We start from the raw sequence: 50,362 nt of genomic DNA, 5'->3' as shown, positions 1-50,362 counted from the left end.
TTGGGAAAAGCTCGTGCCTCAAGACCCCGTAAGCCGCGACGTAGGAGCGGTGCGGAGGCTTGAGCCGAGCCCGAGGAAAGCGAGCCGCAATACGCGAACTGCCAGTTGAATGGCTAATCAACACGCTTGAATAAAAAACTTTACAATATAATGTTAGTAGAGAATAATATATGTTAAGCGTTAATATATGACAAAATAATGGCATGAAAAGGGGTTTTGGATATGTCGATTTTACATGCATTAAGTGAAGCATTACCGTACATTCATAAAGTGTTAAAAGGGGAAGCAATCGTCGCTGTAGCGGATAAAGAAACAGAAACGATTGTGAAATATTTAGCTGGAAAACGCGTTGATTCTGGGTACGTCGATGGACAACGTGTAAATCCAAATGATGATAACGTGTACATCGCTTTTCGCGGTCAAAATGCTGATGTCGTTATTCCAAAAACAGTGTATGGCGTTGAAATTAAAGCATTTTCGTTTCCGATTTATGAAGGAAGCAAAGTAGTTGGGGCGCTCGCGATCGGTTTACCGATTGACAATGAAATGGAATTAAAGCGCTATATGGAAAACATGAAAGGTATTATTCATCATTTCCAAAGCAATGTACATACGATGGCTTCTCAATCAGAGCAGCTCGCTGCAACGAGTATTGAAATTGATAACCAAACACAAGGCGCGTTAGACGATGCGTTACAAACAAATACGATTACGAATTTTATTAAAAATATTTCGCGCCAAACAAATTTATTAGGGTTGAATGCGTCGATTGAAGCGGCGCGTGCAGGACAATACGGTGCAGGTTTTAATATCGTCGCACAGGAAGTACGCAAGCTATCTTCAGAAACAGATAATGCGACGGATGATATTGAAAAGGCGTTAAAAAATATTAATACGAATTTATCAAATTTAAAAGCACATATGGAGAAAATTAATACGGCCTCTCATGAGCAAGCGACGATTGTACAAGGATTTAGCGAAACGATTGAAGAGCTGGCGAAGTTAACAGATGAAATGGAGCAGTTTATGTATAAGGTGATGAATTAATACAGCTGTTCAAACAAATTTTATTCATTCAAATATTTGCATAATCGATGAAATTACGTAGTCGTCAGTTAGCGAAATTAAGCAATAAAATAAATGCATTCCTAGAACATTCCTATGTCGAACGGAAAGATAATTTTTAAAATTAGTCGTCCAACACTTGCTCGTAATAAGTAATAATGGTAGTGTAAATATACAATACTTTAATTATTTATAAGAGGTGAACTGTATGAATAAAGGTCAACGCCATATTCGTATTCGCGATATTATCGCTAAAAATGACATTGAAACACAGGACGATTTAGTTTATCAATTAAAAGCAGCAGGGTATAACGTAACGCAGGCAACTGTATCACGCGACATTAAAGAGCTGCATTTAGTAAAGGTGCCTCTTGCGGACGGTCGCTATAAATATAGCTTACCCGCGGATCAACGCTTTAACCCGATCCAAAAGCTGCACCGCGCATTAGCGGACGCATTCATTTCGATTGACGGCGCATCGCATTTTTTAGTGATGAAGGCGATTCCGGGGAATGCAAATGCAATTGCAGCACTTATTGACCAACTAGATTGGGATGAAATTTTAGGGACAATTTCAGGCGATGACACGATTTTAATTATGTGCCGCTCAGAGGACAAGCGAGAGGCGATTAAAAATCGATTATTAGAAATGCTATAAAGGATGGATGGATGTGCTGAGAGAGCTAAGTATACGCAATTTTGCCATTATTGATGAGTTAACGGTTAGCTTCGCTGAAGGACTGACAGTATTAACAGGAGAAACAGGTGCCGGGAAGTCGATTATTATCGATGCTGTACATTTAATTGCTGGCGGGCGTGGTTCTGCGGAATTTATTCGCCACGGTGAGAAAAAGGCAGAGCTAGAAGGGCTATTTCAAATTCAATCAAGTGGTCATTACATTCACGAAAAGCTTGATGATCTTGGCATTGAAGTGGAAGAAGGTACAATTATTTTGCGCCGTGATTTAAATAGCACGGGTAAAAGTGTATGCCGCATTAATGGTAAGCTTGTGCCACTTTCAGTACTGCGTGATATTGGTGGTCGCTTAATTGATATTCATGGACAGCATGAAAATCAGGAGCTAATGGATGAGCGTTTTCATATTCAGTTACTAGATCAGTATGCCGGCGCACACATTGCAGACAAAAAGCAGCAGTATGTACAGCAGTTTGCAGCATACCGTAAACTAAAGCAAGAGGCATCTGCGCTAGCGATGGATGAGCAACGTATAGCCCAGCGCATCGATCTATACCAATTTCAAATAAAAGAGCTTGAAGATGCGAATTTACAGCTCGGTGAGGACGATGAGCTGTTAGATGAGCGAAAGCGCTTAAATAACTTCCATAAAATTTACGAGCGTACGAGCGTAGCATATGATGCGATTTTAGGTGAGCAAAAAGGATTGGATTGGATTGGCGATGCGATGAGCGCACTAGAGGACGTCGCACAGCTAGATGATCAGTTTAGCGAATCATCTGAAGCGGTATCGTCTGCGTTTTATGCATTGCAGGACGCGGCGTATGAGGTGAAAGCAGTACTTGATATGCTAGAGTTCGACCCAGAGCGCTTAAATGAGGTGGAGCAACGTTTAGCATTGATTCAATCATTAAAACGTAAATACGGTGCAACGATTGATGATATTTTAACGTATTACGGTAAAATTGATGCGGAGCTACAGCAACTTGTCAATCGTGACGAAACGATTCGACAGCACGATGCTCAGCTTGCGAAAATGGAAGCGGCGTTACGTGAGCTTGCGGACGAGCTAACAGCGATTCGCAAAGAGCAAGGCGAGCGTTTAGCAGAGGCGATTATGGAGCAGCTACGTGCACTTCATATGGAAAAGGCGCAGTTTGTTGTGAAGTTTTTAGAACAAGATTCACTCGATGTAAACGGGCAAGATCATGTTGCATTTTACATCGCAACGAATGTTGGCGAGCCGCCGAAATCGCTTCCAAAAGTTGCATCAGGCGGTGAGCTATCGCGCATGATGCTTGCATTAAAAACGATTTTTTCATCGACAGCAGGTATTACGTCTATTATTTTTGATGAAGTTGACACAGGTGTAAGCGGACGCGTCGCTCAGGCGATTGCAGAGAAAATTGCAGCTATTTCAATCGGCTCACAAGTGCTATGCATTTCGCATTTACCACAAGTTGCAGCAATGGCGGATCATCATTACTTCATAAAAAAAGAAGTCGAGCAAAACCGCACATTTACGACGTTAACGGAAATTGTCGAGCAAGAGCGCACAGAAGAGCTGTCGCGCATGCTTTCAGGGATTGAAATTACGGAGCTTACGTTACAGCACGCTAATGAGTTATTGAAGCTAGCTGACGAGCGTAAGCAAAAAATGCGTTAAGCGCACACGCAACTGCTGAAAGCTTGAGCAGTTGCGTGTCTTTTTGCTTGTTTTTTTAGAAACGCATAGGCGATTTATATGAAGTATGACATAATAGAAGGATGATGACGTTAGAGGGAGAGAGCTAATATGACGACGATAAAAGTTGCGATTGCAGACGACAATCGAGAGCTCGTTCAACAGATTGAAATGTACTTTCAAAATCATGCACAAATTGAAATTGTCGCGACGGCCTCTAATGGTGAATTATGCTTAACAATGCTAAAGGAGCATGACATTGATGTATTAATGCTGGATTTAATTATGCCGTATATGGACGGGCTTGCCGTGCTTGAGCATATTCGAGCAGATGAACAATATGCCGACTTGTCGATTGTTATGTTGACAGCATTTGGACAAGAGGAAGTGATGAAAAATATTGTCGACTTAGGTGCGACGTATTTAATATTAAAGCCTTTTGACTTCAAGCAGCTTGAAACGAAAATCGTGCGATGGGCGCGAAAAAATGGCGATGATTCACCAACTGTTGATATAGTGTCAGAAGAGATGTCACCTGTTGACTTACATATATCGAATTTATTAACGGAGGCGGGTATTCCTGTACATATGCGCGGCTATAAATATTTACAAAAAGCAATTGGCCTCGTGTATGAAAATCCGAGCTTGTTAAACGGTGCTGTGACAACCGCGATTTATCCAAGGATTGCGAGCATGTTCGGTGTAAGTGATGCGAGTGTGGAGCGTGCGATTCGTAATGCGATCAGTACCGCTTGGACACGCGACCAACATAATATGCAGGCGCTGCTTCAGACGAATACATTACTTGAACTGAAGCCTAAAAATTCCGAGTTTATTGCATTCGCTGTGACGAGCATTAAGCAGCAGTTAGCAGAGCAATCCGAAGAGACGATAAAATTATAATATGATATGTAAAAGGCTGTTCGAAAATACGTAATCGAGCAGCCTTGTTTTGTGTTTTTTCTAAAAATTCCAATACATTAACCGATGAAAAAAAAGGACATATTTTGTACTTGTAACGTTATAGAGATGGAACTTTTGTATTTAACATGAGGAAAGAACAACTACCTTCTTAAGTTCAATTTGTATAGATAGTGAAAATCTGTTACATAATGTGTCTAAAGACGTGAGGATATAAATACATATGCAGTAAATTTTTTAGTTGCTTTCAAATAAAGGGACTATTAACCCTCAATCTTTATGAAAGTAGTACGCTATAATAAAAGTAGTGAATGTAAAAAGGAGGGAACTTTATGACAATTTATCGTAATGATTACCTAGAATTAATAAACAAAAACGATCATGTGTATATTAAAACATTTAAAGAAGGCTTTGAATTAAAGTCATTTGACAGCATTACACGACTGTACCCTCGCATTAAATTAACAAACTTCTCCGCATTAAAAAATGCCCTCGCGAATCCAACAGAAACCCCCGTTGAAGTCGGAACATGGCTGCCACCGTTCTTACTTGAGGTGTCACGCGACAAAATGAGTGCGATGATTACGTTATACGAGCTAATTAGTGACGACATCATTCCGGTGATCGAAACGGCACTCAAAAAAGAGCGCATCGTATTCGGATTATTAGATGTAGATTATACGCAGCTACCGATTGGCAAAGCGCAGTTAATCGCAGTTGGGAAGCATCCTGTTAGAGGGGACGATGCAGTCGTTACGTATTTAGAAATTCCTGAACGTAAGCCTGTTATTCGTGAAGATGGTCGTGCAGATTATTTTGAGATGAACTTTATTTATGAAATTAAGCAAGGTGCATGGCTTGGTGAAAAAATTCCACCGACAGAAGGTGAGGATGGCACAGACGTACATGGCAATAAACTACCTGCATTACACGGCTTGGACGCACCACTACTATACGATGCAAAATCAGCATATGAGGTAGAAGAAGATGGCAAAATCGTTCTTCGCTCACGCTTGGACGGAGCAGTAGAGCATACACAAGGCATTGTAGGCGTTAGCTCTCATTTAACGATTAACGGTGACATCGGCTTTAATACGGGCAATATTGACTTTGATGGCTCAGTAACGATTACGGGCACGGTATCACCAGGATTTTCTGTCATTGCGACAGGCGATATTGCGATTGAATCGTTAGACGGTGTGAGCGGTGCTATTAAAATCGCTTCACGTGAAGGCGATATTTACATTCGTGGCGGGATTTTTGGGCTCGGTCGAACTGAAGTGGAAGCGGGCAACAACGTGTTCGTCAAGCACGTAAACGATGCGCGTATTCATGCAGAAAATGAAATTCATATCGGCTTTTATTCGATGGGATCAGATTTAAATGCACATGCGATTTTTGTTAACCCAACGAAGGGCAAAATTATCGGTGGTAAGGCGAACGCAAAAAGCTCGATTGAAGCAGGCTTTGTCGGCAACACACATGAGCGTCGTACCGAGGTGTCGATTGAAGCTGTGAACAAGGAAGAGCTTATGCATACGATTCAAGAAAAAGCGGGCGAGCTAAAGGAATTACAAGTACAGATTGAGCAAATTGAAGTGCAAGTGAAACGTTTAGCGCCGCTGTTAAATACGTTAAACCAAAAGCAAGTTGCTGCGTACGAGGAGTTAAAGGCGGCGTTACGTTCGCAAATGGAGCGTGCAATGCATTTAGATCGGGAAGTAAAAATTGCGATGAGTGAGCTTCGCCATGCAGGGAATGAGGAAATCCATATTGCGCGTGAGGCATTCCCAGGTACAATTATTAAAATCGGCTCGAAATCAAAGGCGCTTACACAGCCAACGAACGGGCGATTTAAAATTGAGTTTGGTGACTTAAACGTATAATGACATTACCTATTTTTGCTCATCGCGGCGCATCGCTACAAACATTTGAAAATACTGAAAAAGCATTTTACGCAGCGTACGAAGCACAAGCTGGCGGCATTGAGCTCGATGTGCAGTTAACGAAAGATGGCGTTGCGGTCATTTTTCATGATGTCGACTTATTGCGCCTTACCGGTAAAAAAGGACGCATTACAGATGTAACGTATGCGGCTCTTCGGCAGTTGAAAGTAGGAAAGCGCTTCCGAAAATGGTGTGGGCATCGCATTTTAATGTTTGATGAAGTTGTACGCTGGGCAAACGCACACGACATGCCGTTAAATGTGGAGCTAAAGGAAACGTTTAGCGGACAGCCTGTTGCGATTGCGAAGTTGCTGCAACATGTGACGTTACCAGCAGGAAGCCACGTATCGTCGTTTCATGTAGATGTATTAGCGTACGTGAAGCATGTGAGACCGGATTTGCAGACGGCGTATATTGTGACAAAAAAGTTTGACTGGTCACATATGATGTATTATCCGTTTGTCGACGTTATTCACGCACATAAACGTCTATATAAAAAAGCAAATTTACAAGCATGTTTAGCTGCAAATCGTACGTGTCGTTTTTATGGTATCGACGGGACAGAAGCTTTTTTAAAAGAGCCACACGAGGCGGTTATCGGTTGGATTGCCGATGATGTAACGGCAGTAAAGCGTGCACAATAAAAGAAATGCAAGACGAGCTTACGTTTCGTCTTGCATTTCTTTTTGCTGTATATTTTTTTGGAAGCGTGGTGCCACTTTGCCGCTTTTGCGGTCGCGGTGCAATAAGAAGCCAGCGAAAAAGCTAAAGCCGAGCGCAAATAGCACAAGTCCGACGATGAACTGGAGCCAAAGCCACGGAATCGGTGCGATGAGGTGGCTAAATAATGTGTCGCGCATTAGTTTAATGCCAGCCGCCGCAGCAATTGTCGGAATACATAATACTAAAAATGCTAGAAAACGTCCCATTGAATCGCTCCTTTGCCGTTATTTCCTTCATCATAGCACATATGGCGTACGAAAATGACGTATTTCCATCTAGAAAAAATTGAAAATTATGAATATATTTGAATGGAATGTTTTTAATTGATTGTTTAACAATAAAGCGTTATGTTAGAGAAAATAAACGTTTTTTCGAGAGGGTTGGTACAAATGGAGATTTTCACATACATGGAAAAATACGATTACGAGCAGCTTGTTTTTTGTCAAGATAAGCAGTCAGGGCTAAAGGCAATTATTGCAATTCATAATACGACGCTCGGCCCTGCGCTTGGCGGTACGCGCATGTGGACGTATGAAACAGAAGCACAAGCAATTGAGGATGCGCTGCGATTAGCAAGAGGGATGACGTATAAAAATGCGGCAGCGGGCTTGAATTTAGGCGGCGGTAAAACGGTCATTATCGGAGACCCGTTTAAGCAAAAAAATGAAGAAATGTTTCGTGCGCTCGGTCGCTTCGTACAAGGGTTAAACGGACGATACATTACAGCGGAGGATGTCGGTACAACGGTGGCGGATATGGACATTATACACGAGGAGACAGATTACGTAACCGGCGTATCTGAGGCATTCGGTTCATCCGGTAACCCGTCTCCGATGACCGCATATGGCGTGTACTTAGGCATGAAAGCATCGGCGAAGGAAGCGTTCGGTAGCGATATGCTTGAAGGTAAAACAGTTGCAGTGCAAGGGCTCGGCAACGTCGCGTTTTCATTATGCAAGCATTTATATGAGGAGGGTGCAAAGCTCATCGTGACAGACATTAATAAAGAAGCGGTCGCACGTGCGGTTGAGGCATTCGGTGCAACAGCGGTCGACCCAGCGGATATTTACACACAAGATGCGGATATTTTCGCTCCGTGTGCGCTCGGGGCAATCGTGAATGATACGACGCTTCCGCAAATGAAGTTCCGCGTCATTGCAGGATCGGCGAACAATCAGCTACAGGAGTCGCGCCACGGACAACTATTATACGAGCGAGGCATCGTGTACGCGCCAGATTATGTTATTAATGCAGGCGGTGTTATTAACGTTGCAGACGAGCTGTATGGCTATAACTACGAGCGAGCAAAAGCACGTGTTGAAAAAATTTACGACAGCTTACAAAAAATTTATACAATTTCACGTGATGAGCAGTTGCCAACGTATTTAGCGGCGAATCGTTTAGCAGAGCAACGCATCGCCTCAGTCGCAAAATCGCGCAGCCAATTTTTACAAAACAGCAAGCACATTTTAAATATGAAAAAGGGGTGAGGCGCATGGCACAGCATGTAGATGTTGTCGTATTAGGTGGCGGTCCAGGTGGCTATAGTGCAGCCATTCGTGCCGCGCAACTCGGATTATCGGTAGCGCTTGTAGAAGCACAGCACATTGGAGGTACGTGCTTACATCGTGGCTGCATTCCGACGAAAAGTTATTTAGAAACAGCGACGCGCCTACGCATAGCAAATGACAATGAGCAGTTCGGGATCGAAACAAGCAAAGCAACAGTGCGCTTTGAACAAGTTGTTGCACGTAAAGATGCAATCGTCAAACAGCTTCAAAATGGCATCGAGCAGTTGCTGAAAAAAGGCAAAGTACAGCATTTCGAAGGGTACGGACGTATTTTAGGACCGTCGATTTTCTCACCGATGTCTGGGACCATTTCAGTCGAGCGATCAGACGGCTCCGAAAACGATATGATCATCCCACAGCATATTATTGTTGCAACGGGTAGTAAGCCGAAAGAAATGAAAGCGTTACCATTTGACGGCGAACATATTTTATCGTCGGATCATTTAGTGACGATGGCTGAGCTGCCACAGTCAATTATCATCGTCGGCGGTGGAGTAATCGGCGTTGAGTGGGCATCGATTTTTGTTGACCTCGGCGTGGACGTCACGATTGTTGAACATGCACCGCAACTATTGCCACAAGCTGACCGCGACGTCGCAAAAGCCGTTATGGAGCAGCTAACGAGGCGCGGTGTGATGATTTATACAAATGCGGCATTAACAGAGGCGCAAGTGGACGATCGTGTAACGGCGACCATTCAACTAAACGATGACCGACTTACGTTGACCGCACAAAAGCTCGTCGTCGCAATTGGGCGCTCGCCGAATACGGACGATATCGGACTACAAAACACGGAAATCGAGCGCGACGATGCAGGCTTTATCGCGGTGGATGCGCATTATAAAACGAATGAGTCACATATGTATGCGATCGGTGACTGCATTGCAACGCCACAGCTTGCCCATGTTGCGATTCGTGAAGGGATGCTTGCAGCGGAGCATATTGCAGGAGAGAAAACGTACGCACTTGAAGCAGCGCATATTCCGTCTTGCATTTATAGCTACCCGGAAGTGGCATATATCGGCATGACCGAGCAACAAGCGCGTGCGAAATATGCGGACGACGTAGCTGTTGCGAAAATACCGCTTAGCGCAGTTGGCAAAGCGCACATTCACGGCGAAACGACCGGCTTTATGAAAATCATTGAGCAACCGTCGACGTCTAATGTGCTCGGTATTCATATCGTCGGGGCGCATGCAACAGAGCTCATTGCACACGGCAGCTTAGCGATGGTCATGGATGCAAGTGTCGATGAGCTTAGCTTAGCAGTTATGGCGCATCCGACCATTTCAGAAGGACTAGGGGAAGCTGCACTACGACTACGCCAGCGTGCAATTCATTTTTAATGGGGAGGGGATGACAGTATGAAACATATTGAACTTAATTTAACGAACGAAGACGTACTCGCAATGTATAAAACGATGCTGCTTGCAAGACGGTTGGACGAACGTATGTGGCTACTGAATCGTTCAGGGAAAGTGCCATTTGTTATTTCGGGGCAAGGACAAGAAGCGGCACAAGTCGGCGCGGCGTTTGCACTCAATCCGAAAGAAGACTACATCGCACCGTATTACCGCGATATGGGCGTCGTATTACATTTTGGTATGACAGCAGAGGACCTGATGATGTCTGCATTTGCGAAGGCGGCGGACCCGAACTCTGGTGGACGCCAAATGCCAGGACATTTCGGCGGCAAAAAATACCGCATTTTAACAGGTTCTTCACCGGTTGCGACACAAATTCCACACGCGGTCGGCATGGCGCTTGCAGGAAAAATGGACGGCAAAAATTTTGTGACGTTCGTGTCGCTCGGTGAAGGCTCAACAAATCAAGGCGATTTTCATGAGGCGCTGAACTTTGCGGGAGTGCATAAGTTGCCGGTCATTACGTTCGTTGAAAATAATAATTATGCCATTTCAGTGCCGTTTGAGCGACAAGTTGCGTCAAAAACAGTAGCCGAACGTGCGACGAGCTACGGTATGGTCGGTGTGCGCGTCGATGGCACAGACCCACTCGCTGTATACGAGGTAATGCAGCAAGCAGTAACGCGGGCAAAAAACGGGGAAGGTGGCACGATTGTCGAGGCGATGACGTATCGGTTGACGGCGCACTCATCAGATGATGATCACCGTCAATACCGTGACAGAGAGGAGCTTGCAAGCGAAAAAGAGCACGACCCGTTGCCGCGCTTTGAAGCATACTTACGTGAGCATGACGTATTAACGGACGAGCTTGCTGCACAGCTAGAGGTGGACATTAAGCGCACAGTAAATGAGGCGACAGATAAAGCGGAGGCAGCACCGTACGCCGAGCCAGAGAGCGCATTACAATACGTTTACAAAGAGGAGTGAGTAAGCATGGCGATGATGAGCTATATTGAAGCAATTACAGCAGCGATGCGTGAAGAAATGGAGCGCGATGACAACGTCTTTGTGCTCGGGGAGGACGTTGGTAAAAAGGGCGGCGTGTTTAAAGCAACAGCTGGCTTGTATGAGCAGTTCGGTGAAGCGCGCGTGCTCGATACACCGCTTGCAGAAAGTGCCATTGCCGGTGTCGCAATTGGCGCGGCAATGTACGGTAAGCGACCGATTGCGGAAATGCAGTTTGCGGACTTCATTATGCCAGCAGTGAACCAAATTGTGTCGGAGGCGGCGAAAATTCGTTACCGCTCAAATAACGATTGGTATTGTCCACTCGTCGTGCGCGCTCCGTTTGGCGGTGGCGTTCACGGTGCGCTATATCATTCACAATCGGTTGAGGCGCTATTTGCGAACACGCCCGGCTTAAAAATTGTCATTCCGTCGACACCGTATGACGCAAAAGGGCTGTTAAAGGCGGCCATTCGCGATGACGATCCGGTGCTGTTTTTCGAGCATAAGCGCGCGTACCGTCTATTAAAAGGGGACGTGCCAGACGACGACTATACCATTCCAATTGGCAAAGCGGACGTAAAGCGTGAAGGAAGCGACATTACCGTTATTACGTACGGGCTTTGTGTCCATTTTGCGCTCCAGGCGGCAGACCGACTAAAAAGTGACGGCATTGATGTGCACATTGTCGACTTGCGCACGGTGTATCCGCTTGACAAGGAAGCGATTATCGAAGCGGCGCGCAAAACGGGCAAAGTATTACTCGTGACAGAGGACAATAAAGAAGGCAGCATACTCAGTGAAGTTGCGGCCATCATTGCCGAGCATTGCTTGTTTGATTTAGATGCACCGGTTATGCGCTTAGCAGGACCCGACGTGCCGGCGATGCCATATGCGCCGACGATGGAAAAATACTTTATGATGAATCCACAAAAAATTGAGCGTGCGATGCGAGAGCTTGCCGCATTTTAAGCGAGGTGTTGGAGGATGAAGGAAATTACGATGCCACAGCTTGGCGAAAGTGTTACAGAAGGAACGATTGAACGTTGGATTGTTGCACCGGGTGAGCGTGTGGAAAAATACGATCCGATTGCGGAAGTACAAACCGATAAAGTGCTCGCGGAAGTACCGAGCTCCTATAGCGGCATTATGGGCGAGCAACTCGCACAAGTAGGCGATACGATTCCAGTTGGTGACGTCATTTGTATAGTGGATACAGAGGACGTAAATGATGCACCGGTTGCACAACAAACTGTAATAGAAGAAACTGCACGAATTGAAGCAAGCACGACGCAAAAAGCACGTTACTCACCGGTCGTCATGCGCCTTGCGAGCGAGCATAACATCGATTTACAGCGCATTGAAGGAAGTGGAGCAGGTGGACGCATTACGCGAAAGGATATAGAGGCACTTATTGCAGCGGGAGGACAGCAACGTGTGCAGCATGAAGCGGTAGTAGAAGCACCGAAGCGAAACGTCAACGAGTCGCCGCAAGAAGAGCGCAAAAAACCTGTGACGAAGCCGCGCCAAGAAAACGGTGATACGCTCATTCCAGTAAGCAGTGTGCGCCGCGTTATCGCCGAGAAAATGACGCGCAGCTTGCATGAAATTCCGCATGCGTGGATGTCGATTGAAGTAGATGTGACCGATATGGTGAAATACCGCAACAGCGTGAAAGATGCGTTTTATGACAAGGAAGGCTTTAAGCTAACGTACTTCCCATTCTTTATTGAAGCGATTGCGAAGGCGTTGAAGAAATTCCCGCTGTTAAACAGCACGTGGGAAGGCGATTATATTCGTCAGCATAAAGATGTGCACATTTCGATTGCGGTAGCGGTAGAGGATGCGTTGTACGTACCGGTCATTCGACATGCGGACGATTATTCCGTGCGCGGCTTAGCGAAGCAAATTAATCGTCTTGCAACGTCGGTACGTGAAGGCACGATGACGATGGAGCAAATGCAAGGCGGTACGTTTACGATTAATAACACCGGCGCGTTCGGCTCGATTTTATCGAAGGGCATTATTAATCATCCGCAAGCTGCTATAATACAGGTGGAATCAATCGTTCAAAAACCGGTATTCATAGAAGAAAATGTATTAGCGGGGCGTCATATTGCAAATTTATGCATTTCAATTGATCACAGAATTTTAGATGGTTTAATTTGCGGTAAATTCCTACAGCATGTAAAGTTTTTACTCGAAAATTTCGAAAAAAGGCAGATGTCAGTCGACTGAAATACGGCGAAACCTTATGAAATATAGGGTTTCGCTAATTTTTTTCTTTGAACTCTCGCATTTATGTTATAGAATAGGAAACAGAAACATCTAAGGGGGGAAAGCTTGTATAGCGTCCACTATGGCAAATACGATGAAAAACATTGAATTCAATCCTGCTTCTTACTCACAATGGCAAGATGCAGCTGTGAAAGCTTTAAAGGGGAAACCATTTGAATCACTTTTCACAAAAACAGCAGAAGGTATCACTCTTGAGCCGCTGTATACACAGCAAATGTTAGTTGATCAATTAGGAGATCAATTACAAAAGCAAGTCGCTACAATTCGTAGCAATGAATACTCTCAACAGTTCACTGTTGCACAACAAGCTTACGGAGACACAGCAGAGCAGTTCTTCGCAAATGTAGAGGAATCATTACAGCGTGGAAACGAAGCGGTAACAATCGATAGCCGTGTAAACTTCACATGGGACGAAGCTGCGTTAACGAAAGTAGCATCTTATTTAACTGAATATTCATTTAAACTGATTGTTCAAGGTCAAGATGACGCATTATTAAAAGCGTTTGACTACATCGCAGAGGACAAGGCTTCTCAAGTAGAAGGCTTTATTATTTCTCCAAAAACGGTAACGCTTTCAAAGTTCGGAAAAGTTCGAACATATTGTGCAGACGCTGCAGCCGTACATAACAACGGTGCAACAGCTGTTCAAGAATTAGCGTTTGCTTTAGCATCGGCAGCTAAATTTGCAAACGAGGAAGAATCATTTGACGCATTCGCAGCGAAGTTTTTCGTAAACTTTGCGGTTGATACGCAATTCTTCATGGAAGTTGCGAAATTACGCGCATTTAAAGTGTTATGGCAAGCATTCACTGCTGCATATGGCAAAGAAGTAGCGGTTCCTGTTGTTGCAGAAACATCAATCCGTAGCTTCTCTAAATACGATGTGTACGTAAACTTATTACGTGCTGGCAACGAAACGTTATCAGCAGCAATCGGTGGCGTAGACGTATTCACAGTTCACCCACACGACGTATTAAGCAAGCCAACTGAGCAATCAATTCGTATTGCACGTAACGTTCAATTAGTTATTACAGAAGAAGCACACGTATTAAAAGTACAAGATCCAGCTGGTGGCTCATACTTCATCGAGAGCTTAACGAACGCACTTGTAAAAGATGCATGGGCATACTTCTTACAAATTGAAGAAGCTGGTGGCATCGACGCATTCGCAGCTCAATTTGAAGCGGACGTAGAAGAAGCTTACAACGCGCGCGTAAAAGCAACGCAAACACGTAAGCAATCATTAATCGGTACGAACATTTACGCAAACCCAGAAGACGTTGTCGCTACAGAAGAAAACGTTCAATTTGCACATGTTAAACGTATTGCAGCACCGTTTGAATCGTTACGTGCAGAAGCAACGAAAGCGAACGCAAAAGCGGCCATTTTACCATTTGGTGAATTAAAGAAAGTAAAACCACGCGCTGATTTCGTAGCAGGCGTATTAAATACAGTTGGCATCGTTGCAGAGCAGCCAGCACCACTTGCAACAGTGGAAGAAGCAAAAGCATTCTTAGCACAAACAGATGCTTCTTACATCGTTGTAGCAGGAGCAGATGACGACGTAAAAGCAAACATCGCAGCGATTTTAGAGGCGAAAAAAGAAGGGCAAGTAGTAGACGTAGCTGGTCGCTTCAAAGACGACGAGGAAGCATTTGCACAAGCAGGTGTTGACGGTTACGTATTCGCTGGTCAAAACATTATTGAAAAACTACAAGGCGTGTTAGCAACAACGAAGGAGGGTCAGCGATGAGCAAGCCAAATTTTAACGCAGTCGCAATTGAAGATGTATTAGCACAACAAAACGCAGAAGCTTCAAGCACATTTTTAACGAATGAAGGCATTGAAGTGAAAAACGTTTACAATGCACAAGATACAGAAGGGCTTAAGCACTTAAACGACGTAGCAGGTATCGCACCGAATACGCGTGGCCCATACCCAACAATGTACGTAGCGCGTCCTTGGACAGTACGTCAATACGCTGGTTTCTCGACAGCAGAAGAATCAAATGCTTTCTACAAACGTAACTTAGCGATGGGTCAAAAAGGTTTATCAGTAGCGTTTGACTTAGCGACACACCGCGGCTATGACTCAGATCACGAGCGCGTAAAAGGTGACGTAGGTAAAGCTGGGGTTGCTATTGACTCAGTAGAAGATATGAAAATTTTATTTGACTCAATTCCACTTGACCAAATGTCTGTATCGATGACGATGAACGGTGCGGTATTACCAATCTTAGCATTCTACATCGTTGCAGCGGAAGAGCAAGGGGTAACGCCAGAGCAATTAGCTGGTACGATCCAAAACGACATTTTAAAAGAGTACATGGTACGTAACACTTACATTTATCCACCAGCAATGTCGATGAAAATTATCGCGGACATTTTCGAATATACAGCGAAATTCATGCCGAAATTCAACTCGATTTCAATTTCTGGTTACCATATTCAAGAAGCGGGTGCAACAAACGACATCGAGCTTGCTTATACATTAGCTGACGGTCTTGAATACGTACGTACTGGTTTAGCGGCTGGTATCGATATCGATGCATTCGCACCACGTTTATCGTTCTTCTGGGCAATCGGTATGAACTACTACATGGAAGTAGCAAAAATGCGCGCAGCTCGCCGTATTTGGGCTCAAATGATGTCAACGTTCAACCCGAAAAACGACAAAACGTTAGCATTACGTACACACTCACAAACGTCTGGTTGGTCGTTAACAGAGCAAGATCCATTCAACAACGTAACGCGTACTTTAGTAGAAGCAAACGCTGCAGCAATGGGTCATACGCAATCACTTCACACGAACGCATTAGACGAAGCGATCGCGTTACCGACAGACTTCTCAGCTCGTATTGCGCGTAATACGCAATTATTCTTACAAGAAGAAACGGGTATGACGAAAGTAATCGATCCGTGGGGCGGTTCTTACTACGTTGAGAAATTAACGGATGAGTTAACGGAAAAAGCATGGGCATTAATTCAAGAAATCGAAGAGCTTGGTGGTATGGCGAAAGCGATCGAAACAGGCTTACCGAAAATGAAAGTTGAAGAAGCAGCGGCAAAACGTCAAGCGAAAATCGACTCTAAAGCAGAAGTAATTGTTGGTGTAAACAAATACCGTCTAGCAGAAGAAGATCCAATCGATATTTTAGATATCGACAACGCATTAGTTCGTGAGCAGCAAATTCAACGCCTTGAGAAGATGAAAGCAGAGCGTAATGAAGAGGAAGTTCAAAAGCATTTAGCTCGCTTAACAAAAGCAGCAGCAGATGGCTCAGAAAACTTACTTGCAGTTGCGGTTGACGCAGCTCGTGCTCGTGCATCACTTGGTGAAATTTCAGACGCAATCGAAGCGGTATCTGGTCGCCATAAAGCAGTAATTCGTTCAATTTCTGGCGTATACTCTTCAAACTACGCAGAAAACGAGCAAATTGCAGAAGTACAACAAATGACAAACGAGTTTTTAGAAAACGAAGGTCGTCGTCCACGTATTTTAGTGGCGAAAATGGGTCAAGACGGTCATGACCGCGGTGCGAAAGTTGTTGCAACTGCGTATGCGGATATGGGCTTTGACGTAGATATTTCTCCATTATTCATGACGCCGGCTGAAACAGCGCAAATGGCTGTTGAAAACGACGTGCACGTTGTCGGTGTATCTTCACTTGCAGCAGGTCACAAAACGTTAGTACCTGAATTACGTGACGAACTGAAAAAATTAGGTCGCGAAGATATTATTATCGTTTGCGGCGGCGTTATCCCAGCGCAAGATTACGACTTCCTATACAAAAACGGTGCTTCTGCGATCTTCGGTCCAGGTACTGTATTACCAGTAGCGTCTCAAAAATTAATCGAGATTATTTATGAGCGCCTAGGTTACGAGGAAGAAACGAAGTAATGCAGCAAAAAGACACTGCACTTCACGTGATGAAAGGTGTTGGCCGAAACCATGATGGCTTAAGCGAAACACCTCGTCGCACCTTCAAAAAGAAGAAACAAACACCGCTCGATTTAGAGCACTTAGCAACGCAAATTCGTGCAGGCTCACGTTTAGAGCTTTCTCGCGGCATTACGCTCGTAGAAAGCTCAAACTTAGAGCACCGCGCACAAGCACAGCAATTATTGCAAGAGCTATTACCTGACACGGGGAAGTCGATTCGCATCGGCATTACCGGTGTACCAGGTGCCGGCAAAAGCTCGTTTATCGAGGCGTTCGGTACGATGCTTGCAAAAATGGGGAAAAAGGTTGCAGTACTGGCGATCGACCCGAGCTCATCGCTTTCTGGCGGTAGTATTTTAGGCGATAAAACGCGTATGGAAGAGCTTGTAAAGCAGCCAAATGCGTTCGTTCGTCCATCTCCTACAGCTGGAACACTCGGTGGGGTGCATAAAAAAACGCGTGAAACGATGCTTCTTTGTGAGGCAGCGGGCTATGATGTCATTTTAATTGAGACGGTCGGTGTTGGGCAAAGTGAAACGTACGTGCGTGGCATGGTAGACTTCTTCTTGTTACTCGTATTAACAGGTGCAGGAGATGAGCTACAAGGGATGAAAAAAGGCATTATGGAGCTTGCCGATACGATTATCGTGCATAAAGCAGACGGCGATAACGCGCGTTTTGCGAAGCGTACGATGCAGGAGTATAAGCAAATTCTCCACTTCCTTCAGCCAGCGACGCCAGGTTGGATCACGCGTGCTTTAACCGTTTCTTCATTGGAGAAAAAAGGGTTAGACAATGTTTGGGATACGATTAATGAGTTCGTGCAAACAGGAAAAGATAACAATGTATTCGATCAACGTCGGAACGAGCAAACACGCGATTGGTTCCGCACGATGATTACGGATCATTTAATTGATACATTTTATGGCGATCCGCAAAACAAACAACAAGTAAGCAACTTAGAAGCGAAAATATTAAATGGTGAGCTAACTGTTTCACAAGGTGTTGAATCATTATTTCACGATAAGGTGTAACGATAAAGTTTTCAAATCAACTTCTTTGCAACCGAGCAATTCCTTGTTATGATAGGAAAGAATCTACGCACAATTGTGTGATATATAAAGGAGTTCGATTATATGAACATGGATTACGATTTATTTATGCGTGAAATTACGACGACAGCTCGCAATGAAATGGAAGCAGCAGGCTATGAGCAATTACAAACACCAGAAGCGGTTGTAGAAGCTTTCCAACGTCCAGGAACGACACTTGTAATGGTAAATTCAGTATGTGGTTGCGCAGGCGGTATCGCTCGTCCAGCAGCGGCATATTCTGTCCATTACGACAAACGTCCAGACCATTTAGTGACGGTGTTTGCAGGGCAAGACAAAGAGGCAACAGCAGAAGCGCGTTACTTATTCGGTGAAGATCACATTCCTTCATCACCATCATTTGTATTATTAAAAGATGGTCAAGTCGTTGCAGAAGTTGGTCGTTACGAAATTGAAGGGCATGACCCATCATCAGTTGTAGCGAATTTACAAGGTCACTTTGATGAGCATTGTGAAGAAATGTAATATGTAATGGCGTGGGAGGCGTCGTCCTCTCACACTATACATATAAAGGAGTTTCCTATGAAGCGCTTTTCCATTGGATACCGCACGTTAAAGACGGCGGTCGGTGTTGCATTAGCAGTTGCAATTGGATATTACTTTCAACTTGATTTTTATGGCTCTGCAGCGATTTTAACGATTCTTTGTATTCAAACGACGAAAAAGAAATCATTGCATGCCGTTTATACACGTGTTGTAGCATCACTTATTGTGTTGCTGCTTGCTTACATATTGTTTGAATGGATTAGTTACAACGCATTGATGCTAGGTGTACTCATTTTATTATTAGTACCGATTTTAGTAATGCTAAAAGTAGCAGCAGGCTTTGTATCGAGTGCCGTTATTTTAATGCACATTTACACCGTTCAGCATTTTACGTTCGATTTATTGTTAAATGAGCTTGCGATTATGGCGATCGGATACGGCGTTGCATTAGCCGTCAACATGAACATGCCAGACAATACGCGCAAAATGGAGCAATATCGACAGCAAATTGAGAACGATTACCGTGTCATATTTTCAGAAATTGTCAAATATTTACGCAATGGTGACGCTTTGTGGGACGGTCGCGAGCTCATTCATGCAGCAGAGACGTTAAACAAAGCAAAAGCACTTGCTTATTTGGAAGTTGAGAACCACTTAACACGAAAAGAAAACTTATATTATACGTACTTTGATATGCGAGAAAGACAATTAGAAATTATTGAGCGCGTATTACCGAAAGTGACGACGCTACCAGTCATTGTAGAACAAAGCGAGCTAGTCGCCGATTTTATACAAGACTTAGGTGAGCACGTGCATTCAGGCAATACGGCGAGCACGTACCGCGACAAGTTAGACGTCGTGCGAGCGGAATTTGCGAGCATGCCGCTACCGAAGGATCATGAAACGTTTCAGGCGATGGCAGGCTTATATGCATTTATTGAAGAAATGGATGAATATTTAGCGATCAAGCAAAGCTTTAAAGGATTGGACATAAAAAAATAGCCGTTGAATGAATCAACGACTACTTTCATTAGCCACCCATAACGGCCATTGCACCCATTGCAACAGTGGACACTAACATAATGATGACCATTGCGTAAATGACTACTTTTTGGAATTTCTTATTGCTCATTTATATCGCTCCTTCATATACGTTATCAATAGTGTATCAAATTTTGTGAAATTCTCAACAATTAAAAACGCAAAACGTAAGGGAGTTGTGCAACGTGGAACGAGTAGACCACATTGGGATTGCAGTCAAAAACTTAGACGAGCAAATTAAATATTACACTGAAATTTTAGGCTTAAAGCTTTTAAAAGTAGAAGAAGTACCTTCACAACAAGTACGCGTAGCTTTCTTAGATGCAGGTAACGTAAAACTTGAGCTATTAGAGCCAATGAGCGAAGCAAGTGCGATCCATAAGCACATCGAAAAACGCGGCGAAGGGATTCAACACGTAGCGTTTGGTGTAACAGGTATTCGCGAGCGTATGGCAGAGTTAAAAGAAAAAGGTGTACGCCTTTTATCTGATGAGCCAGGACCTGGTGCAGGCGGCGCTGAAGTAGCCTTTTTACATCCGAAAGATTCTTTCGGTGTACTTTATGAATTATGTGATAAAAGCAAAAAAGGAGATCATTAATCATGACAACAACTTTAGATATGTTTGATAAAATCAACGAACTTTATGACCGTAAGCAAGTAATCGAGCTTGGCGGTGGTCAAGGACGTATTGAAAAACAACACGAAAAAGGAAAAATGACAGCACGTGAGCGTATCGATATGTTATTAGACGATGGCACGTTCGTTGAAATCAATCCATTTATCACACACCGTACAGTTGACTTCGGTATGGAAAAATTAGAAGGACCTGGCGATGGTGTTGTTACTGGTTTCGGTAAAATTAACGGTCGTAACGTATACTTATTCGCACAAGACTTCACAGTATTTGGCGGCGCACTTGGTGAAATGCACGCGAAAAAAATCGCAGCAGTAATGGATTTAGCAGCGAAAAACGGCACGCCATTTATCGGCATTAACGATTCAGGCGGCGCGCGTATTCAAGAAGGTGTACTATCACTTGACGGATACGGTCACATCTTCTACCGTAACTCAATTTACTCTGGTGTTATTCCACAAATTTCAGTAATTATGGGACCATGTGCTGGTGGTGCGGTTTACTCTCCAGCAATTACAGACTTCATCTTAATGGTTGATAAAACGTCTCAAATGTTCATTACTGGACCAAAAGTAATCGAAACTGTAACAAGTGAGAAAATTTCAGCTGAAGGTTTAGGTGGATCGAAAGTACACAACACAATTTCTGGTAACGCTCACTTCCGCGCAGCAAACGAAGAAGAAGCAATTAAACAAATTCAGCAATTACTTTCTTACTTACCACAAAACAACAAAGAGAAAGCACCGAAGCAACCACGTCCAGAAGGCGATGACTACCGTTCAGAGCTTGTTGATGTTGTACCGATCGATGCATCTCGTCCATACGACGTGCGTAAAGTAGTTGAGCAAGTAGTGGACGCTGATTCTTGGATGGAAGTACAAGCTGAATTCGCTCGTAACATCGTTGTAGGTTTCGGCCGCATCGCTGGTGAGTCAGTAGGTTTAGTATGTAACCAACCAAAAGTATTAGCTGGTGGTTTAGACATCGATTCTTCAGACAAATTAGCTCGTTTCGTACGTACTTGTGACGCATTCAACGTGCCAGTAATCACATTCGAAGACGTATCTGGATTCTTCCCAGGTGTAAAACAAGAGCACGGTGGTATCATCCGTCACGGCGCGAAAATCCTTTACGCTTACTCAGAAGCAACTGTACCAAAAATTACAGTCATTACACGTAAAGCTTACGGCGGCGCGTACGTAGCACTTAACTCTAAATCAATCGGCGCTGACTTAGTATTCGCTTGGCCAAACGCAGAAATCGCAGTAATGGGTGCAGCTGGTGCAGCAAACATTATCCACGCTGGCGAAATCGCAAAATCAGCTGATCCAGAAGCTACACGTGCAGCGAAAATCGAAGAATACAAAGAGAAGTTCGCTAACCCTTACGTAGCAGCATCTCGCGGTATGGTAGATGACGTAATCGACCCACGTGAAACGCGTATTAAATTAATCCAAGCATTAGATATGCTTTCTACAAAACACGAAGACCGTCCGTACAAAAAACACGGCAACATTCCTCTATAAGAAAAATGCAGGCTGTGCAAATGTCGAATTCGACGTTTGCGCAGCCTTTTTCTGTGTCATAATATTCAGAATCATGTCATAATAAAGATAGCAACTATTTATAGTGGGGTGAAAGTATGTATAACTTCTTTGTTGACCATATTGTTCATTATGTCAAAAACCCAAAGGAAGCAAAGCAGTTTATGGAGCACCAAAACTTCCATGTCGTTGAAGGTGGGCATCATAAGCAGTGGGGAACGTATAACACACTTTGCTATTTCGGTTTAACGTATTTAGAGTTTATCGGTGTATATGACAAAGAGATTGCAGCACAGGCCGCGAATGTACCGTATAGCTTAATTGCTCATTTTGCAAACAATCGCTATGCGGAGGGGCACATTACGATGGCGCTGCGCACGACACAAATTGATGATGTGAAAACACATTTAGAAAATAACGGCTTTGAGACGTACGGACCGAATGAATATACGCGTCATCGTCCAGACGGCAGCGTATTAAAATGGAAGTTGTTATATGCAGGAAAGCCTGATGATAAAGTGCGCTTTCCATTTTTTATTCAGTGGAACGAGCCAGACGATGTGCGTTTAAAAACGTTGAAAGATACAGGTGGCTTTTCAAATGATAACGGTGAGCTGACGAAAGTATTTTATGCGGTAGAGCATGCGTATGAAACAGCGATTACGTGGCAGCAAATACTCGGGGGCACCGTACGCGATACGGCACTTCATTTAAACGGTGTGGCGATTGAGTTTAAAGAGCGAGAGGAATGCAGTCCAGGTCCGATCGGAGTCGAAATTGAAAGCTTGCAGTCGCCAAAGCAGTTTACGATGAACTTCGGCTTTTATCGCACGACGTAAATACGTTTTACATCGGCGAAAACATGGGTACAAACTAGCACAGTGAAAGGATGTGGTACGATGCGATTAGTAAAGCCAACAGAGCAATATGAGCATAATTATCGCGGATTTTATGACGAATGGCGGCAATCGGGCGAACCATTCGTGCCGTACATTATTGGAAATCGCCCAGAGCCATTCCAAACGATGCTGTCGATTTTACACAATTATGAGCACGGGGTCGGTGTGAAGCCAAGTTGGATGAAAAGCTCAACGTATTGGCTGTTAGATGAGGACGAGTTTATCGGTGTCGTAACGATTCGACATGAGCTAAATGATGATTTATATAACGATGGTGGACATATTGTATATGGCATTCGCCCATCAAAGCGCCAACAAGGCTATGCGACAGAAATACTGCGCCTTGCATTGCGTGAAGCACTCGCGATGGGGATGATGCGCGTATTACTGACGTGTGATGCAAGTAATATTGGCTCGCGTAAAACGATCGAGGCAAACGGTGGCATACCGATAGACGATTATATTACGGAAGATGGACGTGTCATTAAGCGTTACTGGATCGATTTAGTGGACGATGCAGCGTGATTAAAGAGCAAAACAAAGTAGCTGTTCAATAAGCGATGATCGCGCTGTTGGCTCACTTTGTCTCTGCGATTACTCGTCGCAAAAAAACAGTTGCTCCTGCGATTACTCGTCGCAAAAAAAAAGTTGCTTCTGCGATTACTCGTCGCAAAAAAACAGTTGCTATTCCCCGAGCAGTCTCGCCATGCGCGTCCATCAACCGTCTCATATTACTACAAATAAAGGGGGTGTGTTAAAAGTCGAATGAACTTTAACACACCCCCTTTTTGTTATGTCAGTAACGTTTCACGCCAAATGGCAATCGCATGCTCGCGGTAATGTGTTTCTAGCACATCATCGTAGCGGTTGAGCAACGTATTCCATACACGGGCAGAAAACGCATCGTCGTGTTCATTATAGAGCACAAATGCGATGCACGGCACTTCAATAATTTCAGCAACGCGTGCTTCTTTAATTGATGTGACATACGTTTTCATGTCGCTATTCGTATCGTGGTGCTGCTGTAATATCGCAAGTAATACGTCGTGCTGCACAGTCGGCTCGGTCGTGCTCGGCTCGTCGACGTATTCATATGGCTCAGGTAGCTCTAAATCAAGCAGTGCATCGGCATTTTCTGTAAAGTAAGCATCGTGAAGAGCGCTGTACAAAAGAAACTGCGATTGCTCATCAAGCGCATCGTCTAGTACACCGTCTGCGAGCTGCCGCTGTCCGCGCGCTGTTAACGTGTAGACATCGTTTTCCTCACGTGTTACGAGCCCGTTACGAAGCAGCGTGTTAGTTAAATCGGCGACGAATAAATGCTCAACAGCGAGTAGCTCACTTATTTGCTCGAGTGCTGTGACGTGCAGCTCATGAAATGCCATGAGCAGCATTTTCATTAAAATATCCATCGACAGGCGTTGTACAGGCGCATACGTGAGTGAGATGTGCTGCATCGGAATCGTAAATGTCGTTGTCGAAACGAGCTTTGCGTCTTTCGTGCGTATTACTTCGTTTTTCAGTCGCTTTATTAGCTGATCCAACTATATGACCTCCATTACGCTGCGCACACCTTGCTGCTGCGCAACTGTTTTATATAATGTGTCGTACATTGCGCGCGCTTTTGGCTGGCGCTCTTTTTTTGTGAACATATCAACGCTACCGATCATCATGCATAGCTCGCGCGCACGAGATACGGCAACATTTAATCGTCGGTAATCGCGTGCAAAGCCGATATGACCTTGTGCTTCTGGTATGTTACGCACCATGCTCACAAGTATAACGTCCATCTCCATACCTTGGAACTTATCGACTGTGCCAGTGCGGAGCTGTAAATGCGGCAATTGAAGCTCCTGCTGGATGAGGCGCGTAATTTTTTTCACCTGTTCGCCGTAAAAGCTAATGACACCGACTGATTTTTGTGCGTCGTCTGGCATGAGTCCAGCTTCTTTCGCGCGTTTTGTCGCGTCGTTTAAATCGAGTAATACGTCGCGAATGATTTCGAGCTCGCCTTCGTTAAACAAGCTGCTGCCACCTTTTACGCGCTGCTCAAAGTATGGCGGGGCACTCGGCAAGTCAAGCCAAAGCAGATGATCGTCGCGCGTCATAAAGCGTCCTTCTAATAAATGGTCGCGTGCATTAGCTGGTACACCGCAGCGCAAGCCACCTTGCTCGTGCGCATAAAACGGTGTAATCCCTGCCATAATGTGCTCGTGCATGCGATACTGGATCGCAAGCATTTGCTTATTCGTTGCCGGCAATGCTTTAAATAAGCGCTCAAATAACGATTCGCGCAGCAGCTGCTCGAGCTCATCTTTTTGTGCGAACGTGCTCGATTCGGCGATGACTGCTTCGAGCGTTTCTTCAAGCGTGTCGTCGCCAAGAAGCGGTGGGAGCTGATGGTGGTCGCCGACGAGAATAATTTTTTTCCCTTTTAGCATCGGTAGCAGTAGCTCTGGTGGTGTCGCCTTTGATACTTCGTCGATAATGACAACATCAAACTGCGGGTACGTGTCGATAAAGTCTTTGCGCGCTGACTGTACACATGTCGTGCCGATGACGTTTGCGTGTTTAATGTATAGCTTTTTAATTTCGTCTAAGTCGTAATCGGTCGCTTCGTTTAACATGTCACGCCATTTTTGTTGGAGGGCATGCTTTTTCGGCAATTCCGCTAGCTGTTGCTCGATCATGTGGAGCTGCTCGGTCGCCTGTATTTTTTGTTGCTCGGCTTCCTCTAGCTGCTCTTCGACGTTTTCAGCGATCATTGCTTTATAGTCATTGCGCTGTTGCTCCAATGCGTCGATTTGCTCAAGCAATGCAGTTTCTTGCGCTAAATTGTCGTCGAGTAATGCGCGCTCTTTGTCGTGTGCTTCTTTTAACGGCTGTTCAACTAGTAGCAGCTGCTCGACTTCCGCTTGCTTTTGTTTTACGGTATCGTAGCTCGTTTGTAGCGTCGAGTAGTCGTTTACGTATTCATTGGCAAGGAGAGCAAGCATTTGTGGCGTTTCGGCGATTGGCAGTTCGATTTTTTCCGCGAACGTGCTAAGTAGCTGCTGCTGATCGTCGTGCTGCGCTGTTAACGTGTCGAGCGCTTGTTGCAGTGGGGCTGCGTTTCGCTGTAATGCGTCACGTTCATTTCGCAGCTCGTTTGCGACGGTTGCATAGGCGCTTTTCCATAGCTGATCGTAGCGGTCTGCATCGCTTTTAAGGGCGCGTCCTTGCGTGTTAAGTGATTCCTTTGCACCGAGCAGCTTCGCTAAATGGGCGGCAAGCTGCTCATATGTGACGCGCTGCTGTGCAACGAGTGTTTGCTTCACATCGTCTAGTAGCTCGTCAATATCCTCTATGCTCACGTTGCCAATCCATGCGGGCAAAATCGTATGTGCTACATCTCCGAGCTGTTGCTGTAAAAACGTAATGGCGCTCATTAGGCGAGTGTTTACTTTTTTTAGGTGCATAAACTGTTGTGCATGATGCTCTGCCTCATACGCTACGTGCAAACGGTTCATCGAAAATGCGGATAACGTTATCGCATGCGCTGTTAGTAACGCTTGTAGTGAGGCGGCATTTTCGCAATGCTGCACCGCATGTAACGTTTCGGTAACGGCGTGCAAGTTGCGCTCTGCAGCGGCGGCGCTTTCGTGCAATTGCTGAAGCTGTGTCGTGAGTGCGTCGAGCTTATCGCGTTCTAATAAATACGTACGCTTTGCTTGCGTTTGCTGAATGGCGTGCTTTAACGTCTCGATTTTTTGAAGCAGCGTTTTGCCATCGAGTGAATTGTCGATGTAGCGCTCAAGCTCAATGCGTTGATGGTACACTTTATTGTATTCGTTTGAGCGCTTCGTCACGTCTTGTTTTAATCGTTTACGGGCAGTAGCAAGCTCATCGACGGAAGCGTGAAGTGGAGAGAGCTGCTGATTTAAGCGGCGCAGCTCAATTTTGGCAGTCGCTTTTTGAGAGATGGCGTCGTGCAACACTTGGATGCGCAAATCGAGTGCGACTAACGTTTGCTGAGCGGTTTCTTTTTGTACAAGCAGCGCCTCTTTTTCCGCACCCTCTTGAAATTGGTGACGTGCCATTTCCGCTTTCGTCGTATCGAGCCAGTAATGCCCGATATTTTCCTCGATAAACTTTTTGCCTTCCTCTTCAATGCTTTCGGTGCGACCGTAGCGCAATATGCGAATGTCTTTATGCTTCAGCAGGCGACTTAACGCGTTGTCGACTGCTAAATTGGACTGTGACGCAACGAGTGTCGTTAAGCCAGCTTTTGCATTTTGATAGCAAATTTCAGCAATAACGGTCGTTTTCCCTGTACCAGGTGGCCCTTGAATACAGTACAAGTCGTTTGCGCTCATCGCACCGATGACCGCCGCTTGCTGAAATTCATTCAATGCGTTGTTAAAGTCAAGTTTGACGAGCTCTTTTGGCGGCTCGATTTGCGGCGTTTCGTCAAACAATAAATCTTCTAAATTCGAGTTTGCAGCGTAGCCTTTTGCTAAGTCGTCAAAGCCTCGGCGCAAGCGGCGAATTTGGCTTAAGCTCGCAAAATTGCTAAACGTCACTGTGCCTTTTTGCTTCGGGAATACGCGCTTACGTAACAGGGCGGTCGCTTTTTGCTGCAGCTCAAGCTCGATCGTACCGCGGCGCTCGTTTACATTGATGACGTCACCGATTGCATCGCCAAACTGCTGAATCGATGCGCTTAAGCTTTTTAGCTGCTGCCACTCCTTACGAGAAAGCTGTGTTACAAATAGCGTCATGCGCGTGAAATCGTCGTTGCATGAGAAGTCGTCATACTTTGTTGAGAAGTCGTCAATCGTCGCGTTTTGCTCCTGAATGTGCAAGTAGCCTTCCCAGCTCGCAATGCGCTTTTTAATAACTTGCTGCTGCAGTTCGACGTCCGGTAGCTGGCGCATCGCCTTGTAAAATGGAATCGGCATTTCGGCGTTCGTCGTGTGCGTGTTCAGCGATATACGTGCGTGTAGTCGTCGCGTCGTTTTTAACGGGAAGCGGTTGTCTGCAATGTAAAAGTTCGTCGCTAAAAAGCCGCTATTACGCAGCACCGCGTTTAAGACGGCGATGCGCCCGTTTAACTGCGCGGCGATGAACGGGTTTTCGCGCGCGTCGATATAAAGCGTTACATGCGTTTCGCCAGGCTTTGTCGATGTGCGTTTTTCGACGTACGTCAACAGTTCTTTTTGTGTATCAAATAAAAAGTGCGCAGATGGAAAGAGTGCTTCCAATGCGTCTTTTGCTTTTGTCGTTATGTTTAGCGTACATTGCTGCACCGCATGTAAAAAATTGTCCACCAATCGTACACCTCATTTCGTGTTAGTCAACTATTCAGTTTACTATATGTAGCGCGCTTTTTGTAGGAAATCGCTTGTAACGAAAGAAAGTGTTATTTAGACGACAGTGAACGAGGAGTTTGTTACAATATAGGGGTAGGTATTTTACATAAAGGAGCGGTTATGATGACACAAACATTAGCAGGAAAAACAGCGATTATTACAGGGGCAGCACGTGGTATCGGTCGCGCCGTTGCAGAAGCGTTAGCAAAAGAAGGTGTACACGTTGGGTTAATCGCGCGTACAGAATCGCATTTACAACAAGCAGCAGAAGCGTTAAAAGCATATAACGTGAACGTTGCGTACGTAGCAGCAGACGTATCAAACATCGATGCAGCAAACGAAGCAATCGCGACGTTAAAAGAGCAGCTAGGTGATGCGGACATTTTAATTAACAACGCCGGCATTTGCGAATTCGGTACAGTGCTTGATATGGATCCACAGCGCTGGAAAGAAATTATCGACGTGAACTTATTCGGTACGTACAACATTACGCGCGCCGTATTACCACAATTAATCGAAAAAAATGCAGGCGACATCATTAACATTTCGTCAACGAGCGGCTTATCAGGTGCAGGTACGTCAAGTGCGTACAGCGCATCAAAATTCGCGGTCATCGGCTTCTCTGAGTCGTTAGCACAAGAAGTTCGCCGCAACAACATTCGCGTTTCAGCACTTGCACCGAGCACGATCGTAACAGAGCTTGCGACGTACGCAAACTTAGTAAACGACGACAAAAAAGAGCAAATGATGCACCCTGCTGATTTAGCGCAGTACATCGTAGCACAGCTGCAATTACCACAGCGCATGTACGTGAAAATGGCAAGCTTCGTGAACACAAATCCGTTTTAATGGAGGGAAATGGCATGAAGCGACGCGCCCATCACGTCTGTATTCAAACGAACGATTACGCGGCGAGCTTAGCGTTTTATAAGCGTCTAGGCTTTACGCTAGAAGAACAAAGCGAAAACTTCCATACGCGCGACTACAATAGCTGGCTTGCACTCGGTACATTTTACATTGAGCTGCAAACGCCAAAAGCGGGCGAAGTATTACCGGCGAGCAATACGAATCAGCTCGGCTTAGCGCATTTTTGCCTTTGGGTAGATGCGTTAGACGAAGCGGTGCGCGACTTGCAGCAAGCAGGTTATGCGTTTCGTGAAAAGCACGGTGGCGCAGTATATGAAGTCGAAGGTGGTAAACTTGCGAAAGTGTATGCACCAGAAGGCACATTAATTGAGCTGCGCGATACAGAATATTTATAACAAAAAAGGTAGCCGTCGCAATTGCGATAGCTACCTTTTTTACGATGCATTTAAATAATCTTTCACTAAATCAAACATGCTGTTGTATGACATATTAAACACGTGCGCAAATGCTTTTTCATCGTCCATCTGCTGGCAAAGGTGCAAGTAGCGTTTAATTGCCTCAGCGCCAAATTGTTGCTCAAGCAGGGCGATCGCAGCGATTGATTCGGCGCTATACGGGTCGTACGGATTGACGAAGCCTTCTTCTTGAATGTTCGCAATCGCTTTTGCAAATAGCGTCGTGTCAATAAAGCGCGCCTCATTTTCTTCAAATAGCGCGCCGAAATTATCTGCAAGTGCTTCCTCTACCCAAAGTGTTGTAATGCGAATATCGAGCTCGTTTAATAAAAGCCAATGGAAATATTCGTGGTTCAGCAGCGCTAAATCCGGTACTTTCAGCGGTGTCGGCTGCAAGTTTGTCGTGAGCACAACGACATTTTCTAACGAGTGAATCCAGCCTAAAACGTTCGCATCATGTAACACTTCACCACCGTAGTCGGGCAAATCTTGCGCATAATCAAGCACTAAAAAGCGAGGCTTCGATGTGAGTGGTGCGTCAATATACTTCGTCAGCTGATGTGCCTCCTCCTGCGCAAAAGCGTTTGCGTATCGTTTTACGTAGTCATATGGCACGGACGGAGAAGCATAAAACATGCCGTAGTTTGTCTGGATTTTCGTTAGCTTGTTTAAATAGCTTTCGAGTTTTGGTATGTCCACGTCTGACAGTGGCAACGTATCGTCAAACTGTAGGCGATAGAAAAAAACAGCGAAGTGCTCACGTGTTACTTTAGCAGACGGGCGGAATGTACCATTTGCGTAGCCGGTCGTCGCTTTTGCGGCAACGAGTGCGCCAACCGCTGAATTAAATTGGTGATGAAGTGGTACATCGTGAAAGGCGGTCGTTTCTTGCTCAGGTAATTGAAATACATTCGTTAAAATTTTTGCTAATTGTCCACGTGTTAACTGGGAACGCGGGTTGAATTTTCCGTTCGCACCGTCAACAATACCAGCTCGGTACAATGCTTGAATGTCGTCGTAATATGGGTACGTTGTCGGTACATCCTCAAATGTAGCCGCCTCACGAATGACAGGCAAATCCACTGCTCGGTTGATCATAACCGCCACGTGAGCGCGTGTTACAATCGCATTCGGTCTAAATGAGCCGTCACTATATCCTTGGATAATTTGTTCCTTTTCAAGTTGCTCGAGCATCGTATGGTACGGGTTGCTCGTTGGCACATCTGTAAACGTTGCGTGCGCTGGTACACTCATTGTTACAAAGAGAAGGAAACAAAGACTCATTATTTGTAAAAAACGCAAAATCGTCAACCCCTTTGTAAATACTCATCTTTAAATATAGACAAAAATACATGTAAAGTATAGTATTCTTCTAGAAAATAAATCCTTCATCGTGTAGCATAAAGATATTATGAACGTCATTGCGAACAATCGCTGTAAAAAGAACGATATTGCGGTGACGAAACGATGAAAACATTACAGAAGGAGTGGATTTTTATCGTATCCCCACAGCAAATTACGGCATTATTAAACGAATTGCCTGAAGCGGAAGTACGCGCGCTATTAATTGAAATTTTCATCGCGCGCAATTACGGCAATCAAGAACTCATTCAAACGTTAAATGACATTGCGGCTCGTTACAATTTATCGTAGTAAAAAATTGACGTCGCACAAACGTGAAAAATGCCTGTGGAACGTTTTGATCCACCGGCATTTCTTCATGTTGCGTCGAGGTGCTGCTGTAGCGTTTGCTGCACGTCATACAGCTCGTTTTCATCGACAATGTAATACCAAAGCCCATCAATCGTTTGCCCCGTACCTTTTTGTAGCTGGAGCTGCTCAATGTCTTTTTCAAACGAAGGATAATGCATGAGTAGCGTCATGAGCTGCTCCTTCGTAAAGTTCATGCGAATGCTCTCGCCAAGCGTGCCGATTAAATCATCAAGCTTTAGCAGCACGTTTGCTGGCTGCTGTGCCTCTGCTAAAATTGCTTGCAGCAGCAATCGTTGTCTCGTTTGGCGTCCGAAATCGCCGCGTGGGTCCTCGTAGCGAATGCGCGAATAAATGAGCGCCTCCTCGCCAGTTAACGCAATGGCACCTTCTGCAAAGTCGTACTCTTTATACGTCAGTGCCAAATCGTTATGAATCGTTACGCCGTCAAATGTGTCAATGACGTGTAAAAAGCCTTCCATATTTACTTTAACGTAAAAATCAATCGGCATTTGCAGGAAGTTTTCGACCGTTGCGCGCGCCATGTCGACACCGCCGTGCGCATAGGCGTGATTTATTTTTTCGACTGTGCCGAGTCCAACAATTTCTGCTCGTGTATCGCGCGGTATGCTCAGCATTTTCATCGTGCCGAGTGCCGGGTTTACTGTTAGCACGATCATCGTGTCGCTGCGTCCGACGTCGTGTTCACGTTCATCGACACCGAGCAGCAGCACAGAAAATGGGCGAATCGTTTGACGCTTGTCAGAAGAAAAGCCCTCTTGCTTTGAAGCGGCGAGTGCAATGTTCGTCTCGTCGCCATCGATCATGTTGTCAAAGGCGCGCTCTAGCACGAAATAGTTGTTCGCAAGCCAAATAAGTGGCATGCACAAAATCACAGTTGCAATCATTAAAAAAATAGGGCGTTTTGAAGATTTTTTTTTCACAGGTGAACTTCCTCTTGTTAATAATTTTATGATAAGGATAGTATAAAGTAATAACAGGGCAAAAAGTATCGAAATGAACAAAATGTAAAAATGCGTCCTTTTTCGAACGAAAGCACTCTATATACAAGCGGAAAAAGGGGGGAGAACAATGGTCGTATTTTTACAGCGCTTAGTCGCAAGCAGTCAATATGCGAAAAAATGTCCGTATGCGATGACACCGACGTCAATCACTGTGCATAACACCGCAAACGACGCTTCCGCAGCAAACGAAATTCAGTACATGGCAACAAATGCCCATTACGTGTCGTTTCATACGGCGATTGATGACATCGAAATCATTCAAGCGATTCCGTATACGCGCAATGCGTTTCATGCAGGTGACGGCAAGGATGGCAAAGGAAACCGCACGTCGATTGCGATTGAAATTTGTTACTCGAAGTCGGGCGGTAAACGGTATGAGCAAGCCGAGCAAAATGCGGTACATTACATCGCGCAGCTGCTCAATACGTACGGCTGGGGCATTGACCGCGTGAAGCAGCATTACGACTGGTCGCAAAAAAACTGCCCGCACCGCATTCGAGCAGAAGGGCGATGGGCATCATTTTTACAGCGCATTGAGCAAGCACTTGCAGCGTATTCGTTTCAGCATAAAATGGGTTACGACGTATGTAGTGATGCGAATGCATACCGCGTGCAGTCGGGGAAATATGCGACGAAGGAAGCGGCAGAGGAGGCAGCAAGACGCGCGCTGCAGCAAGGTATTATTCATTATGCAACGGTAATTGGTGTGAAGGAATGACAAAAGGGGTGTATGAGCAAATTTGCTCGTACACCCCTTTTTTTGTGCTAAAAAATATGCACTTTATCGACATCAATGACCATTAAGTTTTCATCGTAATAATTGTTTAAATATTTCAGTGCACGCTTTTCATGTCCGTAATGCTCGAAGCCGACTTTCTCATATAAGGCGATGGCGCTCTCATTTGTCGACACGACGCTTAAGTTCAGACGCTCGAGCCCTTCGATCATTTCACATTCGCGCACGAAATGCATAAGCAGCTGCAAGCCGACTGATTGATTGCGAATTTCAGGTAATACATACATGCCGTACACGACGCCTTTATGACGCATTTTTGGGCTGCGTTCACGACGAAACGACACGATGCCGATTAATTTTTTTTCTGCATCGAAGGCACCGATAATAAATTGCTCGTTATCAATCGGCTCTAAATGGGCTAAAATGCGCTCAGAGGAGTAATTAATTTCGCGCTCGTACGTGGAGCCAAACACCTCTGGATTGTGCTGCAGTGCTTGTAAACGTAGCTCGTAATATTGATCAATATCGTCTGTTGTTAATTTTCGAATGAGCATATGTAATCCTCCTAACTACAAAAATCTGAAAGTTCTTACTTTTATTATACATGTTTTTACGTTTCATGGGTAATAGATGGGTAGGAAAACGAATCGCAATGTTTGTACAACAGCGAAAAACCTTGCTATAATGGGCATTGTGAAACAAAACGAAAGAAGGTAATGACATGAACGCTTACGATGAATATATGAAACAAGTAGTGCGCCCAATGCGTGCAGAATTAGCAGAAGCAGGCTTTACAGAATTAACGACAGCTGATGCCGTACACGAATTTATGGCAGAAACGAAAGGTACGACTTTAGTAGTCATTAACTCAGTATGTGGCTGTGCAGCAGGTTTAGCACGTCCAGCAGCGCGTGAAGCAGCTCAAGAAGTGTCAGTCGATAATTTAGTAACAGTATTTGCAGGTCAAGATCCAGAAGCAACAGCTGCAATGCGCGGCTACTTTGACGAAGTGCCACCGAGCTCACCATCAATGGCCATTTTAAAGGACGGGCAATTAGCGTACTTCATTCCACGCGAAAACATCGAAGGTTACCCGATGGAACAAATTAAAGCGCATTTAACAGACGTATTAAAGCAAGTATGCGCGGAATAACAATCGTTACAACAGCCGGGCGCCCTGATGCACAATCAGAGGCGCTCGCTCGTTATGCAGCGGACTGCTTGCAATGTCGCGTTGTACCACGTAACAAGCGCTCGGTGCAAAAATTGAGCCGCGAGTATGATGCGCACGTGCTCGTTGCAGGGAAAACGCGTTATGAATACTTTGCAAAAGATGCTGCGGAGCCGTTTTTCTTTCATCCGAACTCTGCCGCATTTCGCCTAAAGCGCATCGCACGTGGCGAGCATGAGCCACTGCTTGAGGCGACAAAGCTTGAAGCGGGCATGAGCTTTTTAGATTGTACGCTCGGCATTGGCTCGGACAGCTTAGTGGCAGCGTTTGTCGTCGGTACTTCTGGTCGCGTTGTCGGCGTTGAAGCAAATGACAACGTCGCCTTCATCGTTCGTGAAGGAATGAAGACGTACGACACGACCGAGCTACCGCTGACGAGCTGCATGCGCATCATTGAAGTCGTGTCGTCTGAAGCGGTTGCGTATTTACGTACGTGTGCCGATAACAGCTTTGACGTCGTATATATCGATCCGATGTTTGAGCAAGTGATCGAGGAATCGACGAACTTTACGGCATTGCGTGAAGCGGGCGAGCATTTTGCGCTCACGACCGAATGGGTAAACGAGGCGAAGCGTGTTGCGAAATGCCGCGTCGTATTAAAGGCGCATTATACGTCAGCGCTCTTTACGCAATATGACTTTGAGCAGCAGCGACGCGATAGCGCAAAGTTTCATTACGGTGTATGGGAAAAGACAACAGGATGAGCCGTTTTACAGAAGTGCCAAACGTGACAACACGCTTTGGCACTTCTTTTTTATGGCGCTCGCGGTACAATGACTGTAACGTATACAGCACAAAGGGGGGATACGACGGTGCGCTACGAGTCATAATTTGACAAAAATACGTAATGTGCTATAATAAGAGATGTGCTATTTTAGGTAGCAACATTCGATTCGGCATTTCGCTGAATATTTTCTTTGATACTTATTCACACTGGCGCATGCTTCGGGGCTGCAAGGACGCAAAAGTAGGTAGGGATTGCGTTGCTTAAGTTAGAACATAAACAGTGGAATGATACTGCGGCTATACAGTTAACATAAGGCAACTTATTATTATATTTTCAACTGATCGTTTGCTAAAACCGAGCATGTCTCGAACAATCCAAACGACAGACTTCCCCAGATGAGTGGGTTGAAACATGAATCGAATTGGTTATCTATTAAATACTAAAGGGGTGTTCGCTAATCGCGAGCACCCCTTGTCCAATTTAATTTGTAAATGATAGTGACATGAAATAGCCAAGCATTGCGAGTAAACCGATTGTAATCCACGTTGTCATGTGCAAAACCCCTTTACAAAGTAATGAAGAGCTAACGAAAGACGTGCTACAATAACGTATTGCTTAGTAATATTATACAACTGCTTGAAAACAATTGAAACCTTTTTTCTATATTGACGTATTAATAAGTAGTAAGACCAGGTCTGTTGATTAGCCATTTATATACAGTGAAATCGGTTGTTTTTAGCAACCATCTGGAAATAAATGCTGCATATTAATGGCAATACGCTGCTGCCAATTGATTGGCTAATCAACACGCTTGTAGTAAGACGATACTAAATAAGCAGGTGATTTTGTGAAAAAGTGGTTACAAAAAGGGCTTATGATTACGGTCGCAATGATTACTCTTGGCTCAATTACGCCGACGCACGAAATTTGGGACGCATTTGATCATAAAACGAAAACGGTTGCAGCTGCTGCACCTACATATACAGAACAAACAGAGCATTATGAACATCGACCGATCGAGCCCGTCCTCATTTCGAAAGAGCAACTGAAACAGCAATTAGTCGAAGCGGCGCGTGAGCAAGCGTATGTAAAATTCGGAACGCGCATTGCACCAAAAATTGAACGCGAATTTGAACAAGTCGTCTTCCCGAAAATAGAGGAAGCGATTAGCGCAACCGTTGAGCGTATGAGCGATACCGATTTATCACAGCTTGCCATTACAGAAACGCCATCTGGAGCGTATGCAGAAAAGATTTTTCACATTTACAACGAACAAACAGGTGAAGACGTCATTCGCTTCCATGTGCGTACAGACAAGCGCGCATTAGACGGCTATTACTACAACTTCCATTACCATACAGTGGAAGACGATTTCATGACACATTACACGTTAGCGGACATTTTTTGGGCGAAAGATACACCGCCAAAATGGATGAGCTAATGAATAGAGCGCTGCGACAATTGTCGTGGCGCTTTTTTCATGAGCAGTAATAAAATACGTTGCAATGGGTATAGTACATACAACAATGCATAATTTTCATTGCAAAACGTATGGAATAAGAAAGGTGATGGCGATGTATTTTAATCATACACATGAACATGACGCGTTATATGAAGTGAAGCAATATAGTTTTCAATTTCGAGGGGAAGATGTCGCAAACATTTTTGTACACGATTTATTAAACGGTGCATATCGCTTTGAAATTCGTTTTACAGACGGGCGTGTACCACCGATTCAACAAGTTGTCGCAAGTGCCGATGCGAGTTTGCCGCACATTTCTGCTACGTTTTCATCGCTGCAAGAAACGCTACAAGCTGCGATTGATGAAGTGACAGCGCGCTGTGAAATGTATTTAGCATAAAGAAAGAGCCGAGTGTAGTAGTAAACTGCACTCGGCTCGTTTCGTTTACAGCTGTCCGTTCGCAAGCCACGGGAAGAAGCCATCTAAAAAGCGCTCCGTCGCGGGCATGAAATATGAGCCGAAATGATAATCGGGGTCAAGCGTTGTGATGATCCACGTGCCGTTCGTGCTCACTTTGTCGACGTAAAGTACTGCACCACCATCAACTGTTGATACGAGCACGTCCGCACCGTCCACTGGCCAAAAAACGCCGTGTTGATGCCACGTCGCGTCCGCTAGCGTTAAATAGTTCGAAAATAAATCGTGCTGTGGATTTGTTAAGCGTAAGCCTGAGTCCGCGCCTTTTTCTAGCCACCACCAAAAGTTCGTTTCGCGGTCTTCCCACTTTTGATTCGGGAGCCATTCCCACGGCTGTGGACCGAATGCACAGACGATGCCGCCAGCTTCGGCAAACGCGATAATTTTGTCTTTGTTCGCTAGCAGCATGCGCTTGTTGAGCTGCGACGGAATGTATAGCACGTCAAAGTCGCTCAAATCCGTTTCGGCAAGCTTCGGTAAATAAATGAGCTCGTTGATATACTGCTTATATTTTGGTTCGTTAAACGTCACGCTATGTGGGGCATTGCCGCTAAAAATGACTGCAATTTTACGCATCGTGTCGCCCTCCAATCGCCGCATGCTCATCGTAAATCCATTGCAGCAGCTGCGTATGAATGCGGTCTGTCGTTTTGTTTTGGTTGCGCTGTGCGAACAAATCGCGCCCTGCATGGACAAAAATTGTACCGCGCGTTGAATGGCGGTCGATATACGTCGTTACAAAACCGTCTGGCAGCGTTAGTAAACTTTCTGCATGTGGTGGGATCGGCAAATGCGCCCCGCGTGCAAAAAAGCCTGCGACACCTTTATTCAGCGTCATATCGTCGGTCGTTACGCCGTCAAATACAGGGTGCGGCTGCACGAACGATATGTTGTAATCTGAAAACTGCACAATCGTCTTTGGGGTAAACGGTGCACAGCCTGGTAGCCAGCTTTCCGTTAAATGCCCGCTCCAAACGATAATGTTGCCGGCGTTTAAATAATTTTCGATAATATGTTGATGCGCTTTTAAATGAATTTGGTCGACGAAATCGTGCACGATGATCGCTTTAAATGGCGTTAGATCGGTATGCTCAAGCTCGTACATATCGATGAAGTGAAAATGTTGTTGCATAAATGGGTCGTGCCAATTGTCGACACCAAACGCATGCCCTGGATCAATAAATAAAAGGTCTTTCATCATAAATCCTCCTTATGTTGATGTCATCATAGCACGAATGGCTCTGTCGTCAAAAGAAGTAGCGCAAAAAAGTACGATGAATTTGGCAAAAAAACATAATTTGACATGAAATATAATTTGAAAATTGAAGGGAAAAACATTGACGAAGCGTTGAGAATACTATAGAATCGTTGATGTTGAAAGTCATTCTCAATTGATGGCGGGATAATAAATTTAGGCAAAACGTAAAAAGTGAGGCAATAGACAGCATGAAACGAAAATACAGATTTTTAGCAACAGCAGCGCTTACGACATTATTGTTAGCAGCGTGCAATAACGAAACCGTCGAAGAAAATGTAAGCGATGAACTAGAATTAACAGCAGAAAGCCGCATCATTGTGGATGAATTAAATCGTGAAGTGGAAATTAACAGCACTGAGCGTGTCGTAATGGGCAGTGTTTTACCGTACTTCTCAACGTGGTTTGTCGCAACAAACTCAACGGACGAAATTGTCGGCATTCATCCGAACTCATATAACGCCGCAGCGCACTCGATTTTAAAGGAAATTTCACCGAGCATTACGGATGCGAAAACGAATTTCATTGAAAATGGTGAAGTGAATGTTGAGCAATTAATGACGCTTGAGCCAGATGTGTTTTTTGAAGCGGCAGCACAAGAAAAAACGGTGAACAAGCTAGCTGAAACCGGTATTACAACGGTCGCACTTGATACGAACACGACAACGCTTGACCCGCTTGATACGTTTAAACGTTGGTTAGCGATCACAGGTGACATTACTGGTACGACAGAGCGCCCAGACGAAATTTTAGCAGAGGCAGAGGCGAACCAGCAAATGATTAACGATACGCTCGCTGAAGCAGGCGTAACCGATGCGGACAAACCGCGTGTATTTTTCCTGCAATATCATAACGACGGCGAAATTTCGACAGCTGGCACGAACATGCACGGCAATCGCTGGTTAAACGCAACAGGTGGTATTGACGTTGCAGCAGAAGCAGGCATTGATGGCATTAAAGCGATCAACATGGAGCAAGTGTATGAGATGAATCCAGACATCATCTTCATTACGAACTTCACGGAAACGCAGCCAGAAGACTTATATAACAACGCATTTGAAGGGCAAGACTGGAGCGAAGTAAAGGCAGTACAAGACAAAAAGGTGTACAAAATGCCTTTAGGAATTTATCGCTGGTATCCGCCAAGTGGAGATGCACCACTCATGTTAAAATGGATGGCGCAAAAGCTGCACCCAGAGCTGTTTACGTATGAAATCGAAGCGGAAATTAAAGATTATTACAGCCGCTACTACGACTACGAGCTAACAGATGAGGAAGTGCACAGCATTTTAAATCCATCTTCAGAAGCGGCGAAATACTAAAAAGCAAATTCAATTCTATGTCAGTTACTATATGATAGCGGACATAGAAACATTGCTCGGAATGAGAGGACTCCAGCGGGAAAAGCGTGCCTCGACATGAAGAGCAATTGTTAAATAACGAACATATACAACAGAAATTGTGCGGAAGTGATATCGCTTCACGCACATTTCTTGTTATGAAACAAAGATGAACAAAGGTGGCTATTACACGAATGAAGTCAAAATTACTGAAAGCGCTGCTGCTTCTGTTACCAGTAGTGTTAGCGCTCGCATCGATCGGAGTCGGTCGCTATGAAGTCGACTTTATCGTGCAAATGAAAATTTTATTATCACAAGTTTTCCCGATTGAACAAACGTGGTCACAAGTGGAAGAAACGGTTGTGATGAACGTGCGTCTGCCGCGTATTTTACTCGCAATGCTCATCGGTGGTGGTTTAGCGATTGCCGGTGCGGCGTTCCAAGGGATGTTTGCAAACCCGCTTGTAAGCCCGGACATTTTAGGCGTTTCAGCAGGTGCAGGCTTCGGTGCATCGATCGGTATTTTATTATTTGGCACAGGCTTTACGATGCAAATGTTTGCGCTTGTCATGGGGATGTGCGCAATCGGATTTACATTTTTAATTGGTGGTGTACGACGCGACATGCCAATTTTTATGCTCGTTTTAGCAGGGACGGTAACGAGTGCATTGTTCCAAGCGTTCATTTCGCTCGTGAAGTTTTTGGCGGACCCTGAGGAAAAGCTGCCGTCGATTACGTATTGGTTAATGGGTAGCTTAGGAACGGCGACGTATCAAGATTTATTCGTCGGCGGACCGCTCATTTTAATCGGTATGATCGTGCTCTATTTACTGCGCTGGCGCTTAAACATTTTATCGCTATCAGAAGAGGAGGCGCGCTCGCTTGGCATTTCGGTGACGAAGCTCAAATGGCTCGTGATTGCGGGGGCGACATTGATTACAGCAGCGGCCGTATCGATTGCCGGCATTATCGGCTGGGTCGGTTTAATTATTCCGCATATTGCGCGCATGATTGTTGGCAGTAACAACCAGTACGTGCTGCCTGCGTCGATTTCAATCGGTGCGTGTTACTTGCTCATTATCGATAATTTAGCGCGCAGCTTAACGGCGGCGGAAATTCCGTTATCGATTTTAACGGCAATTATCGGCGCACCATTTTTTGCATACTTACTGCGTAAAACAGGAGGTGGCTGGGGATGATTTTAACGGTCAAAGATGGCAACTATTTTTATCCGAAAAAAGGGCGCGCGAAAAAGGACGTGTCGTTTTTATACAATAACGACATTAACTTCGAGCTGCATCCAGGTGAAATTTTATCAATTCTCGGTCCAAACGGTGCAGGGAAGACGACGATGCTTAAATGTATGATGGGTTTACTTGAGTGGCAAAAGGGCGCAACGTTATTAGATGGCAAGCCGTTAACTGCGATGTCGCAAAAGGAAGTGTGGCGTAAAATTGGCTACGTGCCGCAAGCATCGCGCATGACGTTTAGCTACTCGATTTTAGATTTAGTGACGATGGGGCGTGCGGTGTATATCGGTGCGTTCGCTCAGCCGACGAAGCGTGACCGTGAGCTAGCGCTTGAATGTCTGGATCTTGTTGGCATTGCGCATTTAGCAGAGCAGCCGTGTACAGCGGTAAGTGGCGGGGAGCTGCAGCTTGCGTTAATCGCGCGCACACTCGTTGCGGAGCCAGAAATTTTAGTGCTTGATGAACCGGAGTCGCATTTAGACATTCATAAGCAAAAAATTATTTTACAAACGATTAAAAAGCTCGTGAAGGAACGCGGCTTAGCGTGCATCATTAATACGCACTATGCGAATCATGCGTTTTACTTCGGCGACAAAGTGCTCATGGTCGCAAAAGATCAGCCGGTCATTACCGGGCAAGTGTCAGACATAATGACCGAGCAAAATATTTTAGATTACTTCCACATCGAAGTGAAGCGACTGCGCCATGAAATTGATGGGCAAGTGTATGAAACGATGGTGCCGAAATATTTCGGTATGGATTACGATGTGAATATGTAAAAGATGAGGTTGTGTTACATGTCAAATGGACGTGAACACAACCTTTTTATTTGTATATATAGGGTGATCGAAATTTAGATTGCGAACGAGGCTCGAAACAAGAGGCGGACTCCTGCGGGAAAAGCGTGAGCGAAAGACTACAGGCTCGAGCCACGCCCGCGGAAAGCCTGCCTCGATGTGAAAAGCCGACTAACAAAAAAGCTGCCCGACATTCATCGGACAGCTTCCTCGTTCTTCGCTATTTTCAAAGATACTTGCGTTTTTCGCATCATACAGTTGTAAAAAGCGAACGCTACACTTGCGTTGTCGCATCATGCAGCGTTTCACCATACTTGTGTTGTCACATCATATGGATCTCGTCATTGTGTTGGGACAGTACTTACGTTTCTCGTATTATACCGCTCTTACATCATATTTTCGTACTTGCGTTTGTCGCATCGTCACGAAATAACGGATGTAGCGAATGAGGACGTACACAACGATGGCCGTTGCGATCGACAGTTCCATCATCGCAAGTCCGTGTAAGAACGAGCTAGTTAAAATAGAAGCGGTTGTAAATAGTGCAGTAGCTGAAATGACAAGTGGGAACGTAAACGCTGCATAGCTCGGATAAAACGGCAATGTGAGCAGCTTCGGTAAACGGAAGCATACAAAGACGTATAGAAGCTGTGATGCGATGAGCAATGCGTACAATAAAAACGCATTTGGCTGTTCGAACAGTTGTACATAACCAGTTAAGCACAGTGAACCAGGCGCCGCTAAAATCGTTAATAAAGGCTTCGTTGCTTCAGCGAGATCGTGCTTTACAATGCGTACACAAACGATTGGGAGCAGCACGACGTAGTGAACGAGCGCGAATGAAAACAGGACGTTTGCGAGCTGCGGGAATACATCGGCTGCTGTAACCGGTACGATGCCAAGCCCGACGAATAAAATGAACCAGCTCGGGTATACGTCTTGTAGCGCGACGATTTGTTTTATAATGAAGCGGTAAATGAAACAGCCAATTAACACGGCTTGTAATGCAATGGCGATGAGCCAAACCCCGATTGCAACTGGTGTATGTGGGAGCAATATGCTTGCCATCACCATAACACCCATCGTAAACGTTGGGGCAACTGATGCGACGATTGGATTTTTTAAATCGTGCAGCACCGATGAAAATGCGAAGGTAATTTTACAAACGAGCAAGCTAAACAGCAAAAAGCCACAAAGGAAAAAGATGCTGCTTACGACGTGCCATTGTAAAGATGCATACAATTTCGCGAGTGAAAATAAGCCGAGCATTAAACCACTCGTCGGAATCGGCACCTTTTGTAAAAATGTGCGCATATGCTTTCACCCTCTAACATTTCTATAGTACTATCATAGCGCGAAAACTATTATTTGATAAATATATATTTGTTATAATTATTATTAAGAAACTTAATAAAGGATGAGTGCGGTGCTACAAGTATTACAAGTATTTGTGAAAGTGTACGAATGTCGCAATTTCACGAAAGCGTCCGAGCTGCTATTCATTTCACAGCCGACGATTTCACTCAAAATGAAGCAATTAGAGGAGCAGTTAAACGTCACGCTATTCATTCGAAAAGGTGCAAAAAGCATTCAGCCGACAGCACAGGCGGACTTTTTGTATGAGCAGGCGATGACGATGCTCGATTTATGGAAGCAAACGGTTTATTCGATCGAGCACGAAAGCTTGGAAGTGATGTCGTGTACGATTGCGTGCTCGAACACGTTTGGTATGTACTACTTGCCGGAGATGATGCCGCAGTTTATTGAGCGCTTTCCGAACGTTGAGTTTACGCTCACGATTATGAATTCAGAAGAAGCGGTGCAGCAATTGCAGCAGCACGAGGCGGACATCGCGTTCGTTGAGAAGCCGATTGATACGACGGGCTTGTATAAAAAAGTACTATTTCAAGATGAGCTCGTACTCGTTGGGCAGAAGCAATCACCGCAATGGCTTATGCGCGAGAAGCATTCGGGCATTCGTTATTTCAATGAGCTATATATCGCCGAAAATAATTTGCAGCCGCAGTTTATGTATGTGAACAATTCAGAAATGATGCGTCAGCTGCTTATGCGCGGTGTCGGACGAACGATTATGCCGAAGCTTGCGATTGGTACGCTGCCGCACGAGGAGCTGCCAGATAAATATACCCGCAACATGTATTTCATTATGCGTCACGTTGATTCGACGCACCCGCTTTACGGCATCGAGCAATGGATTGAATCGTTTTTTGCCGAGCATTTTTAAGAGGAACAAGGTGTGCTACATGTTCAGCGTAGCACACCTTGTTATACTTGTGAGTTTTTTTGCGAATAGGCGTAATAAATATACGCATAGCACATTTGCATACATTGATCGAACGTAAAGCTGTCGTCATACGTGCTCGAGCAGTAGCCGAACGTCATCGGAAACGGCATGGCGCTTTCAACGAGCTGTAGCTTTGGATGAACGGTGTGCTCATCGCCGCGGAATACGTATAGCGACTGATCATTTTTTAGTGCGGCGCTATACAGTAAATGGTCGTCTTCCGTTATATGCGCATGAAGCTGCTGTAAATAATCGGCTTGCACCGCCTGCTCGTTTGTCGATAAGTCAAACACAACGACAACGTACGGCTCCTCGTATGTTTCCATTTCCTTCATAATGTCAGAAAGAGATGACGTTTGTGGAAGCGGCGAATGGAAGTTGATCGGAAAGCGCTGCGTAATCGCTTGCCGCTCTAAAAGAAGCTCAAGCTCAAGCTCATTACGTCGTTGCTGAAGCGCTGCGGCGTTGTCATCATCGCCACGCATCGTGTAACACTCCATGAGTATCGTATAAATGGACAGGAAGATTGAAATATTTTTCGTTTGATCGAATGTTTGTAAAACTGAGCTACCAACTGCAAGCGCTTCGTCGTATTGCGCTTTGGCGTGATGAAACATCATTTTATATGTCATTAGTTGCAGCTGCTGTCTCGTAGACGTGCTGAAATCGAGCTGCTCCCATTTGTTTAAAATGCGTTGTGCTTCATCAAATCGTTTAGCCCGCAAGCACGTTTCAAAATAAAACGAAAACGCAGCAATTTGGTCGTCATGCGCTAACGGTTTTGGATCCATATGCTTGAGCACGGTGATCATGCGTCCATAAGAAAGCTGTGATTCAATGGAATCGTCGCTCGCTGTTAAAAATGCTAAATTCGACTGTACGATGCCGACGCGCGCAACATGCACTGGCTCACAGCACATTAAATAGCTGAGCGATTCACGGTAATGCGTAATCGCTAACTCTTTTTCAGACAATAAAAAATATACATGTCCGAGCGCTAGCTGAAGCAAACTGTATAGATCGGCGTCTTGTTTCGGCACGTGTGGTATAACGAGCTGTAGTAGCGCGCGCGTATACATTAGCTGGTGTTGCTCTAACAATAGCGGAATGGCACGTTCAAATATTCGCTTTAACGCATTGATTTCCCCTTGCTCAACAAGTAGCGGTATCGAAAACTGTAGCTGTATATATAATTCGTCATATCGTTGCTCATCAATTAAATAATGTAAACTATCAATCAGCTTAGAATAATGTGTTTGCATGATGAATACACTCCCCTAGTGTGAAGTAGACGTAAATACGCGCATTTCTGTTAGCGTAAACGACTGTAAAAATTGCTTCGCTTTTACTAAATCACGCTCGAATAGTTGCGGCTCGTTGCGAATGTATGCCCAAAAACATTTAATGATGTTACTTTGGACGTTAACGAACAGTGATGGATAGCTCTCGATTGTTTGAAATTGCTTATTAAAAAAGTGCTGCGAATCGGCAAGTGCGAACGTTTCGTGGAAGGAAAGATGCTCCTTGCTTAGCTGCGGTCGCGTCACGTTTTGGAAAATGTCCGTGTAAATGTTTGTGCATAACAAGGCGGCGAGCAATGAGCGCTCCAAATGTGTCGCCGTCAACGTTTTCATCGACTTCACAGTAGGAGATTTGATAAACGCTTGAATAATTTCATAGCGCGTCATATAAATTAACGTCATTTCTGAATTAAAGAGAGGTGGCTCCTCGTAATAAAAATAAATGAAAAAATCTTGTAAGCCACCGATATATTGCGGCACATGTGCAAAGCTAGGACGCATCATCGCCGTTATATTTTTTAAAGAAAGGGCGCGCTCAACAACGGATAGCTGCTCTTCGTTTAATGAAAAAATACTTTTGACAACTGGCATGAAAATCCTCCTCTGTAAACAATCTGTTTATTTACTATAGTATATTTTAGGAGATGTTAAAAGAGTGAAAGAGCTATTTAAAAGTTAGGTAACATAATTTTTTAGTTTCCGAAATAAATTTGAACTAGCAGTCCTTTTTAATAGACAATTTTGTACTAGTAGTATAAAATGCTTGAGTGATGAAAATAGTTTAGCAGCAAGGAGCAAAAATGCAAATGCAAACAGAAACATTAAAGAAACCGCCATATTTAGTCATTGCGATTTTATTTTTTGGTGCGTTCGTATCGTTTTTAAATAACTCATTATTAAACGTTGCGTTACCGACCATCATGATTGATTTCGATATCGAATATTCAGCGGTGCAATGGCTGGCTACAGGGTATATGCTTGTAAGTGGTGTATTAATTCCTGTATCCGCTTTTTTAATTACAAAATTTAAAAACCGTACGTTATTTATTGCGAGTATGGTCATCTTTACACTTGGTACAGCGCTTGCCGCGTTCGCACCGAGCTTTACATTTTTATTAATCGGACGCATGATTCAAGCGGCCGGATCAGCAGTAATGGGTCCGCTGTTAATGAACGTCATGTTAGTAAGCTTCCCACGTGAAAAACGCGGGGCGGCGATGGGGATTTTCGGACTTGTAATGATTACAGCGCCAGCGATTGGTCCAACGCTTTCAGGCTACATCGTCGAATATTGGGATTGGCGCGTATTGTTTGAAATGATTTTACCGTTTGCGATCGCATCGGTCGTGCTTGCGGTATTTAAATTAGAAAACCTTATGGAAACGCGCAATCCATCACTTGACGTATTATCGGTTATTTTATCGATTGCAGGTTTTGGTGGCTTACTGTACGGTTTTTCAATGGCAAGCTCAGAAGGTTGGGACGATGTAGCACATGTGCTCGCACCAATTATTGTCGGTGCAATCGGCTTAGTATGGTTCATCGTGCGCCAGTTCCGTTTAGAGGAGCCGCTACTTGATTTACGTGTATACAAATATCCGATGTTCGCGCTCGGCTCAATCATTTCAATGGTGAATGCCGCTGCGATGTTCTCAGGCATGATTTTAACACCAGCGTACGTGCAATCAGTGCGTCATATTTCGCCGCTTGATTCAGGCTTAATGATGCTTCCAGGGGCGATTGTTATGGGCTTAATGTCACCAATTACCGGGAAGTTATTTGATAAGTTCGGTCCGCGCGTGCTTGCGTTTACCGGCTTAGCAATTACAGCGTATTCAACGTATTTATTATCAAATTTAGATTTACAATCAACGTATATGTACATTATTGTCATTTATACGCTTCGTATGTTCGGGATGTCAATGGTGATGATGCCGATTATGACGAACGGTTTAAACCAGTTACCGACGCGATTAAACCCGCACGGTACAGCGGTAAACAATACAGCTCAGCAAGTTGTAGGCGCAATTGGTACAGCACTGTTTGTAACAATTATGAACAGCGAAGCGACTAAAGAGGGGGCCAAGCTTGTAGCGGGTATGGACCCAGCGCAGCTTGCAGATCCAGCGGCACAAAGCTTGTTGCAGCAACAAAGCTTACTGCACGGTATTCAAGTATCATTTGTCGTAGCGCTTGTCGTAACGCTCGTTGCACTTGTGTTATCGCTATTTTTAAAGCGCGTCAACGTCTCTCCAGAAGATGTTGCACGCATTGAAGCAGAAGGTAAATAAAAGAAGCTGTGCTAACGGTCGATGTCGACTTTTAGCGCAGCTTTTTTTGTGTATAGAAATGGAACGTCAGAACGATGCTTTCCTCATGTTACATACAAAAAGTTCAATCGCTCTCTATATATACAAGGTGATTGAAATTTAGAATGTGAACGAGGCTCGAAACAAGAGGCGGACTCCTGCGGGAAAAGCGTGAGCGAGAGACTAAAGGCTCGAGCCACGCCCGCGGAAAGCCTGCCTCGGTGTGGAGAGCCGACGAACAAAATGCTAAAATACATTCACCGTCTATATAGATTGAAATTGATAACTACGCTCGAAACGAAAGGTGTGCAGCAGGAAAAACTTTGCGACGAGTAATCGATATCCGCGTGAATCGTAAGGAAGGTAGTAAACGCTGCGACATGAGCGATCATCTTCCATGCGCCCGTCAATAAGTTTCCCCCGATGTGACGAGCCGACTAACAAAATACGAAAATGCATGTACACGAAGAAATCGATACGATACGAGCGAGGATTCGTTATATTGCTATAAGTATAGTGATGTTGCTGAAACCGTTTCCTTACGATATGCTTTGTCATGTGCCAATAAAAAAGATGGATTCTCTTTTTTAACCGTAAATTTTCTTTTTAAAAAAATATGGAAAAATATTTCATTGTAATGATTACGAAATCGGATTTTTCTGATATAATATTTAAAAGTACAATGCTCGCATATCAAGTTAATAGCGAAGCGAGTGAAAACTAAAATAGAAAAGGGTGGTTGTGTGTCAGAATTCGTTTATCGTAATAAAGAGGAATTGCTGTATAGTCAACGAGTTGCCCAGTTATCGAAGGCATTGTGGCGTGTAATTGAAAAGGATTGGCAATGTTGGATTAAGCCGTATGATCTTAACATTAATGAGCATCACATTTTAACGATTACATATTATATGAAAGGCGCTTCTGTCTCAGATGTTGCCAAATATGGATCGATGCATGTTTCGACGGCATTTAACTTTTCAAAGAAGTTAGAGGAACGCGGGTACTTAACATTTTCTAAGCGTGATGATGATAAGCGCAACACGTACATCGAAATTACGCCAGCTGGGAAGGCGCTAATTGATGAGGCGAATCGTCATTATTTTGATACACCGCACGCAATTTTAGAAGGCTCGCTAAAAATTAAGGAGCTGTACGGTCGTTTCCCAGAGTTTTTAGAGGTGACGGCAATTGTACGCAACATTTACGGTAATGAGTTTATCGAAATGTTAGAGCAATCGTTCCAAAATTTATCGCATACGTTAGATACGATTGATGATGTGAAGCATAGCGAATTGATGAAGGAAGCATAAATAAAAAGCATTCGACCTCACTACTATCGTGGAGGGGCGAATGCTTTTTTCTCTTTTTTGACTAGGACGTGTCTGAAAACTTTAGAATTCCGTATACATAATAGCGAGGAACGAAATAGCGTTCTTTGTCATCATATCGGGTTGCTTTCCACCGTAGTCAACATGATGATTGCAAAGGCGTTGTCGCATCCATGCGACAACGCCTTTGTTCCTTCGATTGTCGGCTCGGGTGCTCGAGGCAGAAAAGATTTTGCTCCTGCGATTACTCGTCGCCGCCTGCATTTCAGAACATACATTTACATACAAGTGCTTATTTCAACAAGGAGATTTTTTATTGCATACTTTTTAATAAAGGCACGATGCGTTCTGCGGCGCTCGGTGTGCCTGTGTAGTTTTCAACGATCGATACGACTAAGTAGCGTGAAGCAGACGTGTCGTACGCAACGATTAAGCTGTTTTCCACACCGCGACCTTGCTGCGTTGCTTTTAGCTCAGCTGTACCTGTTTTCGCTGCAACGTTCGGTACAGCGTTTAATACGTGTCCTGTGCCGTCTGCTGATGTTACAACTTTCGTTAAGGCGCTTTCAATTGTCGCGATCGTTGCTGGCTGGAATGCTGGCTTCGTTTTTTGCTCTGTCGCTTTTAATAGCTTCGGATACACAACTGTACCGTCATTCGGTAATACGCTATACGTTGCCGCCATTTGAAGCGGAGACAACAGCATTTGCCCTTGCCCGTAAGATGTATCAGCTAGTAGGGCCGATGTTGCAAATTTATCGTCATTTGAAATTTGCGCCGGTGTCATCGCAACCGGTAAATCTAATTCTTCACCGAAAATGAGTTTGTTTAAGCCTTCGCGGAATTTCTCCTCGCCAAGACGTAACGCTTGAATCGCATAGTAAATATTATCTGACTTCACAAGAGACGTCGTTAAATCAACAGACGCTGCGAAGTTTAAGCGCGAAATGAAGTAGCTACCCCATGACGTATCTGGCTGCCAGCGCATTGCTGGAATCGATAACGCCTCGGTTGGATTTAACGTACCTGCTTCAATCGCAATCGCTGCAGTAATTGGCTTAAATGTTGAACCAGGTGCGTAGCGAGCGGTGAAGCGAGAAATGAACGGCTTACGCACATCGTCGTTATAAATCGCATATTGTGATTGAGAAATGCCGGTTACGAATAAGTTCGGATTGAATGATGGTTTGCTTACAGCTGCCAAAATATCGCCAGTTGTCGGCTCTGTTACGACAGTCGAACCAACGCCTGTGCCAAGTGATTCATACGCACTGCGCTGTAAAAATGTATCGATTGTTAATTGAATCGTTTCACCGTCAACTGCTTCGACTGTCGCGATCGTTTCACGCTTTTTGCCTTTTGCTGTTTCGATGTAAATTTCGCCGCCTTTTTTGCCGCGTAATCGGTCATCAAATGTACGTTCAAGCCCTGTGCGACCGATAATGTCGTTTGATGAAAGGGCGCTGTTTTTCTCGATGTCTTCAGCTGTTACTTTCCCGACG

The 50,362-nt window shown here is 44.6% G+C and carries 47 protein-coding genes (1 of these 47 only partly in view); 34 read left to right on the top strand and 13 right to left on the bottom strand.

Going from position 1 to position 50,362, the window contains the following annotated elements; translation table 11 throughout:
• The first annotated feature begins 222 nt into the window (after positions 1 to 222).
• The 6 genes from A6K76_RS17205 (at position 223) to A6K76_RS09395 (ending at position 6,957) form a co-directional block, all read left to right on the top strand.
• The gene (locus tag A6K76_RS17205) at positions 223 to 1,047 is read left to right on the top strand and encodes a methyl-accepting chemotaxis protein (protein ID WP_066464411.1); all 825 of its coding nucleotides are present in this window, start codon (positions 223 to 225) and stop codon (positions 1,045 to 1,047) included.
• Between the two features lie 226 nt (positions 1,048 to 1,273).
• Entirely contained in the window at positions 1,274 to 1,723 is a 450-nt protein-coding gene (gene ahrC, locus A6K76_RS09415) for a transcriptional regulator AhrC/ArgR (RefSeq protein ID WP_066464410.1), read from the top strand.
• A 13-nt stretch (positions 1,724 to 1,736) separates the two neighbouring features.
• Positions 1,737 to 3,428: a DNA repair protein RecN gene (gene recN, locus A6K76_RS09410; protein WP_066464427.1), complete on the top strand. Its 1,692-nt coding sequence runs from the start codon at positions 1,737 to 1,739 to the stop codon at positions 3,426 to 3,428.
• Between the two features lie 129 nt (positions 3,429 to 3,557).
• Complete coding sequence (gene spo0A / locus A6K76_RS09405) at positions 3,558 to 4,349, top strand: sporulation transcription factor Spo0A (protein ID WP_066464409.1); 792 nt, start codon at positions 3,558 to 3,560, stop codon at positions 4,347 to 4,349.
• 350 nt (positions 4,350 to 4,699) lie between these two features.
• Positions 4,700 to 6,253: a flagellar assembly protein A gene (locus A6K76_RS09400; RefSeq protein ID WP_066464407.1), complete on the top strand. Its 1,554-nt coding sequence runs from the start codon at positions 4,700 to 4,702 to the stop codon at positions 6,251 to 6,253.
• Positions 6,253 to 6,957 (top strand): glycerophosphodiester phosphodiesterase, encoded by a 705-nt coding sequence (locus tag A6K76_RS09395; protein ID WP_066464405.1) that lies wholly within the window; start codon positions 6,253 to 6,255, stop codon positions 6,955 to 6,957. The genes A6K76_RS09400 and A6K76_RS09395 overlap by 1 nt, the downstream gene beginning before the upstream one ends.
• Before the next feature lie 18 nt (positions 6,958 to 6,975).
• Here A6K76_RS09395 and A6K76_RS09390 read toward each other — a convergent pair whose 3' ends face one another.
• Positions 6,976 to 7,242: a DUF2627 domain-containing protein gene (locus tag A6K76_RS09390; protein WP_066464404.1), complete on the bottom strand. Its 267-nt coding sequence runs from the start codon at positions 7,240 to 7,242 to the stop codon at positions 6,976 to 6,978.
• Between the two features lie 183 nt (positions 7,243 to 7,425).
• On the opposite strand from A6K76_RS09390, the gene A6K76_RS09385 reads away from it, so the two are divergent.
• The 10 genes from A6K76_RS09385 to A6K76_RS09340 all read left to right on the top strand — a co-directional run bounded on the left by A6K76_RS09385 (position 7,426) and on the right by A6K76_RS09340 (position 19,816).
• The gene (locus A6K76_RS09385; RefSeq protein ID WP_066464402.1) at positions 7,426 to 8,526 is read left to right on the top strand and encodes a Leu/Phe/Val dehydrogenase; all 1,101 of its coding nucleotides are present in this window, start codon (positions 7,426 to 7,428) and stop codon (positions 8,524 to 8,526) included.
• Positions 8,527 to 8,531: 5 nt separating this feature from the next.
• Positions 8,532 to 9,953 carry a dihydrolipoyl dehydrogenase gene (gene lpdA, locus A6K76_RS09380; RefSeq protein ID WP_066464399.1) on the top strand — a complete coding sequence of 474 codons (1,422 nt, stop codon included), beginning with the start codon at positions 8,532 to 8,534 and terminating at the stop codon, positions 9,951 to 9,953.
• Positions 9,954 to 9,971: 18 nt separating this feature from the next.
• Entirely contained in the window at positions 9,972 to 10,958 is a 987-nt protein-coding gene (locus A6K76_RS09375; protein ID WP_066464398.1) for a thiamine pyrophosphate-dependent dehydrogenase E1 component subunit alpha, read from the top strand.
• Positions 10,959 to 10,964: 6 nt separating this feature from the next.
• Entirely contained in the window at positions 10,965 to 11,948 is a 984-nt protein-coding gene (locus A6K76_RS09370; protein WP_066464396.1) for an alpha-ketoacid dehydrogenase subunit beta, read from the top strand.
• Positions 11,949 to 11,963: 15 nt separating this feature from the next.
• Entirely contained in the window at positions 11,964 to 13,214 is a 1,251-nt protein-coding gene (locus A6K76_RS09365) for a dihydrolipoamide acetyltransferase family protein (RefSeq protein ID WP_066464394.1), read from the top strand.
• Positions 13,215 to 13,347: 133 nt separating this feature from the next.
• On the top strand, positions 13,348 to 15,027 hold the full coding sequence (locus A6K76_RS09360; protein ID WP_342669496.1) for a methylmalonyl-CoA mutase family protein: 1,680 nt from the start codon (positions 13,348 to 13,350) through the stop codon (positions 15,025 to 15,027).
• Positions 15,024 to 17,174, top strand: a complete 2,151-nt coding sequence (gene scpA, locus A6K76_RS09355; protein WP_066464387.1) for a methylmalonyl-CoA mutase — start codon at positions 15,024 to 15,026, stop codon at positions 17,172 to 17,174. The genes A6K76_RS09360 and scpA overlap by 4 nt, the downstream gene beginning before the upstream one ends.
• Positions 17,174 to 18,250 carry a methylmalonyl Co-A mutase-associated GTPase MeaB gene (gene meaB, locus A6K76_RS09350; protein ID WP_066464385.1) on the top strand — a complete coding sequence of 359 codons (1,077 nt, stop codon included), beginning with the start codon at positions 17,174 to 17,176 and terminating at the stop codon, positions 18,248 to 18,250. Before scpA ends, meaB begins: the two co-directional genes overlap by 1 nt.
• Before the next feature lie 102 nt (positions 18,251 to 18,352).
• Entirely contained in the window at positions 18,353 to 18,793 is a 441-nt protein-coding gene (locus A6K76_RS09345) for a BrxA/BrxB family bacilliredoxin (RefSeq protein ID WP_066464383.1), read from the top strand.
• A 57-nt stretch (positions 18,794 to 18,850) separates the two neighbouring features.
• A complete protein-coding gene (locus A6K76_RS09340) occupies positions 18,851 to 19,816 on the top strand; it encodes an aromatic acid exporter family protein (RefSeq protein WP_066464381.1) in 966 nt (321 codons plus the stop codon).
• A 28-nt stretch (positions 19,817 to 19,844) separates the two neighbouring features.
• On the opposite strand, the gene prli42 is transcribed toward A6K76_RS09340, so the two are convergent.
• Positions 19,845 to 19,946 (bottom strand): stressosome-associated protein Prli42, encoded by a 102-nt coding sequence (gene prli42, locus A6K76_RS16775; RefSeq protein WP_169818003.1) that lies wholly within the window; start codon positions 19,944 to 19,946, stop codon positions 19,845 to 19,847.
• Between the two features lie 94 nt (positions 19,947 to 20,040).
• Between prli42 and mce the strand changes: the two genes are divergently transcribed.
• From mce to A6K76_RS09320, 4 genes are all read left to right on the top strand, one after another.
• On the top strand, positions 20,041 to 20,454 hold the full coding sequence (mce, locus tag A6K76_RS09335; RefSeq protein ID WP_066464379.1) for a methylmalonyl-CoA epimerase: 414 nt from the start codon (positions 20,041 to 20,043) through the stop codon (positions 20,452 to 20,454).
• Positions 20,455 to 20,456: 2 nt separating this feature from the next.
• Positions 20,457 to 22,016: an acyl-CoA carboxylase subunit beta gene (locus A6K76_RS09330; protein WP_066464378.1), complete on the top strand. Its 1,560-nt coding sequence runs from the start codon at positions 20,457 to 20,459 to the stop codon at positions 22,014 to 22,016.
• Positions 22,017 to 22,132: 116 nt separating this feature from the next.
• On the top strand, positions 22,133 to 22,873 hold the full coding sequence (locus A6K76_RS09325; RefSeq protein WP_066464376.1) for a VOC family protein: 741 nt from the start codon (positions 22,133 to 22,135) through the stop codon (positions 22,871 to 22,873).
• Positions 22,874 to 22,933: 60 nt separating this feature from the next.
• Positions 22,934 to 23,458: a GNAT family N-acetyltransferase gene (locus A6K76_RS09320; protein ID WP_066464374.1), complete on the top strand. Its 525-nt coding sequence runs from the start codon at positions 22,934 to 22,936 to the stop codon at positions 23,456 to 23,458.
• Between the two features lie 266 nt (positions 23,459 to 23,724).
• Here the strand turns inward: A6K76_RS09320 and A6K76_RS09315 are convergent, their stop codons facing one another.
• On the bottom strand, positions 23,725 to 24,477 hold the full coding sequence (locus tag A6K76_RS09315) for a hypothetical protein (RefSeq protein WP_066464372.1): 753 nt from the start codon (positions 24,475 to 24,477) through the stop codon (positions 23,725 to 23,727).
• On the bottom strand, positions 24,478 to 28,242 hold the full coding sequence (locus A6K76_RS09310) for an AAA domain-containing protein (RefSeq protein ID WP_139108679.1): 3,765 nt from the start codon (positions 28,240 to 28,242) through the stop codon (positions 24,478 to 24,480). It abuts the gene before it with no gap.
• 165 nt (positions 28,243 to 28,407) lie between these two features.
• Here A6K76_RS09310 and A6K76_RS09305 point away from each other — a divergent pair, with 165 nt between their 5' ends.
• Both A6K76_RS09305 and A6K76_RS09300 read left to right on the top strand, forming a co-directional pair.
• The gene (locus A6K76_RS09305) at positions 28,408 to 29,133 is read left to right on the top strand and encodes a 3-ketoacyl-ACP reductase (RefSeq protein WP_066464367.1); all 726 of its coding nucleotides are present in this window, start codon (positions 28,408 to 28,410) and stop codon (positions 29,131 to 29,133) included.
• A gap of 14 nt (positions 29,134 to 29,147) precedes the next feature.
• The gene (locus A6K76_RS09300) at positions 29,148 to 29,546 is read left to right on the top strand and encodes a VOC family protein (RefSeq protein ID WP_066464365.1); all 399 of its coding nucleotides are present in this window, start codon (positions 29,148 to 29,150) and stop codon (positions 29,544 to 29,546) included.
• 39 nt (positions 29,547 to 29,585) lie between these two features.
• On the opposite strand, the gene A6K76_RS09295 is transcribed toward A6K76_RS09300, so the two are convergent.
• On the bottom strand, positions 29,586 to 30,908 hold the full coding sequence (locus tag A6K76_RS09295) for an S-layer homology domain-containing protein (protein WP_083995368.1): 1,323 nt from the start codon (positions 30,906 to 30,908) through the stop codon (positions 29,586 to 29,588).
• 165 nt (positions 30,909 to 31,073) lie between these two features.
• Here A6K76_RS09295 and A6K76_RS09290 point away from each other — a divergent pair, with 165 nt between their 5' ends.
• Positions 31,074 to 31,259: a hypothetical protein gene (locus A6K76_RS09290; protein WP_066464361.1), complete on the top strand. Its 186-nt coding sequence runs from the start codon at positions 31,074 to 31,076 to the stop codon at positions 31,257 to 31,259.
• A 65-nt stretch (positions 31,260 to 31,324) separates the two neighbouring features.
• Here A6K76_RS09290 and A6K76_RS09285 read toward each other — a convergent pair whose 3' ends face one another.
• The gene (locus A6K76_RS09285) at positions 31,325 to 32,260 is read right to left on the bottom strand and encodes an LCP family glycopolymer transferase (protein ID WP_245671974.1); all 936 of its coding nucleotides are present in this window, start codon (positions 32,258 to 32,260) and stop codon (positions 31,325 to 31,327) included.
• Positions 32,261 to 32,408: 148 nt separating this feature from the next.
• On the opposite strand from A6K76_RS09285, the gene A6K76_RS09280 reads away from it, so the two are divergent.
• Positions 32,409 to 33,059 carry a peptidoglycan recognition protein family protein gene (locus A6K76_RS09280; protein WP_066464360.1) on the top strand — a complete coding sequence of 217 codons (651 nt, stop codon included), beginning with the start codon at positions 32,409 to 32,411 and terminating at the stop codon, positions 33,057 to 33,059.
• Between the two features lie 47 nt (positions 33,060 to 33,106).
• Here A6K76_RS09280 and A6K76_RS09275 read toward each other — a convergent pair whose 3' ends face one another.
• A complete protein-coding gene (locus tag A6K76_RS09275) occupies positions 33,107 to 33,631 on the bottom strand; it encodes a GNAT family N-acetyltransferase (RefSeq protein WP_066464355.1) in 525 nt (174 codons plus the stop codon).
• Between the two features lie 167 nt (positions 33,632 to 33,798).
• Between A6K76_RS09275 and A6K76_RS09270 the strand changes: the two genes are divergently transcribed.
• The 4 genes from A6K76_RS09270 (at position 33,799) to A6K76_RS09255 (ending at position 36,897) form a co-directional block, all read left to right on the top strand.
• On the top strand, positions 33,799 to 34,230 hold the full coding sequence (locus A6K76_RS09270) for a BrxA/BrxB family bacilliredoxin (protein WP_066464354.1): 432 nt from the start codon (positions 33,799 to 33,801) through the stop codon (positions 34,228 to 34,230).
• Positions 34,218 to 35,012 carry a class I SAM-dependent methyltransferase gene (locus A6K76_RS09265; RefSeq protein WP_066464352.1) on the top strand — a complete coding sequence of 265 codons (795 nt, stop codon included), beginning with the start codon at positions 34,218 to 34,220 and terminating at the stop codon, positions 35,010 to 35,012. Before A6K76_RS09270 ends, A6K76_RS09265 begins: the two co-directional genes overlap by 13 nt.
• 870 nt (positions 35,013 to 35,882) lie before the next feature.
• The gene (locus A6K76_RS09260; RefSeq protein ID WP_066464350.1) at positions 35,883 to 36,476 is read left to right on the top strand and encodes a YpjP family protein; all 594 of its coding nucleotides are present in this window, start codon (positions 35,883 to 35,885) and stop codon (positions 36,474 to 36,476) included.
• Positions 36,477 to 36,609: 133 nt separating this feature from the next.
• On the top strand, positions 36,610 to 36,897 hold the full coding sequence (locus A6K76_RS09255; RefSeq protein WP_139108678.1) for a hypothetical protein: 288 nt from the start codon (positions 36,610 to 36,612) through the stop codon (positions 36,895 to 36,897).
• Between the two features lie 45 nt (positions 36,898 to 36,942).
• Here the strand turns inward: A6K76_RS09255 and A6K76_RS09250 are convergent, their stop codons facing one another.
• Together A6K76_RS09250 and A6K76_RS09245 are read right to left on the bottom strand one after the other, a co-directional pair.
• Positions 36,943 to 37,551 carry a hypothetical protein gene (locus tag A6K76_RS09250; protein ID WP_066464347.1) on the bottom strand — a complete coding sequence of 203 codons (609 nt, stop codon included), beginning with the start codon at positions 37,549 to 37,551 and terminating at the stop codon, positions 36,943 to 36,945.
• Positions 37,544 to 38,173 (bottom strand): phosphate starvation-inducible protein PhoH, encoded by a 630-nt coding sequence (locus A6K76_RS09245; RefSeq protein WP_245671973.1) that lies wholly within the window; start codon positions 38,171 to 38,173, stop codon positions 37,544 to 37,546. The genes A6K76_RS09250 and A6K76_RS09245 overlap by 8 nt, the downstream gene beginning before the upstream one ends.
• 248 nt (positions 38,174 to 38,421) lie before the next feature.
• On the opposite strand from A6K76_RS09245, the gene A6K76_RS09240 reads away from it, so the two are divergent.
• From A6K76_RS09240 to A6K76_RS09230, 3 genes are all read left to right on the top strand, one after another.
• The gene (locus A6K76_RS09240; protein WP_066464343.1) at positions 38,422 to 39,552 is read left to right on the top strand and encodes an ABC transporter substrate-binding protein; all 1,131 of its coding nucleotides are present in this window, start codon (positions 38,422 to 38,424) and stop codon (positions 39,550 to 39,552) included.
• Positions 39,553 to 39,764: 212 nt separating this feature from the next.
• Positions 39,765 to 40,769 (top strand): FecCD family ABC transporter permease, encoded by a 1,005-nt coding sequence (locus tag A6K76_RS09235; protein ID WP_066464341.1) that lies wholly within the window; start codon positions 39,765 to 39,767, stop codon positions 40,767 to 40,769.
• Positions 40,766 to 41,599, top strand: a complete 834-nt coding sequence (locus A6K76_RS09230; RefSeq protein ID WP_066464334.1) for an ABC transporter ATP-binding protein — start codon at positions 40,766 to 40,768, stop codon at positions 41,597 to 41,599. Before A6K76_RS09235 ends, A6K76_RS09230 begins: the two co-directional genes overlap by 4 nt.
• A gap of 393 nt (positions 41,600 to 41,992) precedes the next feature.
• Here the strand turns inward: A6K76_RS09230 and A6K76_RS09225 are convergent, their stop codons facing one another.
• Positions 41,993 to 42,931 (bottom strand): TDT family transporter, encoded by a 939-nt coding sequence (locus tag A6K76_RS09225; RefSeq protein ID WP_066464333.1) that lies wholly within the window; start codon positions 42,929 to 42,931, stop codon positions 41,993 to 41,995.
• Between the two features lie 112 nt (positions 42,932 to 43,043).
• Here A6K76_RS09225 and A6K76_RS09220 point away from each other — a divergent pair, with 112 nt between their 5' ends.
• Entirely contained in the window at positions 43,044 to 43,862 is an 819-nt protein-coding gene (locus A6K76_RS09220) for a LysR family transcriptional regulator (protein WP_066464331.1), read from the top strand.
• Between the two features lie 41 nt (positions 43,863 to 43,903).
• Here A6K76_RS09220 and A6K76_RS09215 read toward each other — a convergent pair whose 3' ends face one another.
• The gene (locus A6K76_RS09215) at positions 43,904 to 45,184 is read right to left on the bottom strand and encodes a hypothetical protein (protein WP_066464329.1); all 1,281 of its coding nucleotides are present in this window, start codon (positions 45,182 to 45,184) and stop codon (positions 43,904 to 43,906) included.
• Between the two features lie 15 nt (positions 45,185 to 45,199).
• The gene (locus tag A6K76_RS09210) at positions 45,200 to 45,814 is read right to left on the bottom strand and encodes a hypothetical protein (RefSeq protein ID WP_066464327.1); all 615 of its coding nucleotides are present in this window, start codon (positions 45,812 to 45,814) and stop codon (positions 45,200 to 45,202) included.
• A 215-nt stretch (positions 45,815 to 46,029) separates the two neighbouring features.
• Here A6K76_RS09210 and A6K76_RS09205 point away from each other — a divergent pair, with 215 nt between their 5' ends.
• Both A6K76_RS09205 and A6K76_RS09200 read left to right on the top strand, forming a co-directional pair.
• Complete coding sequence (locus A6K76_RS09205) at positions 46,030 to 47,514, top strand: DHA2 family efflux MFS transporter permease subunit (protein WP_083995371.1); 1,485 nt, start codon at positions 46,030 to 46,032, stop codon at positions 47,512 to 47,514.
• 761 nt (positions 47,515 to 48,275) lie between these two features.
• Positions 48,276 to 48,842 (top strand): HTH-type transcriptional regulator Hpr, encoded by a 567-nt coding sequence (locus A6K76_RS09200; protein ID WP_066464322.1) that lies wholly within the window; start codon positions 48,276 to 48,278, stop codon positions 48,840 to 48,842.
• Between the two features lie 331 nt (positions 48,843 to 49,173).
• Here the strand turns inward: A6K76_RS09200 and pbp4 are convergent, their stop codons facing one another.
• A protein-coding gene (gene pbp4 / locus A6K76_RS09195) for a penicillin-binding protein PBP4(5) (protein WP_066464321.1) crosses the window boundary here: on the bottom strand, positions 49,174 to 50,362 show its 3' portion. It continues 782 nt past the right edge of the window; the window shows 1,189 of its 1,971 coding nt (coding positions 783-1,971); its start codon lies beyond the right edge, outside the window — the gene reads right to left on this strand; the stop codon is at positions 49,174 to 49,176.

This window comes from Caryophanon latum (assembly GCF_001700325.1).
GTDB lineage: Bacteria > Bacillota > Bacilli > Bacillales_A > Planococcaceae > Caryophanon > Caryophanon latum.
The sequence above is the reverse complement of the archived record's forward strand: the minus strand, read 5'-3'. Positions and strand labels throughout refer to the sequence as shown.

Coding starts and splice junctions, on each gene's coding strand:
- A6K76_RS17205 (WP_066464411.1), top strand. CDS start 223: ATGTCGATTTTACATGCATTAAGTGAAGCATTACCGTACATTCATAAA.
- ahrC (WP_066464410.1), top strand. CDS start 1,274: ATGAATAAAGGTCAACGCCATATTCGTATTCGCGATATTATCGCTAAA.
- spo0A (WP_066464409.1), top strand. CDS start 3,558: ATGACGACGATAAAAGTTGCGATTGCAGACGACAATCGAGAGCTCGTT.
- A6K76_RS09400 (WP_066464407.1), top strand. CDS start 4,700: ATGACAATTTATCGTAATGATTACCTAGAATTAATAAACAAAAACGAT.
- A6K76_RS09395 (WP_066464405.1), top strand. CDS start 6,253: ATGACATTACCTATTTTTGCTCATCGCGGCGCATCGCTACAAACATTT.
- A6K76_RS09390 (WP_066464404.1), bottom strand. CDS start 7,242: ATGGGACGTTTTCTAGCATTTTTAGTATTATGTATTCCGACAATTGCT.
- A6K76_RS09385 (WP_066464402.1), top strand. CDS start 7,426: ATGGAGATTTTCACATACATGGAAAAATACGATTACGAGCAGCTTGTT.
- lpdA (WP_066464399.1), top strand. CDS start 8,532: ATGGCACAGCATGTAGATGTTGTCGTATTAGGTGGCGGTCCAGGTGGC.
- A6K76_RS09375 (WP_066464398.1), top strand. CDS start 9,972: ATGAAACATATTGAACTTAATTTAACGAACGAAGACGTACTCGCAATG.
- A6K76_RS09370 (WP_066464396.1), top strand. CDS start 10,965: ATGGCGATGATGAGCTATATTGAAGCAATTACAGCAGCGATGCGTGAA.
- A6K76_RS09365 (WP_066464394.1), top strand. CDS start 11,964: ATGAAGGAAATTACGATGCCACAGCTTGGCGAAAGTGTTACAGAAGGA.
- A6K76_RS09360 (WP_342669496.1), top strand. CDS start 13,348: ATGAAAAACATTGAATTCAATCCTGCTTCTTACTCACAATGGCAAGAT.
- scpA (WP_066464387.1), top strand. CDS start 15,024: ATGAGCAAGCCAAATTTTAACGCAGTCGCAATTGAAGATGTATTAGCA.
- meaB (WP_066464385.1), top strand. CDS start 17,174: ATGCAGCAAAAAGACACTGCACTTCACGTGATGAAAGGTGTTGGCCGA.
- A6K76_RS09345 (WP_066464383.1), top strand. CDS start 18,353: ATGAACATGGATTACGATTTATTTATGCGTGAAATTACGACGACAGCT.
- A6K76_RS09340 (WP_066464381.1), top strand. CDS start 18,851: ATGAAGCGCTTTTCCATTGGATACCGCACGTTAAAGACGGCGGTCGGT.
- prli42 (WP_169818003.1), bottom strand. CDS start 19,946: ATGAGCAATAAGAAATTCCAAAAAGTAGTCATTTACGCAATGGTCATC.
- A6K76_RS09330 (WP_066464378.1), top strand. CDS start 20,457: ATGACAACAACTTTAGATATGTTTGATAAAATCAACGAACTTTATGAC.
- A6K76_RS09325 (WP_066464376.1), top strand. CDS start 22,133: ATGTATAACTTCTTTGTTGACCATATTGTTCATTATGTCAAAAACCCA.
- A6K76_RS09320 (WP_066464374.1), top strand. CDS start 22,934: ATGCGATTAGTAAAGCCAACAGAGCAATATGAGCATAATTATCGCGGA.
- A6K76_RS09305 (WP_066464367.1), top strand. CDS start 28,408: ATGACACAAACATTAGCAGGAAAAACAGCGATTATTACAGGGGCAGCA.
- A6K76_RS09300 (WP_066464365.1), top strand. CDS start 29,148: ATGAAGCGACGCGCCCATCACGTCTGTATTCAAACGAACGATTACGCG.
- A6K76_RS09290 (WP_066464361.1), top strand. CDS start 31,074: ATGAAAACATTACAGAAGGAGTGGATTTTTATCGTATCCCCACAGCAA.
- A6K76_RS09280 (WP_066464360.1), top strand. CDS start 32,409: ATGGTCGTATTTTTACAGCGCTTAGTCGCAAGCAGTCAATATGCGAAA.
- A6K76_RS09275 (WP_066464355.1), bottom strand. CDS start 33,631: ATGCTCATTCGAAAATTAACAACAGACGATATTGATCAATATTACGAG.
- A6K76_RS09270 (WP_066464354.1), top strand. CDS start 33,799: ATGAACGCTTACGATGAATATATGAAACAAGTAGTGCGCCCAATGCGT.
- A6K76_RS09265 (WP_066464352.1), top strand. CDS start 34,218: ATGCGCGGAATAACAATCGTTACAACAGCCGGGCGCCCTGATGCACAA.
- A6K76_RS09255 (WP_139108678.1), top strand. CDS start 36,610: ATGTATTTTAATCATACACATGAACATGACGCGTTATATGAAGTGAAG.
- A6K76_RS09250 (WP_066464347.1), bottom strand. CDS start 37,551: ATGCGTAAAATTGCAGTCATTTTTAGCGGCAATGCCCCACATAGCGTG.
- A6K76_RS09245 (WP_245671973.1), bottom strand. CDS start 38,173: ATGAAAGACCTTTTATTTATTGATCCAGGGCATGCGTTTGGTGTCGAC.
- A6K76_RS09240 (WP_066464343.1), top strand. CDS start 38,422: ATGAAACGAAAATACAGATTTTTAGCAACAGCAGCGCTTACGACATTA.
- A6K76_RS09235 (WP_066464341.1), top strand. CDS start 39,765: ATGAAGTCAAAATTACTGAAAGCGCTGCTGCTTCTGTTACCAGTAGTG.
- A6K76_RS09230 (WP_066464334.1), top strand. CDS start 40,766: ATGATTTTAACGGTCAAAGATGGCAACTATTTTTATCCGAAAAAAGGG.
- A6K76_RS09225 (WP_066464333.1), bottom strand. CDS start 42,931: ATGCGCACATTTTTACAAAAGGTGCCGATTCCGACGAGTGGTTTAATG.
- A6K76_RS09215 (WP_066464329.1), bottom strand. CDS start 45,184: ATGCAAACACATTATTCTAAGCTGATTGATAGTTTACATTATTTAATT.
- A6K76_RS09210 (WP_066464327.1), bottom strand. CDS start 45,814: ATGCCAGTTGTCAAAAGTATTTTTTCATTAAACGAAGAGCAGCTATCC.
- A6K76_RS09205 (WP_083995371.1), top strand. CDS start 46,030: ATGCAAACAGAAACATTAAAGAAACCGCCATATTTAGTCATTGCGATT.